The following is a 57,671-nucleotide window of genomic DNA, read 5'->3' on the forward strand; positions in this document are numbered from 1 at the left end:
GGCCTTTAGCATGTCGCATCGCAAATCGCACATGCTGAGATCCGCTTCGACAAGTCGAGCGCCGCTCAGGTTGCAATTGTGCAGCTTGGCATAGCGAAGATTGGCTTTGGTCAAGTTGACGTTCTGCATCGACGAGTCATTCAAGATGGCATCGGTCATCACGACGCCGGTCATGTTGGCTCCGTCGAAACAGGCATGCTTGACGCTGGCACCCATGAAGGTGGCGCCTTCCAGGTCGGACTTCTCGAACGAGGCTTCGTCCAGATTGTCGCTGTCGAAAACGCAGCCGCGAAGAACTAATCGAGACAGGTCGGCGCCCGCCAGGTTTTTACCCACGAGCTTGGCACCTGCCAGCGAGTCTGCATCAACTTCATACAGAACTTCGCCGGTAGCGCGATGCTTGATCTGAATCATGGCGTCACTCCCAGAAATGAAACTGGCCAAGGATTTGGGGTGTCACATCAAGAAGAACGTTCGCTCTTCCGACGTAAACCGACGCCTCGTCTTGTATGTCCCGTAGATGAAAAACCGACAGACGTGTCTTGCGTCGAGGGCTCTTCTGGTTGAATAGGAATGTGGCAGGAGAGTTCTGGTGAAGATCGAAAATCTTTTCGCATCACCTTCTCTCACTCTACCCACTTTGTTCTTCGTCACAAAGAACAAAATATGACAAAGGAACAAATTATGTCATCGGAGCGTTAGTAGGGTGCCGTTTGTGGCGAACGCTCATTCCGCGGGAATTACGGTGAATCGTCGAGCAGAGGGGCACTCTGGAGATGGGGTGCCCTTATAAGAGTTCGATAGATATCGAATCACTTACTAGTAGACCTTCGCGCGTTAACTTTAAGCGATCATGGTCATGGATTAAGAGGCCGATGGCCAAAAACTGGTCAATTTCGGTTCCGCACAACTCCCACGGAGTCATGCCAGTATCCTGCTGGAAGGTGGGAATGTGTATGCCATCGATCATCCTTAGGCCGAACACGAGTCGTTCGCGCGCTTTCATTTCATCGGTCAGCGTTTCCTGCTCTGCCACGGGAGAGTGGCCTTGTTGCATCCGCCGGATATAGGTGGTCGTACTGCGATGATTGGTCTCGCGCTGCATCCCGATATGACGCGATGCACCAGGGCCAGCGGCGAAGTATCGCTTGCCGAGCCAATACTGCTGATTGTGGCGGCTCTCGAAACCGGGCAGCGCGAAGTTCGAGACCTCGTAGTGGCGTCGCCCGGCGGCGGTAAGGTGTTCGATCGCAGCCAGGTACATGTCGCGCTGCAGTTCTTCGTCCGCCTCGTGAAGCTGTTGATGCTCGCGGCGACTCCAGAAGGTGGTCCCTTTCTCGAACGTCAGGCCATAGGTCGAAAGATGTGGGGCACCGAGTGCGATGGCGGACTGCAGATCGTTCTCCCACTCGGCCAGTGTTTCATTTGGAGCGGCGAAGATCAGATCCATCCCAATGTTCGGGATCTTGGCCAACAACAAGTTGGCGGCACGCTCGACGATGGCTCGGTTATGATCGCGCTCCAGCAGTTTGAGCTTGGCGTCGTGAAACGACTGCACACCGAGGCTCACGCGGTTCACGCCGGCGTCATACAGCAGTTGAACTTTCTCGGCAGTGATGTCGATCGGGTTCGCTTCAACGCTCAGCTCGGCTCCTTCCGCCAGCGGGAACCATTGCCGGGCCAGGTTTAAAAGCCGCGACAGTTCTGGCAGCGAGAGATGCGTCGGCGTACCGCCACCGAGAAAGATGGTGTCGACTTCGTGTGGTTGGCCAAGCTGCTGAAGTTCAGCCTCGATCGCGTCGAGGTAAGCCCCTGTCAGGTCGTCGCGACCGGCGACGACAGTGAAGTTGCAGTAGCCGCAGCGATGCGTGCAGAAGGGGACGTGAAGGTACGCACTGCGAGGAGCTTCAAGCATGGCACGACATCAGAGCCACAAGTGAAGTCGGCCATCCAGCATGCCGGGCAGCTTCGACTTGACGTGCTCTTGGATCTGGTGGTTGTTGTACCGGGTACTGAAGTGTGAGGCGATCACCTTCTGATTCTTGAAGCGGTCTTGCCGGGCCACGACGTCGTCGAGATGGATGTGACCCATCTTGTGGATCTTTTCCTTGCGATGATCTGGTGCGACGAAGGTCATCTCCATGATCAGGATGTCGGCTTCGTAGAACTCTGGAGCTTCGTCCATCGCTTCGGCCCGGCTGTCGCCCAGGTAAGCCAGCAGCGGATGCCGATGTTCCTCAGTGACTTCCGTTCCGGAGAGTCGCAGGTCGCGGATCTGATCGCCGGGCAGGCTTTGAAATTCGGGCTTCAGTTTGCGGCGTCGCTGCGAAACGATGTAACCGACCGAAGGAACCGTATGCTTGGTCGCATAAACGTTGACGACCAGTTCGCGCGAGAGCTCGATCTCTTGTCCTGGCACGACAGGTTCGAGCGTGCATGGCATCTTGCCGCGGTCGAGTCGGCTGAACGCCTTGAGTACCTGTAGCGCCGGATTGATGGCGACCTCGGGCATGTAGATCACCGGAGGAGGCATTTTCATCAGTCGTCGCCGTGAGACATAAACGGGCAACGCGGCGATGTGATCGAGATGCGTGTGCGAGATGAACCAGGTGGCGGTGCCCATGAAATCCCAGGGCTGCAGGCCGAGATCGAAGCCGAGCTTCATCTCCGGGATTCGCCAATAGGTCTGCACGGCCGCGCGGGAATACCCTTCGATCGTCAGTCCGTTGAATTCGAGTTTCCGCAGCGGGGCGTTGTCTAGCATGATGTCAAAAGGGTATCGGTGGTTGGCAAATCACTTGACGACAGGCAAGCCGATCTCGTGGCGAGGTTCGTGTGCCAGCGAACTAATGCCGCCGGAAACGTGGGACCCGCATCGGTCAGGAAAGGTTCAGTCGGTGGTCAGCTTTCCCGAGTTGTATTCGTCGACGTCTTCGAACTGAACTTCGTTCTGGAATCCTTCGCCGGCGGTAATCCAGATGTCTTGGTCGTCCTCGTCCTGGTGGGCCAGCGTATTATAGTGCCGAATCAGTTCCAGTAGGGCGAGGAAGATGCCAATGATGCGAGTCTTCTGGGCATCTGGCGGAAAAAGAGTATGAAAACGTACCTTCCCCTCGTCGACGATCCGCTGATGGAGGTACTTCATGTGGACGCGAATCGGGGTGTCGTCGTACACAATGTTGGTCGGCTGCTGCGCCTTGTTATCGCGTAGCAAGCGATTGAGGGCGCTCACCAGGTCCCATAGTTCGACCTCGTTGATCGGCTGGTCGGCCATGTCGACTTTGCGGGGAGGTAAGTCGTCGGCCACACGGGTAAAGCGGCGCTGCCAGTTGCGGCCCTGATCTTCGAGCAAGCTGGCGGCGTCTTTGAAGCGTTTGTATTCCAGGAGACGTTCGACGAGCTGTTCGCGCGGGTCGTCGATTTCTTCTTCGTCGGCGTCTTCGACTTGCGGCAGGACCAGCTTCGATTTGATCTCGATCAGCGTGCTGGCCATCTCCAGAAAGTCGGCCACGCTGTTCACGTCCAGCGCCTTCAAGATCTCCAGGTATTGCAGGTACTGCTGGGTAACCTGGGCGATCGGGATATCGACGATATCGAGCTCGTGCTTACGGACCAGGTACAGAAGCAGATCGAGTGGCCCGCGATAGATCGGGATTTCAACTCGAAAGTTCATCAGTTGTACCTTGTCTGTCGTCGACGTAAGATCCCCGGCGGTAAGTCCGGTCGGGGGAGGTGGAATCAATTATTCCTCCTCGTCGTCCCCACCGGAAGGGAAATGGGTGGTCCAGCCGTCGATTTGGTCGTGAACTTCTTCCAGTGAGAGTTTCCTCAGCGGAATAGCTTCGCTAGGCTGCCACGATTCGTTGTCGCTGGAGAAGCTAGCGTCGAGCTCGACTTTGGTCACTTCTTCGTCCAAGGCCTTCAGCCAGGTGGGGATATCAAGCCCCACGCCGCTGGGTTCTTCGACCAGGGCTTCCGCTTCGTCGTAAAGCAGCTTGAAGGCGACGTTTGCCTCGTCACTGCCCATGTGGACCATCGCCTGAGAAACGAGCGAGCAAATCCGATCGACTGCCAGCGGACGAACGAATCGCTCTTTAATGCGGTCGGCGACGGTCGGCATTTGCATGGCATATTCACGCTGCAACTCCCGCAGACGACGAACATACTTCTCGGCTTCGTCCTCGATCCGATCGGCGAGGGCCTTCCGCCACATCTGGGCTGCTTCGGCGTGCCCGGTCCGGACCAGCACTTCGTGCGTCATGACAATCGGCTTCAAGTTCCACGACACGCGGTCGTAGGCCGTTCGCAGTCGCAGGAAGTCGAGGAACATATACAAGTATTCGCCGCGATCGCTCTGCGTGGTGGTGCTGTTGTAGTCGCGATACTCTGGGAAGTTCTCGAGGACCGCTTCAATCACCATGCTGAAGCAGGCGATCGACTCGGTGCGATTGATGTTCGTGCCCATCGCCTGGATGAACAGAGGCCAGTGATCTTCCGGCCATTGCTGGCGAACCTTCTCGATCCAGGTCTCGACTCCGCCATGCAGAATGCTGCGGATGTTGCCTCGATTGAAGAAGTGCTGCGTGAAGAGGTCGCCGCCATAACGCTGGATAAACGCTTGAACCAGCTTCCATTGGTTCGGGTCGGCAAACTTCTCGACGGCCGACAGTCGCAATGTTCGGCTGTGATTGAGCCAGACGATCAGCAAGTTCTGCGTTACATGCTCCAGGCATTCGACCAACGCGTTATCGAGTTCCTGGCCACCCTCTTTGGCGACTTCCCAGCTTTCCGACGAGGCAACCACGGCGTCGATAATCGCCAGGAAGCCGGTCTCGAAAAGGGCATCGAATTCGGTGATCGCTCCCGGACCGATCGGGTTGTCGTTTTCCATCTTGCGAGCCGTGTCGAGCAGTTGCCGCGACAGGTCGTATTGGCCGACGCGTGGCAACCAATGCAGCAACTCGCGAATGGTCGACTGGCGAACGCGGGTCGAGACAATCCGCAGCGGACCGCCACGCTTGGCAATCGGTACGTAAAGGAGCGGTTTGTCTTTCAGCGTGTTAAGCAGCGGTGGAAAGTGTTCTTGAACCGCATCGGTATCGCCGGCAAGGATCGCGGCGAACAGATCGACGGCCAAGGTCTGTTCGGCACCGATTTCTTTCTCGAGGTTCTCTAGCGACTGCTTATGTTCCGGAGCCACGGCCGCAACGGCGGACGACAGAATTCGTGCGGCCGAAGCGGTGCTGACCGTCGTCGTGATGATTCGTTCCAGGACGAATTCTTTCACGGCACGTTGCCGGTCGTATTCGACCATCTCTTGATGGTTGCCGCTGATATCGCTCAGCTTGTGCTGGTTCACGACCAGAAGCAGTTCCAGCAGTTCGCGATAGTTGCTGATGGCTTGTTCACGCCACTGCAGCAGCTTCTCGATCACGGCCGGATCGCCCGTGGTACGCATGGCCTGGAAAGCGGCCATCTGCCACTGCTGAGCGACACAGCTCAGAAACGAGATGTGCATGTTGATGCGGCGCGATTCGATCTGCAGGTCTTCGCTGCTGTCGGACGAACTGCTGCCACCGTCGAAGATCGCACCTTCGTTGCCGTCGTCGGTGCTGTCGGTGAAGGTGACATCCTCGTAGGCTGCCTGAAAGATGTCGTCGTCGTCGCCCGGTTCTTGTCCTTGGAACAAGGCGTCGAGCTCTTCGTCGAACTGGCCCTTCTTGGTGCGCTGCGAAAACCAGCCTGGCACCTGGTTATAGGTCCCGGCGTTCGCTTCCTGAAAGTCGACGAACCGCCGGATCATTTGCCAGGTCGCTTGCTGATTCTCTTCCGTATTGGGAAGCGATTCGCGGTGCTTTTGATAGGCCAGGATCCACTGGGTCGCCATCGCGAAGTAGGACGTATCGAGATGATGCAGCGGGATCTCGTCGGCTTGTTCCAACCAATGCATCAGTAGCGCCATCGTCGTGACGAAGTCGTTTCGCTCGAGCAGCGCTTGAATCACCAGGCCATACGCCTTCGGCGAATCGAACATCTCGGCATGCGGCGACCAGAAAGCGACATCGCCTGCTTCGGCACCCACTTTGTGCCATAGCCGCAAGGCATCGGCCACGCGACGAGCCGCGGCGAACGCTTCGTCTCCGCTGGGGCTGTCAACGCTGGAAAGTTCATGGGTGGCGAACTGATGCCACCACATCGAGAACTCTTCGAAGGCCCAGGCCGTTTTCGATCGGACCGCTTCGTCATCGCGTACGGCCGCTTCGCTGAGGGCCTGCGACATCAGGTCAAAGATCTGTTCGATCATCCGGGCCAGGTCGTCGACGCGATGATCGCGGACGCTGTTCTCGTAGGCCGGGAACAAACTGAACTGCCCGTCGAAACCGAGGATATTCCAAGGATCGACAATCGCGCCACATTCGATCGCCCGATGCAAACGGTCGACGATCTTGTGGATGTAATCGATCGTCTCGTTCAAGTCGCCTCGACGCATTGCCTGATGGGCCAGCGTGATGAAGCACTCGATGCGGCATTGCATCCGCGCGGAGGCCGTCGGCACGATATCGACCTGTTGCCCGGCCGCGTCAGGGTAGCCCATTCTTGAGTAGATCAATGCCAGCCGAACGTGCGCCAGTTGCTTTGCACGGCGATTGCTCAAGTAGCCATTGAGATGCTGGCGAGCGGCACCGAACGGTTGCCGACGCTGGATCGATTCTTCGTTCAAGCGAACCGACATCGACTCGGGGCAGCTATCGAGCAATTGGTTGTAGAAGCGATCTCGGTAGTTGGCGATCACCGGAACCAACTTCGAGAGCGTCATCTCGGAATCGTAGGCACCAGGACCACTGCCGGAGATGCCGGCTCCCATCAGCACGACACCAGCCAACACGGCCGCTGCCTCGTAAACGAGGTCTTCGTGCGAGAGATCTTCCGGTGGGTTGCGATCGACGCGATCGGTCAGGGCTTCGAGCGTGACTTGCTGGACGACGAACCGGCTGTAGTTGCCGTTCAGATCGATGTGGTCCGGATCCCACTGGCCAAACTGATAGTTTGGTCGCTTGTTGACGGGATGCTCGAAATCGTAAGCGCGTGGATCGATGGCCAGTTCGTCAAGGTTCTCGGGATCGAAGCCTGCATCCTGCAAGATATCGGCGTCGGTGGCCTGCAGCAGTTCGAGCGTCTTCTCGACGATCTCTTGATGGCGGCCCAGGCAGGCACCGGCTCCCCGTACCCAGATTGGGATCGGACGGCAGTATTCGTGCGGGTAGGGCTCGGTCTTGCGCGTTTCGAGAGCTGGGACCGGGCGATGACCGATGTAATCGTTGAGCTGATGCAGACAATTCTTCAGCACGCGCGGCTCGTTTTCCCATTCCGCCGATTGGGTTAGAACGGCCTGGGTGGCCCGGACGACGAAGTAAGGCGAGAACAAACTGCCGCCGCTCTGATGAAAGAGCAGGTCGTGATGGAATTCGAGGTAACCCGGCAGGACCACCTCGAAGACATATCGCAGCGCGGTTTCGGCTTGTTCGCTTTGCTTGAGAGCGGCCGAAGTCGCTTTGAGTCGCTCGAGCCCCTCTTTCAGGGTGTCGCCAGCCTTTTCCCACTGCCAATATGGAGTGTCAGCCGATCCGTCGTGCAAATGCCGGAAAAGCTGGTCCATTGCGGCGGCAAAACGAGCGTCGTAGTCTCCGGAAGAGAAATTGAAGTAGCCGAGAATCTTCTCGAGCAAGCCATTCTCTTCTATTCGATCACCCATGAACCATCCGCTGCGAGAGAAAGAAGACGCCAAAAATCTCAGAAAGCTCTGATAACGGGAGCTGGACAAGAATCGCTGTACCCCTCGTTGGAGTGGTCGATTCTCCCGTAGAAGTTCATCGTAGAGGGGAGTTGTGCTGGGGTCTAGGCGATGAACAGCCCCAGGAATCGTTGAAAAACGAGGATTTGGTGAAAACCGGGCCGAAAACGTGACGCCTTTCGCCCTTCTGAATTAAGATGAAAAACTCGGCAAGGTATTTCCCAATCGAGTGTTATGCTTGAAGGGGATGCTGTTTTTGGCGTTCCTTGTCCTAAATCTTGTCGCTACGACCGCCGTTGCCCACGCAGCGGAGGTTCTTGTCCGATGTAGTTTCCACAGAGAACGCTGGGCCGTTTGGGGTGCCAGTTGAAGGAAGCACGACCAACTATGCAAATTCAGAAATGCGTTTCGCGGATTGCCATCTTTACTGTCGTGATGATGGCCGCCACTCCTGCTATGGCCCAGTTGGGGCCGCGGATTTTCTCGCCAATCGAACTGGAACGGATCGGTCTCGAGAAACTGTGGTCTGGGCAACTGCCTATTGATCCGGAGCGCTCGAAGCTCGATTCTTTCCGCCAAGTGGTTAGCTTGAGGGACCCTTTGGTGGTCTTCGAGGTCGAACACGCTGGCCGCACGACGACGTTCAGCGCTAACGAGCTGGGTACGCTCGGCCAGCCGCTGGGGGAAGAAGGTGCCAAGAAGAAGGCCGAACAGTTCGTGGCCCGGCTCGATACCCGTAAAGGCGAACCAGTCATCAATCGACTGGAAATCCCGGAAGTTACCTTCCTGGCACAAAGCAGCGCCGGCACGCTGATGGCGGTCAATGGCCGCACCGGCAAGCTCGACTGGACCAAGAGCTATGGTCGCCCAGGCTTTCCACAGCCAGCTCCGGCCGCGAATGACGAGTACGTGTTCGTCATCAATAACTTCAAACTCAACTGCCTCTTCCGCGGAAACGGCGAAGTCAAATGGACCAAGCCGATCGAAGGCGTGCCGATTGCCGGGCCTGTGGTGGGTGACGAGTTCGTTTACATTCCGCTGCTCGATGGCACTGTGGTCGCCTACAACTTCGACGGCGGTCCTCGTTTGACGCCACGTTACAAGTCGATTGGCCGCATTGTGAAGCCGATGGTGGCTACGCCGACTTCGGTGGCCTGGGCTACCGACCGGAACTACTTCTACGTCGGCTACGCCGATCGGCCGCTGGTTCGTTATCGAATCGAATCGAGTGGCGAGATCCTGGCGCCACCTAGCAACCAAGGTCCACTCCGTTTGTTCTTCACGACCGAAACCGGTTACGTCTACTGCATCTACTCGACTGACGGCACGATCCAGTGGCGATTCTCGTGCGGGCTGCCGATCGACAGCTCGGCGATCGCGATCGATGACGGCGTCTACGTTACGCTGCAGCGAGGCGGGATCTACAAGCTTGGCTTGGAAGAAGGGGATGTGAAATGGTTCGTCCCGCGAGTCGATAAGTTCCTCTCGGCCAACGATCAGTACGTTTATTGCCTGGACGAAAACAAGAACCTGGTCGTGCTCGATATTAAATCGGGTGCCCGTGTTGGCGGTCTCGACCTGGGTGGTTACGACTTCTTCTATACCAATTCCCAGACCGACCGGATCATCCTCGGTACCAACACGGGGCGCATGGTTGTGCTGCGTTCGGCCGCCGATCCTTACCCCATGGTTCACGTGAAAGTGAAAGCAGCTGCCAAGCCAGAAGAAGGTGAAGCAGGCGATGGCAAGGAAGGGGACAAGGGGGCCCCAGCCAAGCCAGCAGTCGACCCATTTGCTCCACCGGCAGCTGGTGGTGGCGGTGTTGTTGATCCATTCGCACCTGCAGGTGGTGGAGGCGGCACGGCCGACCCATTCGGAGGCTCCAGTGGTGGCGGTAACGCAGCTGATCCATTCGGCGGCTCCGGCGGCGGTGGTGGTTCGAGCGATCCGTTTGGTGGCGGAAGCTCCGACCCATTCGGCGGTGGTTCGAGCGGCGGTAACTCCGATCCATTTGGTGGTGGCGGATCCGATCCGTTCGGTGGAGGTTCCGACGATGGAGCCGGTATGAGCGATCCGTTCGGAAGCTAAGCTCGCCGAGATTTCTAAGTCACTCTGAAAGGCCTTGCGTTCGTTGCGGACACAAGGCCTTTTCTTTTGCAGAAGGGAAAACTATTTACCCTTCACCGCCAGATTGTCCTTGACCATTCGGCAAAAATGGACGGATTAATCAACTTAGGTTAGTGCAATTCAGGGGAGTTCCGGGCTAAACTACCCCTAACCAGCCGTACGTTCGTCGTTCACGAAATCGCGAATCCCCAGGCGACTTTGTGCCAGCCTGACGAATCCAAATTCCTCATCAAGCTTCTCGTAGACTGCGCGCGGTTGGCAATTCGCACGCATCCGCAACTACCTCACCTTGCAGGAGATTTGAATCATATGACCAAGCATTTGGCATGGCTCTTTGCCGGTTATCTGTTTGTCGCCTCGGCCGGATTGGCGATGGCAGAAGACGATGGCTTCAAGCCGATCTTCGATGGAAAGACACTCAACGGTTGGAGTGGTATCGATAAGTTCTGGAGTGTTGAAGACGGTGCGATCACCGGAACGACCACGCCGGACAATCCAACCAAGGGCAACACGTTCCTGATCTGGGATCAGGGCAAAGTCGACAACTTCGAGCTGAAGCTGAAGTACCGCATCATGGGCGGCAACTCGGGCATTCAGTATCGTTCGACCGACCTGGGTAACCACGTCGCCAAAGGCTACCAGGCCGACATCGACAGTGGCGATACCTACAGCGGTATCAACTACGAAGAACGTGGTCGCGGCATTCTGGCCCAGCGTGGCGAGAAGGCCACCGTCACCGATGGCAAAGGTCCTTACAAGGCGGAACGCTTCGCCCAGTCGGCCGACCTGCAGGCCAAGATCAACAAAGAAGACTGGAACGAGTACCACATCATTGCCAAGGGCAACCACCTGATCCACAAGATCAACGGCAATGTGACCTCGGAAGTGATCGACGAAGGCGAAAAGGATTCGCGAACCAGCGGTATCCTGGCTCTGCAGTTGCATGCCGGTCCCCCGATGAAGGTACAGTTCAAAGACATCCAGCTCAAGCGTCTTCCGATGGAAGATGGCAAGAAGAAGGTTGTCTTCGTGCCAGGCACCCCGAGCCACGCTTGGGGCGATCACGAGCACGTCGCTGGTTGCCGCCTGCTGATGTTGGCGCTGACCGAAAACATGCCCCAGTTTGAAGCCTCGATCTACAAAGGTGGCTGGCCAGACGATCCAACCGCGTTCGACAACGCCGATGCCGTGGTGGTCTATTGCGATGGTGGCGAACGTCATCTGCTCAACGCCCACCTCGACGAGTTCCAGAAGCTGATGGACAACGGCGTCGGCCTGGCTTGCATTCACTACGGGGTGGAAACCCCGAAGGGAAAGCCAGGCGACAAGTTCGTCGACTGGATCGGCGGCTACTTTGAAACGCACTGGAGCGTCAATCCACACTGGACCGCTTCCTTCACGCAGATTCCTCAGCACCCCGTAACCAACGGGGTACAGCCATTCGACATCAACGACGAGTGGTACTACAACATGCGCTTTCGTGAAGACATGGAGGGGGTCACGCCGATCCTGACCGCCATTCCACCTGAAAGCACTCTCAGCCGTCCCGATGGTCCTCATAGTGGCAACCCACATGTGCGTGCCATGAAGGGCCAACCGCAGCATGTTGCTTGGGCCTCGGAACGCGAAGATGGCGGACGCGGTTTCGGTTTCACCGGTGGTCACTATCACTGGAACTGGGCCGACCCAAACTTCCGCAAGGTGGTGCTCAACGCGATCGTCTGGATCAGCCACGAAGAAGTCCCTGCCAAGGGGGTCGAATCGGACTCGCTGACGCGCGACGACATGGAAGGCCTGATTCCAGAGCCAAAGCCACAGCCGAAGAAGAAGCCGGAACCAAAGAAGGTTTCCAGTAACGTCAAGCCGCTGTTCCAAAGCCCTGTGATCACCTCGGCGACCCCGAATCATCAGGTCGACATTCGTGTCGACCTGCAAGGGGCGAAGAAGCTGTACCTGGTCGTTACCGACGGTGGCAATGGTTTCAGCTGCGACTGGGCCGACTGGATCAATCCAAAGCTGGAAGGCTCGAAGGGGGAACTTTCGCTGACCGATCTGAAGTGGAACAAGGCCAGCACCGACTGGCAAGGCGTGAAGAAGAACCGAAACGTCAACGGTCAGCCGTTGATGGTCAACAACAAGCAGTACGAAAACGGCATCGGGACGCATGCCAACTCGGTCATCGAGTTCGACATCCCTGAAGGTTATTCCAAGTTCTCCGCCATCGGTGGTTTGGACAACGGCGGCACCAATCAAAATGGTGGCAGCGACACGTCGGTGCAGTTCGCGGTTTATACGCAGGACCCTGGCAATGTTTCGCAATCCGCTTCCGACGCATCGCGCAGTCCGGAATCGGCTGTTGGTAACTTGGACGTTTATCCTGGACTGCAGGCCACGCTGGTCGCTGCCGAGCCAGAGCTGAAGAGCCTGACCAATATCGACATCGACCACCGCGGCCGCATTTGGGTCTGCGACGTGATGAACTACCGCGGCAACAATGGTTCGCGGAAAGAAGGGGATCGCATCCTGATCCTCGAAGATGAAGATGGTGACGGCGTCGCCGAAAAGAGCAAGGTCTTCTACCAGGGTCGCGACATCGACTCGGCCATGGGGATCTGCGTGCTGGGGAACAAGGTCATTGTTTCGGCTGCTCCGAACGTGATCGTGTTCACTGACGAAAATGGCGACGACACGCCAGACAAAAAAGAGATGCTGTTCACCAAGACGGGCCAACCCCAGCATGATCATTCGGCCCACAGTTTCCTGTTCGGTCCTGACGGCAAGCTGTACTGGAACGTCGGCAACACCGGTCAGCACGTCCACGATGCCAACGGTGAAGTGGTCGTCGATCTGGCAGGGAACAAAGTCGTCGACAATGGCCAGCCTTACTTCGGTGGAATGCCGTTCCGCTGCAATCTCGATGGCAGCGACTTCGAGGTGTTGGGACACAACTTCCGCAACAACTACGAAGTGACGGTCGACTCGTTCGGCACCTTGTGGCAAAGTGATAACGACGACGACGGTAACCGCGGCGTCCGTATCAACTACGTCATGCAGTACGGCAACTTCGGCTACCGCGATCAGATGACCGGCGCCGGCTGGCGTGATCCACGAACGAACATGGAAGAAGAGATCCCGCTTCGCCATTGGCACTTGAACGATCCCGGCGTCGTGCCGAACCTGCTGCAAACCGGCGCTGGTTCGCCAACCGGTATCTGCGTTTACGAAGGCACGTTGTTGCCGAAGGTGTTCCAGAATCAGGTCATCCACTGTGATGCCGGTCCGAGCATCGTGCGTGCCTATCCGGTTCAGAACGATGGTGCCGGCTACTCGGCCGAATCGGTCGACATTTTGAAGGGGGCTCGCGACAACTGGTTCCGTCCGGCCGACGTTTGCGTTGCTCCGGATGGCTCGATCTTCGTCAGCGACTGGTACGATCCAGGCGTCGGCGGTCACGGTCAGCGCGATCTCGATCGGGGCCGTCTGTTCCGCGTCGCTCCAGAAGGATCGAAGTACAACGTGCCGAAGTTCGACTTCACCACCACCGAAGGTTGCATCGAAGCCCTCAAGAATCCTTGCCTTTCGGTTCGCTACATGGCATGGACGAACTTGCACAATCAAGGTGCCGCTGCCGAAGCCGCGCTACAGGCCGCTTACAAAGCTTCCGACGATCCTCGATACCAGGCCCGCCTGCTGTGGCTGCTCGGGTTGATTCCTGGCAAGGGACAACAGATCGTCGACCAGGCTCTATCGGCGGATAACGCCGACCTGCGCATCGTGGGTCTGCGACTGGCTCACGAATTGAAGCTGCCGGCCACCGAAGTGGTCGCCAAGGTCCTTCGCGATCCATCCCCTCAGGTGCGTCGTTCAGCCGTGATCGAACTCCGTTTCGATGGCAGCGACCTCGCTTCGCAGCAGTGGGCCGAACTGGCTCAGCAGCACGACGGCAAAGATCGCTGGTACCTGGAAGCCTTGGGGATCGGTGCCGATCTGCACTGGGATTCGCGTTTGGCAGCTTACCTGAGCAAAGTGGGCGGAGACCTCAGCTCGCCGGCAACCAAGGATATTGTCTGGCGAAGCCGCGCCGCACAAACCCCGGAACTGTTGGTCAAGCTGATCGAAGACACCAGCAACCCGGTCGACGGACTGGCACGTTACTTCCGTGCGTTTGATTTCCAGCCGAATAAGGATGGCGTCGACTCGGCCGTGGCTCAGTTGGCATTCGCCAATACCCGTCACGATGCGGCCGAAACGATAATCATCGCCGAATCGGTCAAGCGATTGCGAAAGCTCGATACCGGGAACGCCCAGACAGTTGCCTCGATGGAAAAGGCGTTGCAGAAGCTGGCTGGTACGCCGATGTACATCGAACTTGTCGATCGTTTCCAACTCGAAAACCACTACGCCGATTTGCTGCAAGCCGCGCTGGCCGAGCCACAGTCGGATACGGGCGTGGCTGCCATCAGCGTGCTGCTGCGACGTGGCCAGAACCAACTGCTGGCATCGGTGCTGAAGGAAGGCAAGCCAGAAGAGAAGTTGGCCCTGACCACGGCGATCTCAAACAGCAGCACCGGTCAGGCCAACGCCTGGTTGAATCGCATGCTGAACGATGCCTCACAAGATCTGCAGGTGCGTCGTGCCGCGGTGAAGGGGTTGGCGAACAACCAGAAGTCGGCTCGACAGCTTCTCGAGATGGCCAAAGCAGGCAAGCTCGATGAGGAACTGATGCAGGCCGCCGCGTCTCCGCTGAAGGTCGCCGTGTGGGAAGACGTCCGTCGCCAGGCGAACGAGGTCTTCCCGCAGCCACCATCCAAGGGCAATCAGCAATTGCCGCCGATGGAAGCCTTGGTTCGGATGCATGGCTCAGTCGAGAACGGTAAGAAGATCTTTACCACGGTTGGTACCTGTAATAAGTGCCATGTGGTGCAGAAAGAAGGGAAGGAAGTCGGTCCGAACCTGAGCGAAATCGGCTCGAAGCTGAGCCGCGAAGCGCTGTACGAGGCCATCCTTTACCCAAGTGCCAGTATCAGCCACAACTACGAAAACTGGGCGGTCCTGACCGATAGTGGTACCGCGGTTGCCGGTCTGAAGACGAGCGAAACGGACGAATCGATCACGATCACCAACGCTGAAGGCCTGGCTCGTACGATCCCGAAGAACGAAGTCGAAGAGATCCGCAAACTTTCGCTCTCGGTCATGCCAAACGACCTGCAGAAACTGATGACCGTTGAGGAACTGGTCGACGTCGTCGAATACCTTTCGACACTAAAAAAATAGAGTTCTGCTTGCCCCTCTCCGATGGCAGATCCAATTCTCAGGCCGCTTGAACCTCGACGTTCAGGCGGCCTTTTTTGTTGGCTTTCTGCCGATTCTGCGGGATTTTCTACATTCTAGTGCTTCGCCCCCCCGGTAATTACGACCTACAATAGAGGGTTTACGGCGACTTTGCCGACCGCTGTTTTGCGCAGCGGATAGCTCTCCTGCGAACGTTCCTTCAACCACTGCCAGCCACGATGCGTTATACCCTTGCTCTTTTGTTCGTGACGTTCTGCGCGCCTCTGTTTGCCCAGGAAGTCGGATTCCCTGCGGCAGATCTGCTTCCCAAGAAGGAAATCGGGGCGACTCGCTTTCTGGAAGAACATCGCAAGTTTGATGGCCGAGGCGTCGTCGTTGCGGTCTTCGATACCGGTTGCGACCCAGCCGCTCCAGGCCTGCAAGTGACTTCGGATGGCAAGCCGAAGATCATCGACATGATCGACGCCACCGGCAGCGGCGACGTGCAGACCAGCACCATTCGCAAAGTGGAAGAAGGAACCATCACCGGTCTGACCGGGCGTAAGCTGACGATCCCTGAAAAATGGAATTGTCCCAGCGGCGAGTTCCACGTCGGGATGAAGCCTGCCTACGAGCTCTTTCCACAAGCCGCCATTCCACGCATCAAATCGGAAAATCGCAAGCCGTGGGACATCGCTGTTCGCACGGAAGTTGAAAAGTTGACCCGTGAGATCGAAGCCTTCGAAAAAGAAAACCCGAAACCCAAAGGGGACAAGAAGAAGGAAGGCAAAGACCTGGAACTTCGTTTGGAACAACTGACCAAGCTTGGTTCGAGTTGGAGCGATCCTGGTCCAATCTACGACTGCGTCGTCTTCAACGACGGCAAGATGTGGCAGGCCGCCATCGATACCGATGAAGATGGCGATCTGAGCGACGAAAAGCTGATGACCAACTACAAGGTCAAGCGTCAGTACTCGACCTTCGGCGAAGTTGACCTGGTGACCTACGCGATCAACATCTACGAAGAAGGCAACGTGCTGAGCATCGTCGTCGATGCCGGTACGCATGGTACGCACGTCGGTGGCATCATCGCAGCCAACTATCCTGATTCGCCAGAACTGAACGGTGTCGCACCGGGTGCTCAGATCGTTTCGGTAAAGATCGGCGATACGCGTCTCGGTTCGAACTCAACCGGTATTGGCGAAGATCGTGGTTTGATCGCCGTGCTGGAAAACAATTGCGACCTGATCAACATGAGCTACGGCGGCCCTTCGCCCGAATGGAACGTCGGTCGAACCGCTCGACTCTTTTCCGAAATCGTCAATCGGTATGGAGTGATCTTCGTTTCGAGTGCCGGTAACAGTGGGCCTGCCCTTAGCACCGTGGGTGGTCCTGGCGGAACAACCTCGGCGATCCTCGGCGTTGGCGCTTACGTCTCGCCAGAGTTGATGTCGGCTGCCTATTCGCTGCGAGAAGATCTCGGCGAAATGCCTTTCACCTGGTCGTCGCGTGGTCCCACGATGGATGGCGACTTGGGTGTCGATATCAGTGCCCCGGGTGGTGCGGTTGCGCCGGTGTCGCGTTGGTCGCTGTCGCCAGGCAGCTTGATGAACGGTACCTCGATGTCGTCCCCCAATGCATGTGGTGGCGTGGCCTTGGTGCTCAGCGGTTTGAAGCAAGAGAAAATTGAATACACGCCGGAATCGGTGAAGCTGGCCATCAAGAACACGGCTCGCAAATTGGAAGGTGGCACGGTCTGGGCGAACGGTCGTGGCTTGATCCAGGTCGGGGCCGCTTTCGATTGGCTCGTCGAATATCACGACGCCGTCGAACCTGCCGTTCGCTACGAAGTCTCGCTACCAGGCATGCGAACGAAGCGTGGCATTTACCTCCGAGAAGGTGACGAGGTTCACCGCGTACAAGAGGTTACCGTCAGCGTCGATCCGGTCTTCAACGAAGACGACAAGTTCGACGTTCGGGCCGACTATCGTGCCGAGTTCATCCTGAAGTGTGACGCCGACTGGGTGAAGGTTCCGCAAAACTTCTACGTCAATCATGGTGGGCGCGACTTCAAGATCGAGGTCGATCCACGACAATTGAAGCCTGGGGCACACTTCGCGGAAGTCGAAGGCTATTTTGCCGATCGCCAGGAACTGGGCCCACGCTTCCGCGTACCGATCACCGTGCTGATGCCCGTGACCGAAACGCCACAAACCGAATTCAAAGCGACCCTCAAGCTCTCGTCAGGTCAGATCGAACGCACGTTCATCCAGGTGCCGATGGGTGCCACGTGGGTCAATGTTCGTGTGAAGTCGGACAAGCTGGAAGACACGAAACTGTTCGTCTTCCATGCCCTGCAGCGACTGGAAGATCGTCCTTTCCCGACGATTGAAGAGAAGTCGTTCCTGCCGCTGGAACCAGGGCAAGTTCGCGAACTGAGCTTTGCCGTTGCGGAAGGGAAGACGCTGGAAATGACGCTGGCCCAGTACTGGTCGGCCCTCGGCGAAACGGAAGTCGAACTGGAAGCGAGCTTCTTCGGCCTCATGCCAGCGCCAGGTGATTTGACCTGGGATGGAACCAACCCGATCCATCGCATCGACGTGCAATCGAGCCTCGCTCCGATGCAGATCGAACCAAGTGCCAAGTTCAAGAAGCTTCGCAAGACGTTGCTGCCGGTGAAGAGCGAAGTAAAACCGCTCGATCCAAACCGGGACGAATTCCCGGATAAGCGTTTGAACTATGGCATCACGCTGACGTATGAGTTCACCCTCAGCGAGAAATCGACCGTCTCGCCCGAACCCATCATCTGGGCGAATGGGTACGATCGCTACTCCGGTGGTGTCTATACGATTTACGACGTGAATAACCAGGTGGTCGAAACAGGTTCCGGCGGACGCGAGGCGTCGCTCGAAAAAGGAAAGTACAAGCTGACCTTCTTCTTCCGTCAGGAAAACCGGGACAAGGTGAAAGACCTGGAAGACATGCCGATCTGGCTCGACTTCGATCTAGGAGGCGGTCCAGGTGTGCGAACATTCAGCAGCCACGAAGCCGCCGCCAATCAGCAAGGCGGGTTCCGTTCGGCCTGGGTTCGTCCTGGCGAACTGGTGCCAGTCTTCCTGACGCTGAATCCGAAGAGCCTTCCGAAGCAGGCCTCGCCAGGCGATCTGCTGCTGGGTGAAATTCAGTTTGGCGATCCCGACGCCAAGCTGGGTGGCGCATCGCGTCGACCGGGCGGTTTCCCACTGGAATACGTGGTTGCTCCACAGCCAAGCCCGAAAGCCGAGCCGGCCGACGATCAGCCGAAGAAAGATGAACCAACGCTCGAAGAGAAGCTGTTCGAGACGAAGCTGGCTTACTTGAAGACGCTGAAGACCAAGAAGCAGCAGAAGCAATTCAACGAGCTGTTCAAAGAGCTGAACAAGGAAAAGCCTAAGAACATTCCGCTGCTGCAGGCCAAGTTGATCATTCTGGACGACAACGATCGGAAAGAGCACCTGCCGGAAGTGGTCTCGGCCGCCGATGCGGTGCTGAAGGTGATCAATCAGTCGAAGGTGCGGACCTACTTTGCCGAACGCCGCGATCCGGAAACCGACAAAGAGAAAGAGCAGATGAAGGAGATGACCGAGCAGCGCGACGTCATCATCGATACGCTTTTCCGGAAGGCTCGGGCACTGGCCTACATGGATCTGCCAACCGACGATCCAGAGCATCCAGAAAACGTGGACATCAAGAAAGAGCCCAAAGACGAAAAGGAACGGGCCGAGCTCTTCGAGAAGGCTTTCGAGCAGTTAGAAAGCTGGGTCGATACGACCGATAAGAAGTACGCTCTGCTGCACTTACGTCGTCTGCGTCGTGACGAGCAGTATGGCGAAGCCTTGAAGTTGATCAACAAGATGATCGACGAAGATCCGACGAACCTGCTGCTTTACAAGAAGCGATCCGATATCTACGGAGAACTGGGTTGGGACTTCGCCGAAAAGAACGAAGAGCAGTGGCGCAAACTGCGAAAGCGGGACGGCATGCTCCCTAACTAGAGGGGCAGTTGCTGGCGTCTGAGGTGTCGTGAGTTGCCAAATAGTGGAGTTTGGTGACTCTTGGGAAAGTTGATTGTTGCGGTATCGCCCGATTTGAGAAATAATGCGAGTCGGGCTGATCACTCGCCATTCGAACCCGCCTTTCCCACCTTTCGGTATGTCTCATGAAGACGCTTCTCCATGCTAGTGTGGCGTGTTGCTGCTGGATCGCTGCGGCAACGATCGCTTTTGCGGCGGAATCAGAAATTGATTTCGGTCGAGACATTCGACCCATCCTCTCGGGCAAGTGCTTTCATTGCCACGGTCCAGACCCCGAATCGCGAGAAGGGGGCCTGCGTCTCGATCTTGAGGATGCGTCCCGCGAGGAACTCGATAGCGGCATGATCGCCATTGTTCCCGGCAATGTGGACGAGAGCGAATTGATGGCCCGCGTTCGTACCGACGACGAATCGATGCGGATGCCTCCGCCTGAGATCGGCAATCAGTTATCGCCTCGCGAACAAGAGTTGCTGACCAAGTGGATTCAGCAAGGAGCGAAGTACGCACCGCACTGGTCGTTCGTTCCCCCAGTCAAGCATGCAGCACCAGAGGTGAAGCAGGCCGACTGGGCCAAGACAACGCTCGATCGCTTCGTGCTGCATCGCCTGGAGCAAGAAGGTCTCGTCCCGAACGACGAGGCGGATCGATACACGCTGGCTCGTCGTGCTTCGTTCGCGTTAACTGGCTTGCCGCTGTCGATCGAAGAAACCGATGCCTTCGTCAACGACCCTTCGCCCGACGCCTATGAAAAGCTGGTCGATCGCCTGCTGGCCGATCCTGCTTACGGCGAACGCTGGGGCCGCGTCTGGCTTGACATTGCCCGATACGCCGATTCGATGGGGTACGAGAAAGACAGCCCAAGAACGATCTGGCCTTATCGCGACTGGGTGATTCGTGCGATTAACGAGAACATGCCGTTCGATCAGTTCACTGTCGAGCAGTTGGCGGGCGACTTGCTGCCAGAGCCGACCCAGGACCAACGCATCGCGACGGCCTTTCATCGCAACACGATGACCAATACCGAAGGGGGCACCAACGACGAAGAGTTCCGCAACGCGGCCGTCGTCGATCGCGTGAACACGACCATCAAGGCCTGGATGGGGCTGACGATGGAGTGTGCCCAATGCCATACGCACAAATACGATCCGATTACGCAGAAAGAATACTTCGAGTTCTTCGCGATCTTCAACCAGACCGAAGACGCCGATCGTGGCGACGAAGCACCGCTGGCTAAATGGTTCACCACGCAGCAGCAAGCCCAGCAAGCCAGCTTGAAATCGCAGTTGGAAGAAGCCCAGGCCAAGCTGCAGCAGATGCTGGAAGCTTCGACCGAGATCGCGCATCAGACGAATCAGCCCAACATCGGCCGCTTTGTCCGGGTCGAGAATGTCGCCGACAGTGCCTTTCTGCACATCGCTGAAGTTCAGGTCTTCAGCGGTCAAGAGAACCTGGCGATGAAGGGGAAGGCGACCCAAAGCAGCGTCGACTACGACGGACCTGCGGGCCTTGCGATCGATGGCAACACGAACGGCGACTACGCCGGTGCCAAGAGCACGACCCACACCAAGCAAGAGAAAAACCCTTGGTGGGAAGTCGACCTGGGCGGCACGACCACGATCGACAAAGTGGTGGTTTGGAATCGAACCGACGGGGCTCTCTTCAATCGGATGAAGACCTGCCGGGTCGTCATTCTGGATGAGAATCGCAATCCGGTGTGGGCAGGTCGACTCGATTCGCCTTTCAATCCGAGTGCCGAGTTCGTTCCTCCGAAGACCATCGACGCCATGGACCCGCAGGCCCGGACCGAACTGGCGACCTACCTGAAGGGGAACTCGCCAGAGCTCGAGAAGCAGAAAGCACGCATCGCGAATCTGCAGAAGAAGCTCGACGGAATCAAACCGACCACCACGCCGGTGATGGTGGAACTGCCGGCCGACAAGCATCGCAAGACGTTCATTCAGCTTCGCGGAAGTTATCAGGCCGAAGGGGACGAGGTCGGTCCCCAGGTGCTTGGCAGTTTCCACAAGCAGCCGCAGCAAAAGGAAGTCGATCGCCTGGCGATGGCCGAGTGGCTGATCGATTCCAGCAATCCACTGACGGCCCGCGTTGTCGTGAATCGCCATTGGGAACAGCTCTTTGGGATCGGTATCGTCGAGACCAGCGAAGACTTTGGTTCGCAAGGCGAGCTGCCAACCCATCCACAGCTTCTCGATACGCTGGCAGTCGAACTGATGGAGCATCACTGGGACACCAAGTGGCTGGTCAAACAACTCGTCATGAGCCAGGCCTTCCGCCAGGCGGCCACAGCGACGCCGGAAAAGCTGGCCAAGGATCCGCGGAACCAGCTTGTTTCACGTGGCCCTCGCATTCGGCTCTCGGCGGAAATGGTCCGTGACCAGGCACTAGCCGTGAGTGGTTTGCTGAGCGAAAAGATGTTCGGCCCGCCGGTTCACCCACCTCGCCCGAATCTTGGTTTGAACGCTGCCTTCGGCGGTTCGACCGACTGGAAAGACAGCACCGGCGAAGACCGGTATCGCCGCGGCATCTATACGATGTGGCGACGCACAACGCCATATCCATCGATGGCAACATTCGACGCACCAAGCCGCGAAGTCTGCACTGTTCGTCGAATCACGACCAACACGCCGCTCCAGGCACTCGTCACGCTGAACGATCCGGTCTACATCGAAGCCGCCCAGGCCCTCGGCCGTGTTGCCTGGCAGCAGCCCGATATGACCATCGATCAAAAGATTGAATATGCGTTCCGCCGTGTGCTGGGACGCCATCCCAGCGAGCAAGAGATCGCTCGCTTGCATCAACTGCTAGAAGAAGTGCAGCAGCAGTATGCCGCCATTCCGGACGAGGCCGCGAAGATTGCCACGCAGCCGCTGGGACCAATACCGGAAGGAGCGGTGGTCGAAGAGATGGCCGCGTGGACCATCCTCGGGAATGTGCTGTTGAACCTGGACGAAACTTTGAATCGCTAGACGTTTCGTTCCACTTGCCTTTCGATCGATCCTATCGCTTTCACGAAGAGATCCCACGATGAATCCAATGCATCGCCCGCTGCAAAACATCACCCGCCGCTACTTCCTGTCGCAGTGTCAGACTGGAATTGGCGGCATGGCGTTGGGGTCGCTCTTAGGTGGCTCGGCGTTGGGTTCGGAAGCGAGCACGGCTGGTTCGATCATGCCGGCGCGAACTCACTTCCCCGCCAAAGCGAAGTCGGTCATCTATCTGCACATGACGGGTTCGCCGCCGAACCTCGACTTGTTCGACTACAAGCCGGAACTGGTCAAACATAACGACCAGGATTGCCCGGCCGAGTTTCTGGAAGGGAAAGAGTTCGCGTTCACCAAAGGAACGCCGAAGCTGATGGGAACGCCCCACAAGTTTCGCAAGGTGGGCAAGTCCGGCACATGGATGTCGGACGCCCTGGTTCACATGGAAGACATTGTCGACGATGTCTGCTTCATCCATTCGATGAACACCGACCAGTTCAACCATGCTCCGGCCGAACTGTTGCTATACACCGGATCGCCGCGATTGGGGCGGCCTTCGATGGGATCGTGGGTGACCTATGGCCTTGGTTCCGAAAACGAAAACCTGCCTGGCTTTGTGGTGCTCGTTTCCAGCGGAACGAACCCTGCCGGCGGCAACAGCGACTGGGGGAGCGGCTTCCTGCCTTCGGTCTATCAAGGCGTGCAGTGCCGATCGAAAGGGGACCCGGTCCTCTATCTGAACAATCCGGCCGGGATGAGCAAAGAGATGCGTCGACGAACGCTCGATGCGATGAACGACTTGAATGCGATGGAGCTGGCCCGCAGCGGCAGCCCTGAAACAGAAACGCGGATCTCGCAGTACGAGCTCGCCTTCCGCATGCAGATGGCTGCCCCTGAGGCGATGGACCTCAGTCAGGAAACGCAGGCCACCCTCGATGCCTATGGCGCGAAGCCGGGGGATTCGAGCCTGGCGAACAACTGCTTGTTGGCACGCCGGCTTGTCGAACGTGGCGTTCGTTTCGTGCAGCTATTCGACTGGGGCTGGGACTTCCACGGCACCAGCAAGGGAACTGGTCTGGGGGATGGCTTGAAAGAGAAGTGTGGCTCGATGGACCAACCGGTCTCGATGCTCATCAAAGATTTGAAGCAGCGCGGGCTACTCGATGAAACGCTGGTCGTCTGGGGTGGCGAGTTCGGACGAACTCCATTCCGCGAAGGTCGTACCGCTGGCAGCACCGTGCTCGGCCGCGATCACTATCCCGATGTCTTCACCTTGTGGATGGCAGGCGGCGGGATCAAGCCAGGGCATTCGTATGGCGCGAGCGACGAGCTTGGTTTCAAGGTTGCCGAGAACAAGGTGCACATCCACGATCTTCAGGCAACCATTCTGCATTGCCTGGGGATGAATCACGAGCGACTTACCTATCACTACAGTGGTCGTGATTTCCGTCTGACCGACGTGCATGGGCACGTGGTGCACGACGTGTTGGCCTAAGCGGTCCCTGGGCGTTATTCGTCGGGGCTTTCGGCGACCAGCCCTTTGATGTTGCGGGCATAGATCCAGGTCGAACGTTCGGTCCGGATATGCGTTTCGCCGGTGATCAGTCCGTCGCGAGCCAGCGTTTTCAGCTCGGACAAACGATACGGTCCCGACTCTTGATACTTCGGCGGAAACTTAACATAGAACTCTGTCAGATCAGGCTTGGCATCCTTCGGCGTTTCCGGAGCACAAACGGGAATCTGCCGTTTCTCTTTGGCCGAGGTTCGTTTCTTCTTCTTGCCTGGTTCCAGAAACGGCTTGAGCGTTGGGAAGATTTGCCCCAGCTTCTCGTAAATCATTTCAGGCTTCATGTGGAGAGTACCTTTCAAGGATCGCTCGTCTTCTAACGTTCCATCGTTCGGTACGACCTGGGCGAAGGTTCGTTCGCACCAGAAATGGTTCTTCGTGGAATCTTCACGACCCCTTCACGGATGCTGGCAAGCTAGCACCTACTGGCAGGGTAGGGGGATTGCTATTGCTTCCGATCGGGAAAACGGGAATTATTGCCAGCTACCGCCCCACGGACCGCCAGTCGCGCCGCGACTGGTTATCTCTTCCAACAACCACCGTGCGCTGATGAACGTTGCGGAGGCTCGCCGAAGGGGCGGGAGCCACCGATTCTGGTAGCTGGTTTCTGATTCACGAAAGTCGCGTAAGGAAATGACACGTCTGAAATACGATCCTTGGGTATTGGCACTGCATCTGGTTGATGCCAGCGGGACACGGCGCGTCGCGATGTCGACTCAGGTTCTTTCCGAGATCCTGGGGGAAGTTCATCGTGTCGATTCCATTCGAACCGTTCACGTGCGCGGGATCAATTCCGACCCGGGCGAGATCGCCTGCCTGGTCGATCACGGACGAATGATTGCCTTGGCCGGCTTTCCGAAGCGAGTCCTTTTCACGACCGGCGAAGGAATGCTGCGGCAAGAAGTGGAAGAAGTCTTCCGCGCGTTTACCTCAATTGAATTCAGCTTGCCGAAGTCGCTCCGTAACGAGCTGCTTCCATTCCAGAAAAGTGACTCTACGCACCGCGAAGAAGAAATCGAACGTTGGCTGAATACCATCGAGTACTATGCCCGCGTCAAACATACGTGGCAATTGGCTGCCGAGCTGACCGTGCGGATCCCACCAGGCAACCTGGCAATCGACCTGTCGGACCGGCTCGACCGACTGGCCTGGCGAATGTCGTTTCGCGTGCAACGAACCGGCGGAGCGAGTGCGTTCAATCTCGAGCAACAGCAAGCCGAGTATGGCATGAAGCTGTGCGAAGAGCCTTACCGCGTGATGACCTTCAGCGCGTGCGGTCAGATGACGGCCTGTAGTGGCGACCAGCGACAACGCGTTTACTTCGGTAGCCTGGAAGAAGATACGCTGCGAGGGATCTGGGAAAGCAACTCAATGGAGTCGTGGCGACGCAATCGAACTGATGGCCAATGCCAGGGATGCCCAGGCCTTGGAACAACGCTGCGGCGTCCTTCGCTGATTGGCGTGTACGACTCGGTCGGAGAGCAGCGTTTCCATGAATATCCACAGCAGCAACTGCGGAAGATCGCCGAGCAAACCGAGCAGCAGAACGCTGCGAGTAGCGGCCAACGCGACTTCTTCCGGGCCCCACGCAAAGCTTCGTAGGCAGAAGGGGGCGGCGTACTACGGCGTCGCCTCAAGCGATTTCACACGCTGCAAATCGCGGTGGGCTTCGCGAAACTGTTTCAGTTCCACCAGCACGTGGGCGCGATGTCGATAGGCATCGACGTGGTCGGACTGAATCGAGATCACCTGGCTGAAGTCGCTGAGGGCATCTTCCCTTCGCGAAAGCGCCTCCCGCAATAGCCCACGATCGTAATACGAGGCGGCATCTTGTGGATTGATCTGCACCGCCATCGTGTAATCGGCCAATGCCAGCTCCGGCTTTCGCTGCAGCTTGAAGAGGAAGGCCCGGTCGCGATACGCCGCCGCCAAACGAGGATCGCGCTCGATGGCTTGGCCATAGTCGGCAATCGCTTCCTCGAGTTGCCCCAGGTGGCGTTTGCTCCAACCTCTCAGGAAAAAGGTGGTCGCCATCGGCTGCTGCTTGATTGCGGTATCGAAGTCTTGAATCGCAGCTTGATAGTTCTGATTCAGCACGTGAAGGTAGCCACGGTTGTGAATCAGCGTCGTATCTTCGGGATCGAACTCGATGCCGGCGGTCAACTGTTCGATCATGCCTGGAAGGCTACGGTCAATATCGAGCCGCTTTCGCTCGGGCCCATGAGGATGCACGAAGAGGGAGTCGGTTTCGATCGCCGTTTCCAGATCGCGCTTCGCTTGTTCGATGTTGCCAAGGGCACGCTGGGCCTGGGAACGATGCTTCCAGGCCAAGACCATCTTCGGCTGCAATCGAATTGCCAGGCTGAAGTCAGCGATCGCCTTGGCTGGCATATTCTGCCGCTGCCAGGTGAGCCCACGAACGTAAGGGAGACGCGGATCGGTCGGGTCGCTTTCGATGGCGGCCGTTTGATCGGCGATCGCTTGCTCGAACTTTCCTTCGCTCGCGTAGATCAGCCCGCGATAGGCTAAGGCTAACGTTTGCTGCGGATCGATCGCGATGGCCTGATCCCAATCGCGTTTCGCTTCGGCCCGGTTCCCTTGGCGGAAGTGAAGATAGCCTCGCGCCGCCAACGCTTCTGCCAGCTTCGGATTGCGTTCAAGTGCCGCTTCGAGATCGGCTTCTGCCAACGCCCAGCTTCCCAGACGCTTGTGTACCTTGGCCCGATGCAAGTAAGCCTCGGCGGTGTCGGGGTTGGCCTGGATCGCCGCCGAGAAATGCTCGACAGCTTTGGTATCGAGAGGCGTCAGCGATGAAGATGGAAGCCAGCCGACGCGTTGACCGGTTCGGACCTGGGTATGTTCGCCATGCGTTGTCTGCAGTTCGACAACGTCGCCAGGGGCCAGCGTCAGCAGTGGCTGGTCAGTCGGGCGATGCGGAGGCGTAGTCGCCCAGAGAGCTGTTTTGTGCAGAACGACCTGTCGAGATTCGACGGCCGGTGGAGTTGCCTTCACGGGGAGAGGTTGCCCGAGAACGAACAGGATCAAGATGCCCGGCAACTTCCAAGCCATGCGAACGGTCAGCCTCACTCAAGTCGAATCGATTGCGAAGGTACGCGGTCATTGTAGCCAGCGAATCGGAATCGATTGTTAAGACTTGGTGAGGCTTTGGCGTTCTCGCTGGTGTTATTTACCAGGGATGTTGAAGTCGAGCGTCGAGTCTTCTTTGGGAAGGGTGACCGCTTCGCCGTAGGGAAGAAACAGGCTAACGCCCAGGTCGCTTTCGGAGTTCGCTTTGCCGTCGTAACCGACGATCCGGACGCCATAGGCACCACCCAACACCCCTTTGCCAGGTTGCGTCTCGTAGTGTCCGTCTTCGATTTTGACGATCGTGCCGGGGCCGCTGTTGCCAGCACGCGAGTTCGGGGTGAACTGAATTTCGCCGGCAGGGACCGGCTGGCCTTGGTAGGTGACCGTTCCAGCGAGATGAAATCGTTCGATCCCATCTCCTGCGCTGCAGCCAACCAGAAGGAGGCCAATCAGGCCAATCGAAAAGGCAGCAAGGTTCTTCATCGTGGACATCCTTTCCCCATTAGTTGCGGTTGAAGCCACTGATCGGCAAACCGTCGTTGCGGATCGCCAGTTGGCTATACATTTGGGTGTCCATCGTTTCGACGAAGAACTGCACCGACGCGTCGCTCATCATCATCTCGCAGCCGCCGGGATGGTAGCTACCGAAGCAACGTGCTTGCGTGCTGTGAGTGGCGTCGGTCAACGAATTGATCGGAGCGATCGCGCTGGCCAGCGTGGCAGGGAAGCCCCACAGGTTGTTCACGTTGGCGCTGCTGGCCCAACCGAAGTTCTTGCCATCAGCTCGGTTGTGGGTCTGGTAACGGCTTTCGCCCACCATCACCACGTTGGTCGTGCCATCGATCGCATCGCGGAACTGCACGGCGGAATGGAAGTAGAGCATCCCGTTGGTATCGTTGCCACGCAGAGGATCGCTGCTGGCGCGGCATTGGAAGTCGTAGGTACTCGACGACGAGTTGAACACGCCGCCACCCATCACGCCCATGTAGCACAGCAGGTTCGGCTGTTCCGAAACGCGTGGATCGGAAGGGCATTGATAGATCGACAAAGGAATCTGCCATGCAGTCTGGTTCGCAGTGCTGCCAGCACCATCGACCGGATTCATCGTGAACTTCTGCGAGAAGTTGAATTGATCGTGCAGCGCGTTCTGTTCGAGGAACGGAAGCAGCATCACGGTCCACGGGGCGAACGCATTGTTGTCGCCGGAGTTGCTCCAGCAGGTTCCGCTCGAAGCAGGCGGAGTCGTACGATTCGAGATGTAACCAGAAGGGAAGCTACCAAACGTATCGTGGTAGTTGTGCAGACCAAGCCCGAGATTCTTCAGGTTATTCGTGCAACTCATCCGGCGAGCCGCTTCTCGCGCTTGCTGAACGGCCGGAAGAAGCAAAGCGATCAAAACGCCGATGATGGCGATCACGACAAGCAATTCCACGAGCGTAAACCCGCGGCGGCGGACAGAACAAAGCATGGGGGCACCTTGGGGAGTTCAGGGCGACAGGAAGGGCGAAAAGGAAAATCCGCGCTAAATAATCATAAATGACCAGGTAGTACGAATCTAGCTGAAAGTGGCATGTAGCGGAGCGGGTATTTCCCTAGAGGGGGGCGTGGTGCCTGTGAGCCCAAGAAAATGGCTACACGCCGAAAGACGGTAGCCAAGGTTTACTGAGGAAAGAAGCGAAACGCGCCGTCAATTACTTGGCCGGCGTTGGCTTCTTGTCTTTGTCTGGGTTTGGCGTGCTCAGATCGATCTCTTGCTTACCGGTACCCTCGAAGCCAGCCTTCGGGGTGCCATCTTCGTTCAGGCCATCGACTGTCCAAAGCACACCACGAGCAACCAGCCCGAGCCAGTCGTCGTTGTTCATCGTTTCGTTGTAATGACCCAGCGTCGTCGAGAAAGTCTTAGTCCCTTTGTACTCGTTGGTCCAGATCACGACGTGATCTTTCTTGGTGTCGACGCCGTAAGCCTTGGCCAGCGGGGTCGCGGAATCCCAGGTCTTCTCGATCTTGTAGAGCTCGCCTCGTTCGACCTTCCAGTTTTGTGGGAAGCCCTTCATGATCGGGTGATCCGATTCAAGCGTGACGACGTCGAGCGGATGCTTGCCTTCGTGACTGGTCGATCGTTGACCGATCAGCTTGCGCCACTCGTCGGTCTTGGCGTTGCGATAGCTGTGCATCGAGCAGTGAATGAAGATCGCTGGAATCTTGTTCTCGGTATGAGCCGCCACGATGCCTTCGATGAAGTCGACATCGGTCACGCCGCCATAGCATTCGTTGTGCACAACAATGTCGTACGGCTTGATCCAGTCGTGGTTTTGATAGACCGGCACTTGGATGTTGCGGTCTTCGCCAGCCAGGGCGACATCCCAGTCGATGCTGACGCGTTGGCTCAGCCCCTGGGTGATGATCTTGATTTGGTTGGGGTAGTCGTGGCAGCAACCGCCGGTAATCAGCAGTCCTTTCAGCTTGGCCTTTTCTTCCGCCAGCGAAGGAGCCGCCAGGCAGGCGACAAACAGCAGTACCAGCAATGGACGAATGAAACGATGAGGCATGATGGGAATTCCTTGTGATCGGATCGGGGGCAGGGGGGAAAGAGAGCCACGGGTTACCTGGGTCGGCACAGCTTGTCCGCCGCGTTGGATGCGATCTCCAAAGCAGGGCAGGGTGCGGACTCAGGTAGCCCGTGGCGGCTCCTAATTGATCTTCTTACTTGGCGGCGCTGGGGGCGGTAGCGGCGTCGATGTCGCCCAGGGCGAACTGGATACCATCGAGATAGAACTGCAGCATCTGCGGGTTCCAATAGATCTCTTCGCGATGTCCCAGCGAGCTGTAGAACACGCGACCATCGCCCCATTTGCGGACCCACGACACGGCAAAGTCGTTGTCTTTGCGATGGATGCCGTTCTTTTCCATGTTCGTGTTCTCGACGTCCAGCGAGAGCAGCACGTGCAATGCTTCACGCGAGTACGGATCGCGGAACTGGTAGATTTCGTCGACGATGGTAAAGTTCTCGCCACCGAAAGCATTCATCAGCGGATGTTCACGGTCGTCGATCTTGATGCCGACTTTCTCGTGCCATGGGTGACCATGGAAGTAACCGCCGATCAGCTTGCCGAAGTCTTCCCAGTGATAGTTGGCATCGCTGGCCGCATGGAAACCGACCAGGCCTTTGCCACTGCTGACGAAATCGAGCAGGCTCTTGCGGAACATCTCTTCCGCTTCTTCTTTGCTCATCTTCTTGCCGGCCGCGACCAGCTTGGCGATGTCTTCGTCGCGTGGCTTGATCCAAGACCCCGTCGTGTTGACCATGACGATCGCGTCGTAGTCCTTCAGCGTTTCAGGATCGAGCAGCGTCAGGTCGTTGGTGATGTGGGCATCGAAAGCACCGGTCTTTTCGCCCAGCATCTTCACAGCCATCGCACCAACCGGAATCGAGCTGTGGCGGTAGCCGTCGTAACGAGTGAAGACCAGCACGTTGTGCTTTTCTTTCGGTTCGACACGTGGCTTCTCGGGCAGTGCGGCTTCGATCTTCGACAACTGATCTGGGGTGACCAGTTCGCGAATGTAGATGTTGCGGAAGTAAAGCGTGTTGCCGTGGTTCTGCAGTTCAATCTGGCCACTGCGATAGATTGGCTTGTCGCGTTCCCAGTAGTTTTCCAGCACGACGTCGTCGGTCACCAGCTTGCCGTTCAGCTTGACGGTAACGCGATCGCCGATCATGCGAATGTAGAAGGTGTTCCATTCGCCAATCGGATTGTCGGCGGTAACCAGCGGCTCGCTAGGATTCTTCTGGTTGTTGTAGAGACCGCCCGAGCCAACGCCCTTGGGGTTTGGACCTTTGTTCGATGGATCCCAGATCTGAATCTGCGGAGCGCCACGGACGTAGATGCCGCTGTCGCCTGCTTCTTTGATTTTGAAGTCGACGTACATCTCGAAGTCTGCGTAGTCCTTGGCAGTGCAGAGGCTTTGCCCCTTGCCGTCGAACACCAGCACGCCATCTTCAATGTTCCAATGCGCATGCATCGATTCGTCGGCCTTGGCTTGCGCGGCAGCCAGCTCTTCCTGCGACATCGCCGCACGCGACTTCGGATTGCCGACCAAGCCTTTCCAGCCCGAGAGATCCTTGCCGTTGAACAACGCTTTGAAACCATTGGGTGGTTGGTTTAAAGATGGTTCTTCGGCGATTGCGAACGTGACCATGCCAAGCAGCAGGCCAAAACTACACACCAGGCGCAACATAGATGAGATTCTCCTCAAGAGCGTTTTTTGTGGGTGGGAGGGCAAAAAGTTCGCCCATTTCGGTAGGCCGCCTGCCCGAAAGGACTGGGCAGGGTGGGATGGAAGACCGCCAACCATCATAATCGGTGGCAAAGGCCATGGGAATCAATTGATCGCTTCCGATGGCCGAAACCTGCGACTGAAACGAGACCGGTTCCTTTTTGGCCAAGATGAAGCGTTTTTTTCAAAACCTGTACGCGAAATTGATTTACTGGCCGTCGTATCTCTACAACTGGACGATGATCCGTCGTCTGAAGTGGTGGCGGTGGTACGACGAGATCGATCCCCATGTCTTCGTCGGCGCGGTTCCGTCCCGCACGATGGCGAAAGACCTGGCAGAAAGTGGGATCGCCGGTGTGATCAATACTTGCCACGAATATGAAGGCCCGCTCGATATCTACCGAGAGCATGGCGTCGAGCAGCTTTATTTGCCAACGGTCGATTTCACGCCCCCGAGTGTCGAGGACATCGACGAAGGGGTCCGATTTATCGAACGCTACGTGGCGGAAGGCAAAGATGTCTACGTCCACTGCAAAGCAGGCAGGGCACGAAGTGCCACCATCGTGCTGTGCTGGTTGATGAAAGCCAAAGGGATGACGCCAGAGCAGGCCCAGGTCTATCTGCTGGAAAAACGTCGCCAGGTGTTGCCAACCTTGTACCGCCGTCCGGTGGTTCAGTCTTACTATCGCGCTCTCAGCGAAACCAACGCCTAAAGAGCTCCGCCCGATGCGTTGGCACTCTCCATCGCGTTGAGCACTGGGTGAATCAGATACTGCGTGCAATAGATCGTCAAAGCGATCGGCAGCACGATGGTCACCGCCAGCGTGATGAACGTGGTCAGCAGTTTCGACCACAGACGATACTTGGGGCTCAGCCAGATCAGCGGCAAGCCCAGCGGACCGAAGGTCAGAATCACGGTCCAGATGATCGCATGGCTGCTCACCACCGTTCGGACGAGCGGTGGCAAGTTGCCCTCAATGGCATGTTCTACCGGCAACTGCGGTGCTGGTCGTACCGCAGGCAGCGTTTGAGGTGCGTCGAGTAATTCAGTGTGCCCAGTCATGAGATTGCCTTCAGACCTAAGATCAGTGCGCAGGGGCCTCTGAAACCTTAGGTCATGTTGGGCAGTTGGCAACTCACTTGCCTGGGCAAATAGGGAAGTCGCCCTATCTACTTTAGGTCGATCGGAAGCTGATCGATCTTAGCGGCCAGAATGAAGTCGTTCTCGCTTAGTCCACCGATCGCGTGGGTCCACAATTCGATCGAAACATTGCGATAGCCGGCAATGTGCAGATCTGGGTGATGCCCATCTGATTCGGCGACTTCCGCGACCTGGTTAAAGAACTTCATGCCGGCCATGAAGTTCTTCACGACCCAGTCTTTGCGGATCCGCTGGCCGTCGTGCGTGAGGTACCAGCCTTGCAGTTTGAGAAGCTGATTGTTGGACTCGTCCAGGGTGCATGGATCGACGCCCCCTTCGCACGGCTTGCATTTCTTTTGGGTCAGTTGCTCGCTCGTTTGGATTTCCATTGCGGCTAAGATCCTTTCAAAAAAAAGCCCCGGCGATGTCAGGCCGGGGCAGTGTTGTTTGCGTGTGGCCTCTTCAGGTGTCATTCTTGCGAATGACCCGAGCCGAGGCAAACCGTCGCAGGCGAGATTTACGAAACCGGAGCCATGTCTGGCGCTGGGTCTTTCATCTCGGGCTCTTCCGCTTTCTTTTCTTCCGCGGCTGGCTTCGCTTCGGCTTCTTTCTTCACCTGGTCGGCGACTTCGGAAGCTGGCCCTGCGATCGTTTCGGTGGGGCCACCTTCTTTGGTGCTTTGCAGCTCCCGCCAGGCTTCGTTCTTTTCGTACGCTTCCAGTTCCTTCTTCAGGTGGTCGCGAATCTCGGCGGCTGCTTCGTCGCCACCGGCAGCTTCAACAGCCTTCTTCGACCATTTACGAGCATCCTCGAAGTTGCCCTTCTCGGCGTGAGCCGCGGCCAAGGTCGAAAGGATGTGGGCTTCGGCGTAATCGGTCGCTTCGCAGGCTTGGACTGCGTACTTCAACGCTTTGTCGCCATTGCGGACGTTGTCTTGCGTCGAGGTCGAAAGCACCCAGGCCAGGTTGTTCAGGATGCCACCTTCTTCGTCGTCCTGAATCTTCAAGGCTTCTTCGTAAGCAGCGACCGCTTCGGCATGCTTGCCGTACGAGAGCAGGGCGTCACCCTTGCCACGCAGGGCAAGTGCGTTGTCAGGCTGTTCCTTCAGAACGGCGTTGTAAATTTCAACCGATTTGCGAGGACGCTTGTCGGCCTGGTACAAGGCGGCCAGTTGCAGGGCGATCGTTTCATTCTTGTCGCTCCGCATCTGCAACGCTTCCAGGTCGCGGATCGCTTCGGAGTACTTGCCTTCCTGGGCGTACAGCGTGGCTCGCATCAGTAAGGCCTGCATGTTGCCGGTGTCGACTGCCAAGGCACGTTCGACGTCTTGCAGGGCGGCCTTGTAGTCTTCGCGTTCGACATACAAGCTGGCTCGCATCAGCAGGGCAGGGACCGAGCGGGAATCGAGAACCAGAACCTGATCGAGGTCGGTGATCGCCGCATCCAGATTGCCAGCCATGGTCTTGAACTGGGCTCGCAGGAGGTAACCGATCGGCGAGTTCGGATTCGCTTTGACGATCTGATTGACCGCTTTGATCGCTTCGTCGAATTCGCCCAGTTGAGCGAACGCACGAGCATAGGCTTGCAGCGAAGTCAGGTCGCCTGGGGCCAACTGTTCGGTCACGATCTTCAGGTCGGCCAAGGCGTTTTCAAACTTGCCTTGTTCCAGGTACATCAAACCACGGAGGCGATAGGCATCAGCATTGTTCGGGTTGGCTTCGATCGCTTTGGTCAGCACGTCGATCTGAGCTTCCGGACCTTTGGCGAAGATCAACGAAACGACCAACGCCTTCGAGTGTTGCTCGCCGGTTCCCTTCAGCAGTTCGACCGCTTTGTTGATGCTCTTCTCGGCTTCTTCCTTGTTGCCGTCGGGCATGATCAACAGACGAGCCTTCAGCAGGTAGAGCATGCCGACCGTATCGTCGAACGCCAAACCTTTGTCGACTTCCGCCACGGCGTTGTCGCGAAGTTGCTTCCAGTCTTTACGCTGCTGGGCTTCTTCCAGGATACCCTTGGCCATCGCTTCGGCACGCTGGTAACGGACCGAGGTGAGAAGCTGCTTGGCGAAGACCTGGTCTTCTTCGTGCAGGCCTTTGTTCAAAGCTGCTTCGCAAAGGTCAGCAACCTTGCCAAGGTCGGCCATGTTTTCCGCATCCAGCTTCAGATCGACCGCTTTGTCGAGATCGGCTTGGCCGGCGTAGTCTTCGGCCGCCAGTGGGAGGGTGAAAAGGCCGGTCCAAAGAACGGCTACTGCAAGAAGGAGGAATCGCCCAACCATGGTGTTTTATCTAACTCCGTGAGAACATTGTGTTAGCGGATTCGCGTAGAATGTTATTCTAAGCAATTAGGCAGACCTTGCCACGACGAGAATTCAGGGAATTTATTTCGGTCCGGTAGTTTGCGATAACGTCATGTCGAAAAATGATTCGACAGGAGAAAAGCAAGATGCGCTTTGGTTGGATCTGGATATTGGCAGTCGCACTGCTGCCAGGTTGCCGGCAGGAACCGGTTGAGGAGATCCGTGCGCCCGAAGGATCGCAAACCTCGGATGCCGAGCCGATTTCCCTCCCTCCCCATAGCTGGCCCTGGTGGCGCGGCGAACAGCGAGATGGCGTTGCCCACGGCGAAACAGTCCAGTTCGACTGGACCAGTCAGCCGAATGTTTTGTGGGGAGCAAAGATCCAGGGCCTAGGCCACAGCACGCCGATCGTGATTGGCGACAAAGTACTGATCACCACGGCCGATGAGAAGCTCGAATCGAAGTCGCTGATCTGCTACGAGGCGAGCAGCGGCAAGGTGCTGTGGACCACCAATATCCATCAAGGCGGCTTTATGCGGATTCATCAGAAGAATTCGCAAGCCTCGACCACCCCAGCCAGCGACGGCAAATATGTCTTCACCGCCTTCATCGTGAAGGACTCTTTGTATGTCACGGCGGTCGATCTGAAAGGTCAGGTCGTCTGGCAGAAAGAAGCCGGCCCCTTTCGCAGTCAGCATGGCTACGGCAGTTCGCCGATTGTCTACGGATCGCTCGTGATTGTGCTCGGCGACTCGGACGGACCAGGCTTTTTGGCGGCGCTGCGACGGGATACGGGGGACATTGTCTGGCGAGTTTCGAGAGCCAACGAACCAAGCTACGGAACGCCAATTCTCGCGGAAATCGCGGGAAAACCGCAGATTATTGTCGGCGGAACCGGGACCACCAGCAGCTACGATCCTGAAACAGGCGAGCTCATTTGGTCGACGCGCGGAACCGCTCGGACGACGGCCAACACTCCGGCGGTTGCAGGCGACCTGGTGATTTCGACCGGAGGCTATCCGCAAAACGGTTCCCAGGCGATTCAAGGGGATGGCGAAGGAGACGTCACCGATAGCCACATCCAATGGGAGGCTCGCGAACGGATCTATGTCCCTTCGCCGGTAGTGTATGACGGGAAGCTGTATGCGATCAACGACGATGGGATCGGGATTTGTTACGACCTGGCGACCGGCGAGCGTCTCGCGCGGAAGCGAATCGGAGGCAATTTCAGCGCCTCGCTGACGATCTATGGTGATCAGATGTTGGTCCCTGACGAATCAGGTGTCATGCATGTGTTCCATGCCGACCCGGAATTCACGGAAATTGCGCAGTTTCGGCTTGAGGGGACTGGTTTCGCGAGTCCCGTTTTCTCGGATGGTCGGCTGTTTTGGCGGACTTCTACCCATCTTTATTGCCTAGTGCCTCCCTTGCCGGGAGCTTGATTTATAGGGTTGATGGTGTCCAGGCGAGGTGTTTGCGGCTGCTAGCCTGCAGGCATGACTTAGTTTTTGCCTGATTTGCTTGATGACTCGTGACATCGAAGCGGTCTAAGTCCTTATTGGGTAATCCTTTAGTCCTGGAATGGACGATCGGGCAAAAACGGCTTTGACGGCTATAATTCTTTTGACACGCCTAAGGGCCGCCGTTATATTGACCGATTAATGGGGTAGACCCCTTCGAGCCCAAAGAAGGTTGATTTACCTGCCCCTACCTGCCTGTATTTGCCTGCCTTTTGAAGATTGCCCAGTTTGAGGGCGATCGTTGTTGTTCCTAGTTCGCGTCAACATCCCTTGCGCTTCCCATAACCCGGGGGTCGGACGCGGATCCTTCCATTTTCCTCGATTTCGTTGAAACTTTCCCACGAATCGAGTCATTCCCAATAAGCCAAACACACCCAAAACAATCTGTTGGAGATGGACGTTATGAAGTGCAAGGGGAACCCGCTGAGTCGACGCAATTTCCTGACCGTTGGCGCCGCTGCCGGTTTGGGACTGAGCATGTCCGACATGTTCCGTCTTCAAGAAGCCCAGGCCGAGATCAAGAACTACGACTTCATCGAAGCCAAAGCCAAGAGCGTCATTCACATCTACCTGCCTGGTGGTGCGGCTCAGCAAGAGCTGTGGGATCCGAAGCCTTACTCGCCCATCGAATACCGCGGCGAGATGAAGACGGTCAAAACCAACACCGGCGAATACTTCAGCGAAGCTTTGCCGAAGACCGCTCAGATCGCGGACAAGCTTTGCATCATCCGCTCGATGAGCCATGGTGAAGCGGCCCACGAACGTGGCACGCACAACATGTTCACCGGCTATCGTCCAAGCCCAGCGCTAAAGTTCCCAAGCTTCGGCGCCGTGGTCAGCCACGAATATGGTCCTCGCAAGAACCTGCCTCCTTACGTTTGCATCCCGAACGTTCCGAACGAATACGCCGGTACCGGTTACCTGAGCTCGTCGTTCGCTCCGTTCTCGCTCGGTTCGGATCCTGCCAGCGGTGGCTTCAAGGTTCGTGACTTGAGCCTGCCAGGTGGTGTCGACGAATCGCGTTTCTACCGTCGTCGTTCCGCTCTGGAAGCGGTGAACTCGTACTTCGCTCAGAAGAACGAATCGGACTCGGTAGCCGCCATGGATACCTTCTACGAACGAGCTTACAACCTAATCTCGTCGCCAGATGCTCGCGAAGCATTCAACATCGAAGCCGAAGACGCCAAGGTCCGCGACGAATATGGTCGTAACCAGGCTGGTCAGCGCATGCTGATGGCTCGTCGTCTGGTTCAGTCAGGCGTCCGCATGGTTACGCTGACCTATGGTGGCTGGGACATGCATGCCCGTATCACCGACAGCATCAAGCGTCAGGTTCCTGACTTCGATCAGGCCTACTCGACGCTGATCCGCGACCTGGAACGCAACGGCCTGTTGGATGAGACGCTCGTCATGGTTTCGTCCGAATTCGGTCGTACGCCAAAGATCAATAAGGACGCCGGTCGCGACCACTGGCCAAAGGTGTTCAGCGTTGCCCTGGCGGGTGGTGGTCTGAAGAAGGGCTACATCCACGGTGCCTCGAACGCGACCTCCAGCGAACCAGAACTCGACCCAGTCGGGCCAGAAGACTTGGCGACCACCATGTACCACCAGTTGGGTATCGTGGCCGACAAAGAACTGATGGCCCCCGGCGATCGTCCGATCGAAATCGTCGACGGCGGTAAGGTCGTCAAAGAACTGCTGGCTTAAGTTGCCTGTTTGCGGTGATGCGAAGACGGAAATCGCTTCGTCTTCGCAGGTCGCCAGTTACAATGAAAACATCGTCGGCCTGAAGTTCATTCAGGCCGATCCCGTCATCCCACCTCCATTCGTGAGCACCCGCCCTGCCAGCGGTTGGCTCCGAATTCCCACCCATTCATTTCGACCCCCTTCCATTGGACGCGGTACCCTCATGAAACGCTTCCAGGCCCTCGGTTTGGCTCTCTTGGTCGTCTCGCTGTTTGCAGCAAAGGTCTCTTTCGGGGCCGACCCTAACCTGCAGCGGTTTGACCCCCCAGGCTTCCAACGCGGAACCGAACTCGAAGTCGTCTTGCGCGGCGATCGCATCGCCGACGCCCAGGACTTGTTGTTCTACGAATCGGGCATCGAGATGAAATCGATGACCGTCGAGAACGACAAGACCGCGAAGGTTACCCTCGCGATCAAGCCGGAGTGCCGCCTCGGCCAGCACGCTTGCCGCCTACGAACCGCTTCCGGTCTCAGCGACGTCTGCTTGTTCTACGTCGGGGCGATGCCTGAGGTGGAAGAGAAAGAACCGAACAACGACTTTAAAGAGCCCCAGGCGGTCGCCATGAACAGCACCGTCAACGGGATCGTCCAGAACGAAGACGTCGACTACTTCGTCGTGGAAGCGAAGAAGGGTGAACGCATCACCGCCGAGCTGACCGGTCTGCGTCTCGGTCGTACGTTTTTCGATCCTTACGTCGCCATCCTTAACGAGCAGCGTTTTGAACTCGCCAAGAGCGACGACGAACCCCTCGTTTACCAAGACTGCATTTGCTCGATGCTCGCACCGGAAGATGGCAAGTACATCATCCAGGTTCGCGAAAGCAGCTACGGCGGCAACGGCAACTGCGCTTATCGCTTAAGCATCGGTAACTTCCCACGTCCGCTCGGTATCTTTCCTACGGGCGGCAAGCCTGGCGAAGAAATCGAAGTGACTTGGCTGGGCGATCCATCCGGAACGCAAACCGCCAAGGTGAAGCTGCCCGAAGAAGAAGGTGAGTTCCTCTATTATCCAGAAGATCAGTACGGCATCGCACCATCGCCGAATCGTTTGCTTGTCTCAAGCTTGCCGACCGCGGTCGAAGCCGAACCCAACAACGAACGCAAAGATGCCACGCCGATGGAAGGCCCTGGCGTTGCCAGTGGTGTGATCGGTGAAAAGGGTGACGAAGACTTCTTCAAGTTCATGGCCAAGAAGGGGCAGGATTACGAGATCCGCGTCTACGCTCGCGAAACCCTTCGCTCGTACTTGGATCCAGTGGTCGACGTCTATCGCATGACCAACGGTCAACGACTGCAAGGCAACGACGACTCGAACGGCAACATCGACAGCTACCTGACTGTGAAGGCTCCGGAAGACGAAGAACTGGTGATCCGCGTTCGCGATCACCTCGGTACCGGCGGTCCTTTGAGCGTCTATCGCATCGAAGTCACCCAGAAGACTCCGAAGCTGACCGTCGAGATTCCAGAAGTTCAGCAGTACGTGGCTCGCACGATCAGCGTTCCTCAAGACAACTACATGGCGATCCTGGTTTCGGCCCGTCGCGAAAACTTCGGTAGCGAACTCGCGTTCAGCTTCGACGACATTCCCGAAGGGGTCGAAGTGATCACCTTCCCAATGGCGGAAAACACCAACGTGTTACCAGTCATGCTGAAGGCCAAGCCCGATGCCAAGTTGGCTGGCAAACTGGTTGATGTCGTCGCTAAGCCAACCAAAGAAGAACTGAAGCTGGAAGGTCACGTCCGGCAGCGAACCATGCTCGTTCGCGGCCAGAATGCCCGGGACATGTGGGGCCACGATGCCCAGCACATGGCAGTCGCCGTCACCGAGAAGGTGCCTTACAAGCTGGAAATCGTCCAGCCAAAAGTACCCGTCGTTCGTGACGGTAGCATGCAGTTGAAAGTGGTCGCCACTCGTGAAGAAGGTTTCGATAGCGAGATCCGTCTGCGACTTCTGAACGACCCACCCGGCATCGGTGCTTCCCGTTCGATCAAGATCGAAAAGGGGCAAACTGAAGCCACGATTCCAGTGACCGCCAATGGTGGTGCGCAGATCGGGACGCACAAGATCTGCGTGCTGGGAAGTGCCCCGCACAAGGCAGGCAACGTCGAAGTGTCGACTCCATTTGCCGACCTGGAAGTTGCCGACCGTGTCGTTGATATGGCTTTCAACAAGGCGGCCTGCGAACAGGGTCAGGAAACCAAGATCATCGTCGGCTTGACCCCGAAGCGTGAGTTCCCTGGCGAGGCGACCGTGCAGCTGTTGGGTCTGCCAGCCGGTGTCACCGCCGAGCCGATTAAGGTCAACAAAGACGCAACCGAAGCGGTCTTCGATGTGAAGGTTGCCAAGGATGCCAAAGACGGAAAGCATGCTTCGATTGTGGCACGCATCACCGTGACCGAAAACGAAGAGCCAATCATTCAGACCAACGGCAACATCGAACTTCGCGTCGACAAGCCGCTGCCACCGAAAGTTGCAACCGCCAAGCCAAAAGATGAAGGCAAGAAGGCTGAGGCTCCCAAGCCGAAACCAGAACGTCCACTGACTCGTTTGGAACAGTTGCGTCTGGCCAAAGAGCAAGGCGAATAGTCGTTTCCCTGCTACCTTCCCCGCCACACTTAGATTTCATCCCCCCTCAGGATACACGGCGAAAGCCGAAGGAGAGCCACCCGTGACACGAAACGGAATCGCTCGTTGGACGATTAGCGGAATGCTGCTTTGCCTCGTGGCATCAACTGCCCAGGCCGAGACCGCAATCCGCAAGATTGATGTCTACCCTTCCTCGATCGAATTGCTCACCACGCGTGATTCGCAGCACTACGTCGTGGTCGCTACCCGCAACGATGACGTGACGCTCGATGTCACCGCCCAGGCCACCGTTGCCTTGGCCGAAGAAGGCAAGGTCAAGCGTGAAGGCAATCTGCTTTTGCCAGTCGCCGACGGCGAAACGATGCTCAAGGTGGAATACGCCGGGCACAAAGTCGAGGTTCCTGTGAAGGTGGAAAAGGCCACCGAAGAACGTCCTGTCAGCTTCCACTTGGATGTCATGTCGGTCTTCATGCGAGCGGGCTGTAATACCGGTAGCTGCCATGGTGCCGCTCGCGGTAAAGATGGCTTCCGCTTGTCGCTGTTCGGTTTCGATCCAGCTGGCGACTACTTCCGCGTGACCCGCGAACAGGCCACTCGCCGCGTGAATCTGGCCGATCCCGAATCGAGCTTGCTGCTCGAAAAGGCAATCGGCAGTGTGCCGCACACCGGTGGCAAATTGTTTGAAAAGGACTCCGATTACTACGCCACGCTGCTGCGTTGGTTGGAAACAGGGGCTCAGCCAGACCAAGGCGAAGTGCCACGTTGTAACAAGATCGAGATCTATCCACCGAAGGCCGTTCTCGAAGGAGAAGGGGCTCAGCAAGCGTTTATCGTCAAAGCGTTCTACGCCGATGGCACGACCCGCGACGTGACCGATCTGGCCGTCTTCCAGTCGAACAACGACAACTCGGCCCCGATCGACCAGAACGGTCTTTGCACCGCCTCGAAGCGTGGCGAAGCATTCGTGATGGCTCGTTTCGACACGCACACAGTCGGTAGCCAAGTAATCGTGCTGCCGAAAGATCTGCAGTACGAAAAGCCGCAAGTCGCCGGTAATTACATCGACGAGCTGGTCGGTGCCAAGCTGCACAAGCTGCGTATCGTGCCAAGTGAATTGTGCACCGACGAAGAGTTCCTGCGTCGCGCGACGGTCGATATCACCGGCCTGCTGCCAACCGAAGAAGAGTACAACACCTTCATGGCCGACACCTCTGGTGACAAGCGAGCCAAGTTGGTCGATCGTCTGCTGGAACGCAAAGAGTTTTCAGAAATCTGGGCGATGCGTTGGGCCGAACTGCTCATGATCAAGAGCACCAACAACGTCAGCGAGAAGTCGGCATTCCTCTACAACAGTTGGTTGACCGATCAGATCTCGAACGACGTTCCGCTCGATCAAATGGTTCGCGAACTGCTGTCCGCTTCCGGCGGTACCTTCAGCAACCCAGCGACCAACTACTATGAAATCGAACGCGATACGCTGAAGACGGCCGAAAATGTGGCCCAGGTCTTCATGGGTCTGCGAACCCAGTGTGCCCAGTGTCATAACCATCCGTTCGATCGCTGGACGATGGACGACTACTACGGCTTCGCTGCCTTCTTCGCTCAGATCGGTCGTAAGAATACGGAGGACTACCGTGAACGAATCGTCTACGATCGCCGCGGAGGCGACGTCCGTCACTTGGTCGACAACCGCGTGATGCCTCCGAAGTTCCTCGGTGGTGTCGAACCGAACCTGGAAAACCGCGATCGTCGTGAAGTGCTGGCCGAGTGGCTGACCGCACCTGAGAACCCATACTTCGCCACGAGTGTTGCCAACCGGGTTTGGGCCAGCTTCTTTGGCGTGGGGATCGTCGATCCTGTCGACGACGTCCGCGTGAGCAATCCTGCCAGCAACCCTGAGCTCTACCAGAAGCTGGGCGACAAGCTGATTGAGTACAACTACGACTTCAAGAAGCTTGTCCGCGACATCTGTGCTTCGCAGGCCTATCAGCGAACCACGGTGCCCAACGACAGCAACAAGACCGATACCAAGAACTTTGCCTACGCTCAGGTTCGTCGCATTTCAGCCGAACAGCTTTTGGATTGCATCAGCCTGGCGACCAATCATGATGAGAAGTTCGGTGGTTTGCCTCTCGGTTCCCGAGCGGTGCAGATTGCCGACGGCAAAACTTCGAGCTACTTCCTGACAACGTTCGGCCGTAGCCAGCGTGAAACGGTTTGCAGCTGTGAAGCTTCGACTTCGCCTACCTTGTCCCAGGCCCTGCACATGCTTAATGGCTCGGCCACGCAAGACAAGATCGCCCGCGGCAAGCTGGTCGAAGGCTGGGTGAAGGAAGGTTTGACCGAAGATCAGATCATCGACAAGATCTTCGTCCGCTGCCTGAGCCGTAAGCCAACCAGTGAAGAAAAGGAAAAGCTGGTTGCGGTGATGAAGGAAGAAGAGAACAAGCAGCGAGGATTCGAGGACGTCTTCTGGGCGGTCTTGAACTCGCGTGAGTTCATGTTTAACCACTAACCAGGCCCGCTAATTTCGGCCTGATCGGCAGAAGTGGCCTAGGATTGATTAACGCCCGAGCGTGTGTCCAACGACGCATCCTTCGGGCAGACATCCCAGGCCTGCGGCGGTTTCCGCCACGCTGCCTTGCGACCCACCTTTGTTTGCCTGCCTTTTTTCGCACAGAGATTGAGCGATGCGCTATACCCTCTCATTTCTGGTTCTGTTCGGTTTGACTACGGTCGCCGTCGCTGACGACGCCAAACCGGCCGGCGATGTCGAGAAGATCACCTACGACGATCACGTCCGGGCCATCTTCCGCGAGCACTGCTTCACCTGTCACAACCAGAACGACGCCAAAGGTGGTTTGAACCTCGAGAACTTCGGTGCGACCTTGGAAGGTGGTGCCGGTGGTGAAGTGGTCATCGCCCAGGATGTCGAGAGCTCGCGGTTGTTCGCGCTGATCAGTGGTGCTGAAACGCCGAAGATGCCCCCGGGCCAGGATCTGATCGCCCAGGAAAAGCAAGACATCATCAAGAAGTGGATCGAGCTAGGAGCCCTGGAAAACAGTGGCTCGAAAGTAAAAGCCAAGAAGAAGAGCGGCCTGGCGATGAGCGGACCGGTGACCACCGGCAAGCCAGAAGGCCCTGCGGCAATGCCGGAAGGTCTGTGGAAAGCTCCGGTCATGGAACTGCAAAGCACCGGTGCGATCACCGCGATGGCGCACAGCCCATGGGCTCCGCTGGTGGCCATTGCCGGTCAAAAGCAAATCGCTCTCTACAACACCGACACGTTGAAGTTGCTCGGCGTGATTCCTTATCCACAAGGGGTCCCTTACATCCTCCGCTTTAGCCGCAACGGCGAAGTGCTGATGGCTGGTGGTGGCCGAGGTGGTTACTCGGGTAGCGTGACGTTGTTCAACGTCCGCACCGGCAAGCCGCTGGTGACGGTGGGTGACGAATACGATGTCGTGCTGGCGGCTGATGTCAGCCCTGATCTTTCGCGCGTGGCCCTTGGTGGGCCGCAACGTTTGCTCCGGATTTACTCGACCGACGACGGTTCGCTGCTGCACGAAGTCAAAAAGCATACCGACTGGGTGACCACCATCGCTTACAGTCCAGATGGCGTGCTGCTCGCCTCGGGCGACCGCTCGAATGGCTTGTTCGTCTGGGAAGCCGATACGGCACGCGAGTACCTCAACCTGCAGGGCCACAAAGAAGCGATCAACTCGGTGAGCTGGCAGCCTGACTCGAACGTCTTGGCCTCGGCCAGCACCGACGGGACCGTCAAGTTGTGGGAAATGGTCGAAGGGAAGAACATCAAGTCGTTCAACGCCCATGGTGGCGGTGCCGAGTGGGTCAGTTACACGCACGACGGCCGCATGGTCACGGCAGGTCGCGATAAGGTGGCCAAGGTCTGGGCTGGCGACGGCAAAGAACTCGCCAAGACCGCTGGCTTCGGCGACTTGACCCTGCGTGCTTGTTTCAATTACGACAGCACCAAGATTGTGGTCGGCGACTGGACCGGAGAGATCCGCGTCTATCAGGTTGAAGGCATGCAAGAGCTGGGCAAGCTGAAAGCCGTCACGCCAACCTACGACCAGATGATCGCCAGTCTCCAGTCCGAAATTGGCACGCTGGATAAAGCGGCTGCCGATCAGGGTGGTGCCGCGGCTGCAGCCAAGCAGGCCTGGGACAATCATCTGGCCGCGATCGAGAACACCAAGAAGGCCAGCGCCGACGCGAAGACCGCCATGGATGCCGCTAACGCCAAAGTGGAAGAACTGAAGAAGGCGATTGCTCAATCGGAAGCAACCCAAAAGCAAAAAGAACAAGAAGCCGCAGCGAAAGATGCCGACGCCAAGAACTGGGCCGGTGAAATCGCCAAGGCAGAACAGTCCTTGAACCAGATCAACGCCAAGCTTGCCGACTACGGCAAGAAGGTTCAGGACAAGACGAACGCACTCAACAGCGCGAAGGGTGCTCAGGCCGAGCATCAGAAGCAGTTGGAAGATCTGAAGAAGCAGCTTGCCGCTCAACAGCAAGCTCACGAAGCAGCCCAGAAGAAAGTGGCTGACCTCGACGCCAAGATCGCCGAAGCCGTTAAACAAAAGGAAACGACTCCCGACGATCAGAAAGAATCGAAGCAGAAGGAAATCGATTCGCTGACGCAGGAAAAGATGGCCGCTCAGGGTGAAGTCGACAAGCTGGCCGCCGAAGTGAAGAAGTCGACCGATGCGGTTGGTGGTAAAGACGCCGAGTTGAAGAAAGATGCCGAAGCGATCGCTGCTGCCGACGCCGAGGTCAAGAAGCTGCAAGCCGAAGCAGGCAAGGCCAACGAAGAGAAGGCTGCTGCTGAAAAGAGCATCGCTTCCGCGAAGCAGAACAAGCAAACCGCCGACACCCAGCTTGCTTCGGCGAAGGGTGAAATCGAAGCGGCCAAGAAAGCGAAGGATGACGCATCCAAGGAGATGGGCAGTCAGCAGAACCTGGCCAAGAGGTATGGCGACGAGATCAACAAGCATGCCGAGCAGCTGAAGAAGCTGGAAGAAGGCAAGCCGAACGTCGAGAAGGACATGAACGACAAGGCTGCTGCTGCAAAGGCTGCTGCCGAACGTGCCGCTGCCGCCAAGCAGGACCTGGAAGCTTTGAAGAAGGAGAAGGCTGATTTCGCGGCCTTCCCTGCCAAGCTGCAAGCAGAACAGGCCGCCATGCTGACCGGCATTCAAACCAAGGAACAAGCCATGGCAGAAGCCGCGGCTCAGATGGCCGAACTGGAAAAGCAGATGGAAGCCAAGCTGGCGGAAATCGCAAAGCTGCAAGCTCAGCTCGACAAGACCATGGAAGAGAAGTCGGCTGTTTACGCCAAGCTGCGTGACTCGAAGCAGAAGGTGGAAGCAGGTTCGGAAGAGATGGCCACCGCCCAGGCCAAGCTGCAAGATCTCAAACGCCAGCAGGAAATGCTGCAGAACGTTTATCAATAAAAGGGCATTGGCAAACTATCGCCAAAAAGAAAGGGACGACCCGCACGGCAGGTCGTCCCTTTTTTGTGTCTTGATGAGCGGTAAAGACTAGCCTTCCAGGCCACCGAACAGCGGCGTCGACAGATAACGTTCGCCCAGGCTGCACAGGATCACCGCGATTCGCTTACCCTTCATTTCAGGCCGAGCGGCAACTTGCTTCGCGGCCCAAATGGCGGCACCACTGCTGATACCAGCGACCAGGCCTTCTTCCTTGGCCAGCAAGCGGCCATATTCAAAGGCGTCTTCGTCATCGACCTGAATGACTTCGTCGATCAGCGACGTGTCGAGGTTGCCAGGGATGAAGCCGGCACCGATGCCTTGGATGCGATGCTTGCCAGGCTGACCACCACTGATCACGGGCGAGTTCTTGGGTTCGACAGCAATCGCTTTGAAGTTCGGGTTCTTCGACTTCAAGAAGCGAGTGGAGCCAGTGATCGTTCCGCCGGTCCCGACGCCAGAGATCAGGACATCGACTTTGCCTTCCATGTCTTCCCAGATTTCTGGGCCGGTGGTGGCTTCGTGAATCGCTGGGTTGGCTGGGTTATCGAACTGACCTGGCATCCAGCCGTTCTCTTCCTTTTCGACCATCTGGGCAGCCGTGTTGATGGCGCCCTTCATGCCTTCCGCGGCTGGGGTCAGAACGAGGTTTGCACCCATCGCACGCAGTAAAGCGCGACGTTCCAACGACATCGATTCTGGCATGGTCAGGGTCAGCTTATAACCCTTCGCCGCACAGACGAATGCCAAGGCGATGCCGGTGTTGCCCGAAGTTGGTTCGATGATGTGCGTGTCTTTGGTCACCACGCCACGCTTTTCGCCGTCGGCGATCATGGCGTAACCGATGCGATCTTTGACGCTGTTCACTGGGTTGAACCACTCACACTTTGCGAAAACCTCGCCTCCGCCCTGGGGGATCAACCGATTGATATGTATCATCGGGGTATCGCCGATTGCGTGGCACGCGTCGTTAAAGGTCTTCATACGGGGCATGATCGGTTCCTTCGTGATGTCCGTGAAAGTGCGAAGCTTAGGTGAAAATTTTCGCAAGTTAGCAATTGGCACGCAAATGTGTCAATGAAGATTCTCGCATAGCTTTCGCTGCTGTGCCAGAACACAACCGACAGGACTAAGGGGACTATGGACGTCGTCAATTTGAACGAGGCACCGCCGTTTACCACCAAAGATGGTTCCGAGATTCGCGAGCTGCTGGCCCATCGCAATTCGTGCATCCAGAAGCAAAGTCTGGCCGAAGCGCGGCTGCCGATCGGAGCGAGCACCACGGCCCACTATCACCCGAAAACGGAAGAGATCTATTACATAACGCATGGTGAAGGGCGGATGCAGATCGGCGACGAATTCCGCGAAGTGAAGGTCGGCGATGCGGTCGCGATCCCGCCAGGGCAGGTGCATCAAATCACCAATACTGGGACCGAAACGCTCCGCTTGCTCTGCTGCTGCGCACCGGCATACGAACACGACGACACCGTGCTGGTCGAATCCTAAGCCTGGCGAAACTGGCAACTGCTTTCCGGGGTGCAGACATCGCATCGCGGAGCGTCTTGCTGGCAATGGGCCAGGCAGGTGGCGATCCGCTGCTGCATGATTTCCGCCATCAGGGGATGCAGCCCCAGCGGCGCGGTCACCAGGTGCTTTAGCCCAGGATAGTTCTGGGCGGCCTCTTGGGCGAGGCGCGGAATGTCTTCATGCCAATGCCGACCGGGCGAGAGAAAGTAAGGATGGACGACAATCGTCTCGGCTCCTTGCTCCACGCATTTCTGGAAGGCCGCGGCAATCGAAGGCTCGGCCAGCTCCATATGGGCAGGCTCCACAATCGCATAACCGCTCGACTGACGAAACAGCTCGACCACCTGCAGCAGGAGTTCATTGCTTTCGGCCCGCCGCGAACCATGATCGACGATAATGATGCCCAGTTTGTCCGAGCCTGATGTGGTTTGCTGCATCCGAGGAGCACTTCCTGATGAAGAGTAATAGGGCCTAATTGTTCGCTAGGAAGCTAACGACTAAGTTGGGGCGATGAATCTCACGCAAGTTATTACGATTGTAAGCATAACGGCCGCGGTTTTCACCGTGATGGGAATTGGCGGCGTTGCTCGTTCGCTGCAGTGGCTCTCACGTGAAGCGGACGCAGGTCTGCTGAAACTTGGTATTCGTATCTTGATGCCGTGTTTCATTTTCGTGAAGGTGGTCGGCAATCCCGCCTTCGAAACGGCAGCCAATGTTTATCTGCCTCCGGTCTGGGGCTTTCTGGCGGTCGCCTTGGGATGCTTCGTCGCGTACTTTTACGCCCGAGGAAGCGGGGCGAGGCTTGGCTTCGATACTCCGGACAAGATTCACTCGTTCGCCGTTTGTATCGGCATCTTCAACTACGGGTTCATTCCGATACCGCTGATCCAAGAGATCTTCGGAGAACGGGCCCTGGGGGTGCTGTTTCTGCATAACGTCGGCGTCGAGTTGGGCATCTGGACGATCGGTGTTAGCCTGGCCAGTGGTGGTCTGACGAAGGGGTGGTGGAAAAATGTCCTGAACCCACCGAGCGTGACGATCGTGATTTCGTTGTTGATCAACGAAATGGGATGGGCCGATATGGTGCCCACTTTCATCACCCAGATCACCAGCATTTTGTCGGCCGGAGCAATTCCGCTGATGATGCTTTTGATCGGGGCGACGTTCTACGATCAGATCTTCCACGCGAAAGTCGAAGCCGATGCCAGCAGTGCCTGGCCAACCTATATTTCAGCCGTCATGTTGCGACTGGCGTTCCTGCCATTCTTGTTTTTGCTGGCGGCGATCTACCTGCCGGTTTCGCTGGAACTGAAGCAAGTGGCCGCAATTCAAGCAGCGATGCCGGCGGCCGTGTTTCCGGTAGTGCTGACCAAGCATTACGGAGGGGATGCCCGAACCGCTTTGCGGGTGGTGATTGCCTCGACGGTGGTAGGATTTGTTACAATTCCTATCTGGATCTCAACGGGCATTGCGTGGCTCGGACTCGAGACCACAGTGCTTCAGCAAACTCCGGAGGAGATAATCGTGGCACCGCAGCTAGAGCCGGTCGAAGCGATGAAAATCGTCGGGATTTCGGTTCGGACCAATAACCGCAGTGAAATGAATCCCGAGACGGCGCAGATTCCACTGCTGTACGATAAGTACGATCAAGATCAGATCGATTCGTTAATCGTCGACCCTGTCTCGCCTGGCAAACGGATCGCCGTTTATGGCGACTACGAGTCGGACCAGTCTGGCAAGTTCACCATCTTGCTGGGTAAGCAGATCGGCGCCGATGCCGATGTGCCCGAAGCTTTGGACAAGGTCCGCATTCATCGGGGCAACTATCTGCACTTCGTCGGAGAAGGGGAGATGCCCCAGGTCGTGCTCGAAACGTGGCAGAAGATCTGGCGCCACTTTGAAGAAGACTCGACCTACAGTCGATCGTTCGAGGCTGACTTCGAGATCTATGACGAAGCCAGCCCGAACCGCGTCGATATCTTTATCGCTGTGGAGGAGTGATTCCGAAGTCTTCGATCGTCAGCAGGGTGCGCAGTTCGTATCCTGCTGCGGCAAAGGCTTCTTTGCCACCTTCCAGACGATCGACAATCGCGATCACGCCCAGCACCTTCAGCCCGGCCGCTTCGACTTTTTCGATCGCTTTCAGCGAGCTGCCGCCGGTGGTGACTACGTCTTCCACGATCACGCATTCGTTGCCAGCGACCACTGGGCCTTCAACATCCTGGCCGGTGCCGTGTGCCTTGGCTTCTTTACGAACGATGAACCCGGCCAGCGACTTGCCTTGAACGGCAGCCGTGGTGATGACCGAAGCCGAAATCGGATCGGCACCGATCGCCATCCCACCGACCGCATCGGGAAGGTTGTCGCCTAGCATTTCCAGAATGCCAAGGCCGACCTGCAAAGCACCTTCGCTGGAAAGGGTCACCTTGCGGCAATCGAGGTAATAACTTGCCTTCTTGCCGGAAGCGAGGGTGAAGTCGCCGAACTTCAGACCTTTGTCTCGAACAATTTCAATCAGCCGTTCTTTGCTGTATTGCATTAGGAATTTCCTCGATCGCAGGGACATTTTGCCGTAGAAATGCCATCGTACCGCATCGGCCATGGGCCGCGCAGGGGGGCAAACGGGGCCGCCCACTACGTTGATTCGGCCAGCGGCAAGATCTTCGTATCTGGGAGCTCGGCCCGAAGTTTTTCGAGGGCAGCCGGCGTCACGGCGGTCTCTTGCAGGTAAAGCTCTTTCAGCGACTTCATCTGGGCCAGCGATTCGACGCAGTCGTCGGTGACCTTGGTCCCCAGCAGAAACAGAACTTCCAGATGGGGCAGGGCCGGCAGCTGGGCGACCGCCGGATCGCCGATGTCGGTCTTGGCCAGGCTCAATACCTTCAGCGTCGTCAGCTTTACCAGTGGATCGACCGCGTGATCGGTGAACCGCGCGTGAAACAATGTCGGCTCGGTATCGGTCACCACCGAGCCTCCAACGTAAAGCTCTTGAATCTGCGGCAGGTCTTTCAAGTGTTCCAGCGCCGCGTCGGTGATCTGAGTTCCCCGTAGATCGAGCACGCGCAGTTCCGGCAGTCCGGTCACCAAGGCCAGGTCGCGATCGGTCACCAGCAAAGGATTCGGCGTGGTGATGACCTGGATATTGTCCTCGTGATCGCGCCCGATCTCGAAGCCGACATGCCGAAACTTGCGAACCAGCGGGTTCTGTTCGTCATGCACCACCGGCACCGTCGGGCGAACGGCCCAGTTCAAGATCAGCCCGCCGACTACGATCACGGTGGCCGGCATCAGGATTGCCAGGAAGACAATCAAAAGCTCGATACGCCAAGGCTCGCGCTCGGGGCGTTTCGGTTCGGAAGGCGATTCAGGGAGTGGCATGCCAGGGCTGTCAGAAGAGGAGTTTTCGGCGACGCTTCAGAATAACATCAATTACCCCCTATCTGCCACGGTTCAATCGACAGGGGTTGTGCTATCAGTCGACCCCGACAAATTACGAAGAAATCGCGAACTGAGCCCTGCGTCGGACCGTAACAAAGTTCGTTCCCAGGCGAGGTTCAAGACGGAGAGCAACTTCGGCCCTGGCAACACCGAATCGATAGCACACGGAGGAATCATGGCAACGAAGAAACGACACACCGGTCCCAGCAAACGCAAGACTCTCACTGGTCAGGGAGTGAATCTGCTGCGTGCGGTTGTCCTGGAAGGGGCAGGGATCTTGCTACTCGCAGGGGTGATTGGTTATCCAATTCTCACGCAGAACCAAGGCAGATTCTCGTGTCTCGATGCCCAGCCTTCGGTCATCGATCATAGCCTGCACACGCTGCTGGCGAAGGTCGGTCTGGTGAACAAGCCAGACTAGACCAGCAACTCCAACTTAGCCACCGTAACAGCGTGCCCTCTTAGGAGGGCACGGTCGTTTCGAATCTCGACTTCCAACTCTCCCCCGCGCGGCGATGCCTGATAGGCCGCCAGCTTTGGCTTGCCAAGCTTCTGGCTCCAATACGCACCAAGCACGCAGTGAGCCGACCCGGTCACCGGGTCTTCATCGACGCCAGCCGCCGGCGCGAAGAAGCGGGAGATGAAATCGTATTTCGTGTCGTCGCTCTGAGATGTCACCATCACTCCGCGAGCACATGCCGGCCCCAGCAGCGAATAGTTAGGGCGAAGCTGACGAACCATCTCGGCCGAAGCGACTTCGATCAGCCAGTCGTATTGGTTCTTTCCACAAAACAAAATCTCACTCAGCCCCAGACTTTCCAGCAATCCATCCACCGGGGCTGTTTCGTGCGCCGGGGCAATGGGGAAGTCGAGCTCGATGGCCTGACCGACTGGCGTGGCGGTGAGCGTTCCGCTGCGGGTTTCAAACGGAATCGGTTTGCCGGCAGGGACACGATTGGCTTGCCATAAGGCGTGAGCCGTCGCCAGCGTGGCGTGACCGCACAGATCGACTTCGACCGCCGGCGTGAACCAGCGTAGCCGTAGCGAGTCCTCTTCAGGATAGACAAACGCCGTTTCCGAGAGATTCATTTCCGCGGCAACTTGCTGCATCCAATGGTCGTCTTTGGGCTGATCAAGCCAACAGACCGCGGCCGGATTGCCGGCGAAGGGAACCTGAGTGAACGCATCGACCTGGTACAGCACGTGAGTCATGACAGTGGTAACCTTACAAGGGTGGGCAGCAGCGAGGCCTGTCGGACACGGCGACCTGGGGCTAAGGTTCGCCCACCTCGGCGGAATGTCGCTGGAAGTTACAATAGAACGGATCCATTTCAGTCGCCACCCAAGAGAGAGTTGAAGGCGTGTCGCTTCCGCGAATCATCGTAACGATGGGAGACCCCGGCGGGGTCGGGCCCGAGGTCTGTCTGCGATTGCTGTCCGATCCTACCCACTATGCCGGGTGCGTGCCGGTGGTCTTCGGCGACGCGGCGATCCTGCAGCGTGTGGCCGAAACTTGTCAGCTTCCACCGGCGACCCATGTCGTTCCGTTCCAGGATGACCTCGATCTTCAGGGGATCGATCGGGCGACGGTGGTCGATTTCGGGACGATCGACGCGGCCCGCTTCGAGCCGGGCAAGGTCACGGCCGAAGGGGGCGAGGCCTGTTACCAGTACATCATGAAGGCGATCGATTTCGCCCTGGCCGGCAAGGCCGATGGCATTACGACCGGGCCGATCAATAAAGAAGCCCTGCACGCGGCGAAGCATTTTTACCCTGGCCATACCGAGATCTTCATCGAACGCTGCGGCAATCAGCCGGGCTGCATGATGCTGACCAGCCAGGAACTAACTTGCAGCTTTGTGACCACCCACGTCGGCTATCGCGATGTGCCCGAGCTGCTGACGATCGAACGGATCGGCGAAGTCATCGATCTGACCGTGGCTGCGATGCGGAAGATTCGTCAGCGCGAGCCACGCCTCTTGGTGTGCGGGCTCAATCCGCATGCGGGGGAACATGGTTTGTTTGGCGATCGCGAAGAAGAACGCATCATCGAGCCTGCCATCGCGGCGGCTCGTCAGCGTGGCGTTTCGATCGATGGTCCAGTGCCCCCGGACACCGCGTTTCTGGCGGAACGTCGTCCGCTGTACGACTGCGTGGTCTGCATGTACCACGACCAGGGGCATATCCCTTTGAAAGCCTTGGCGTTTGACGTGGCGGTGAATACGACCCTCGGCCTTTCACTGGTTCGGACTTCGGTGGATCACGGAACGGCCTTCGATATTGCCTGGCAGGGGAAAGCCAAGGTGTCGAGCATGATCCACGCCGTGCGACTCGCGCGGGATCTGGCATCCGACTAATCCGAGCATGGAACCGACCCTGACGCCAAGCTAGAATAGAGAAGCTTTGCGGCAGCCAACCCGTATTTCGATTACCTCCCAAGAGAGAGCATCTCCCCTATGAATCGCCTGCTTCGTTTGTTGTTCGCCCTCCCGATGATCGCCTTACTGGTTCTGCCGGTTGCGGCTCAGAAGCCAGAAGAAGGGCCACCGATCCCGAACGATCCTGTGTTGCCGGTCAAGCTGAAGAAGACCTTCACCAACCTGCGTATCCGTCGCCCGGTCACCATCACCCATGCAGGCGATGGCTCGAACCGGATCTTCTTCGCCGAACAGCAAGGCGTGATCCTGGCCGTGCCGAACGATCCGGAGGTGGAAGAACCTGAAGTGTTCCTCGATATCGAAGACTCGGTTCGTTTCAACCCACGCCAGAACGAAGAAGGTTTCCTGGGCCTCGCCTTCCATCCGAACTTCAAAGAGAACGGCGAGTTCTTCTTGTATTACACGATCAAGAAAGGTCTCGTCTCGCACGTCTCGCGATTCAAGACCATGAAGGACGATCCGACCAAGGGTGATCCGAACTCGGAAGAGGTCTTGCTGACGATCGAGCAGCCTTTCTGGAACCACAACGGCGGTAGCATCGAGTTCGGTCCCGATGGTTACTTGTACGTTGGTCTGGGTGATGGTGGCAAAGCCAACGATCCATTTGGCAACGGTCAGAACCTCTCGACCTGGTTGGGTTCGATTCTGCGTATCGACGTCGATAAGAAAGAGAACGGTCAGAACTACGGCATCCCTGCCGACAATCCTTTCGTTAACACCGAAGGCGCCAAGCCAGAGATCTACGCTTACGGTTTGCGAAACGTTTGGCGACTGACCTTCGATCGCGAAACAGGTGCCTGCTGGGTTGGTGACGTCGGTCAGAACCTGTGGGAAGAAATCGACATCATCACCAAGGGTGGTAACTACGGTTGGAACGTTCGCGAAGGTCTGCATCCTTTCTCGGAAGAGTTCGCTAAGTCGGGTGCCAAGTACATCGATCCGATCTTCGAGTATCACCACAACGTCGGTAAATCGATCACCAGCGGCTACGTTTATCGTGGCAAGAAGGTGCCACAGCTGCAGGGCAAGTTCCTGTATGCCGACTACGTGACCGGCAAGGTGTGGGCTTTGGAATACGACTACGACACCAAGAAGGTTGGCAAGAATTATCGCATCGAAGAACCATCGAACCCGCCAGTGGTTTGCTTTGGCGAAACGGAAGATGGCGAAGTGCTGATGAGCGCAATCTTCGGGGAATATGGCTCGATTTACGAGTTCGCCCCAGCGGAATAGTTAAGAATTCGACCGAATGGAGTAGAAACTCGTTCGGCGATTTCCGATATTGGCCGACGTTCAACGAACAGCTTGTTAGCTGCGTCTTCGAGCGTCGGCCTTTTTTGTTGGCTTAAGAAAGTTTGCACGATGCAAGCATTGGGAATCATTCTGCTGTCGGTCGTGGCTTGCGTGACCTATGGCATTCTCCACGATCAGGTCACCGCGCGGATCTGTGTCGAGTATTTCACCATCGGGCATATCCCCGTGCTCGGAGGGACCACGAATCCAACCGTGTTGGGTCTGGTGTGGGGCGTGCTAGCGACCTGGTGGGTTGGCGTGATGCTGGGGATTCCGTTGGCGTTCATTTGTCGCGTCGGCTCGCTCGTGAAACTCTCGGTTCGCGACTTGATCAAGCCGATGCTGGTACTGATGGCAGTAACCGCCGGGCTGGCAGCCGTGGCCGGTGTGGTTGGTTACGTGTTAGCTTCCAACGGATCGGTCACGCTGTTGGGAGCAATGGCCGAGCGCGTTCCGCCGGAGAAGCATGTCGCGTTTCTAACCGACTTGTGGATCCATGGGGCGAGCTATGCCGGCGGATTCGTCGGAGGCGTGGTGCTGATGATTCGTTCGATGGTGGTGCGATATCGGAAAACGCACGCGCCAATGGATGAAACGGCTCTCGCAACGTGATAGAGTGTGCCGGAATCGAGACCTTCATTTGCCGATAGGAAATTAGCATGTCGACGCAATCTTCATTTTCTCAAGAGCCTCCCCATGGCGATTTCACCAGCAGCATGGAAGAGCCGAGCCAGGACGATCGCAACATCGCATTGTTGTGCCACATCCTGGGCTTCTTCACATGGATCGTGGGACCGGTTGTGCTGTGGTTGTTGATGAAGGAGAAGTCGTCGTTCATCGATTTCCATGGCAAGCAGGCGATCAACTTTCAGATCACGCTTTCGATCTTCTACATCGGGTCAGGCGTGCTGTTTTGCGTTTACATCGGGATTCTTACCTTCCTGGCGACCTTCGTGCTGCAGATCGTGTTTACGGTGCTGGCCTGCATGAAGGCATATGAAGGGGATTACTACAACATCCCTGTGGCGATCCCCATCTTGCGATAAGTGTCTCGGTCCGAGGCTTCGATCGCTTCGGGAAGACGTATTCCACTAGTGCCTGGGGTTCGATGCACTTCGCAAGAGGGTTGTCGGCATCGTAACCCCTGTCTACGCAGGCACTTTTAGCACTGCCGCCATAATCTCATGCGGCAGCATGGCAGTTAGGAGCAGCAAGTTTGCTCGCTGCGCTTGCCGCATTCTCGGCTTGCCACATCGCATCGGCCGCCAGACGAGCGAAAATGTAGATAGCTAAGCAACTGACCTTGGTCCTGAGAATGGTCTGTAGGTTAGTGACCCCTTTGGCGACTCTGGTTGGCCCGTTTCCCCCGACGTTTGCCCCTGCCGGCCTGAGTCGCCTTTTTTACTCTCTTGCTCGCATGAATTGCCCACCTGTCATGCTGCGGAAGGCCGTAACCCCCCAAAGGCCTCAAGGGAAAAATCCTGCCAATTAATTTTTCGAGTACATCGGACTGATAAGGCGTCGACGGGGCCCCACTAGACGCTTGAAGGAGCCCATTTTTGCGTAAGCAAGTTGGCTAAAAAGTGTTCTTCGAAAAACCATTGCACAAAATCGCGTAATGGTGGAATATCAGTCACAGACCGATGCGAATCACTGTTTAGAGAAGATTTGATTTCCATCGAGACGAGGCAGAGCCAACGGCCTGAACAACCCTGGCTCGAACCCACTCCCACCTTCAAAAAGACCTACCTACCGGAACCAGAGGAGAATGCAGATGGGCAACACGTCTACTGCTCAGTTTTTGAAGTCGAGTTTGACCGTGATCATTATGGTTGGGGTTCTGGGAGTCGCCTTTGGCGAGTCTCTTTACCGCAAAGCCAACTACATGACATTCCTGGCGATTGAGTCGTTCCCGACGCTCAACTTGCTACACCGAGACAAGCTGGTCTCGGAAAACAAGTTTGAAGACGAAGGGGGCATGGTCCACCGTCTGTTCGTCTTCGAGTCGGCTTCGAGCGACGCCAAGAACACTTGCCGTGTTGTGGTGACCGACGAAAACTACCACGTTACTTCTTCGTGGAACGCTGACCGGGACGAGAAGCTGCTCAACGTTGGTTTCATGGAGCACACCTCGCCACCTGTGATCGAGATCGTCCGTCACGACGCCTCGAAACGAGCTCTGGTTTGCGAGCACCTTTGCCTGCACATGGGCGTGCTGCAAGCCTATCAGTACAAGCCACAGCCAGGTGCCGGGATCACCAAGTAGCCCCTCGCCGGCTGTAACTACCGATTGACCCACGTGGTAACCCCAGTAAAATCTTGCGGTAACTGGGGTTACGCTATTTTTGCCCGCTGTGGGCAGGCAAATCGGCCCCAAGCGTCGTCACGCGACTTCAGCGACACGAACTTTGGAAGGGGCCATGTCCGCCAAGCCAACCAATCGACCGTCCAAGTACCAAGTCTTTCTACTCTGGTCGAATGACACCGTCAGCCAGTGTCGCGACGTCCGCAAGTTCTTCAAAGAGTTCAACAAGAAGACCGCCAAACCTGAGTTCGGCGTCACCTTCGAGATCATCGATCACTGCTTCGATACCGACGACAAGGGACACCCTGGCGCCATTCCAGCCGAAGAGCTGTTGGTGAAGTCGAAGGACACGCTTGCCCTGACCATCGGTTTGTGCACCGACGACGAGACGTCGCTCAATCCTTACACCGAAGAGAAAGCTCAGAAGCAGCTCGATCTGGTGTTGGAAAGTGCCCAGAACAACAAGTTCCACCAGGCCATCTGGTTCGTTCTGTCGCAGCGTAACGATGGCGGCGATCAGCGCGAAGAAGTCGCCGGCGAAGTGCACGATCTGCTGCGATTGCCAGAAGGATTGAAGCCGAACAAGCTTTGCCTCTTTGGCGAGAACGATACCTTCGCCGACGTGCTGGCCGATAACCTGGCCAAGATGCTGTCGGCCGACGATCGTCCG

Annotated in this window: 40 protein-coding genes (2 of these 40 only partly in view); 21 read left to right on the top strand and 19 right to left on the bottom strand. The window is 57.1% G+C overall.

The features are described from left to right. The 5 genes from AB1L30_RS21955 to AB1L30_RS21975 all read right to left on the bottom strand — a co-directional run. Positions 1-414, bottom strand: partial view of a pentapeptide repeat-containing protein gene (locus tag AB1L30_RS21955; RefSeq protein ID WP_367016010.1) — the 5' portion only. Its footprint begins 216 nt before the window's first position; the window shows 414 of its 630 coding nt (coding positions 1-414); it begins with the start codon at positions 412-414; the stop codon falls past the left edge of the window. Between the two features lie 373 nt (positions 415-787). Beyond that, complete coding sequence (gene hemW, locus AB1L30_RS21960; RefSeq protein ID WP_367016012.1) at positions 788-1,915, bottom strand: radical SAM family heme chaperone HemW; 1,128 nt, start codon at positions 1,913-1,915, stop codon at positions 788-790. A gap of 9 nt (positions 1,916-1,924) precedes the next feature. Next, positions 1,925-2,764, bottom strand: a complete 840-nt coding sequence (locus AB1L30_RS21965) for an MBL fold metallo-hydrolase (RefSeq protein ID WP_367016014.1) — start codon at positions 2,762-2,764, stop codon at positions 1,925-1,927. 126 nt (positions 2,765-2,890) lie between these two features. Beyond that, positions 2,891-3,673 (bottom strand): segregation/condensation protein A, encoded by a 783-nt coding sequence (locus AB1L30_RS21970; RefSeq protein ID WP_345088690.1) that lies wholly within the window; start codon positions 3,671-3,673, stop codon positions 2,891-2,893. Positions 3,674-3,742: 69 nt separating this feature from the next. Beyond that, entirely contained in the window at positions 3,743-7,753 is a 4,011-nt protein-coding gene (locus AB1L30_RS21975) for a hypothetical protein (protein ID WP_367016016.1), read from the bottom strand. Positions 7,754-8,179: 426 nt separating this feature from the next. Between AB1L30_RS21975 and AB1L30_RS21980 the strand changes: the two genes are divergently transcribed. The 5 genes from AB1L30_RS21980 to AB1L30_RS22000 all read left to right on the top strand — a co-directional run bounded on the left by AB1L30_RS21980 (position 8,180) and on the right by AB1L30_RS22000 (position 23,760). Then, positions 8,180-9,880, top strand: coding sequence for a PQQ-binding-like beta-propeller repeat protein (locus tag AB1L30_RS21980; RefSeq protein WP_367016018.1), 1,701 nt, complete (start codon positions 8,180-8,182; stop codon positions 9,878-9,880). Positions 9,881-10,228: 348 nt separating this feature from the next. Further along, positions 10,229-15,193, top strand: a complete 4,965-nt coding sequence (locus tag AB1L30_RS21985) for a PVC-type heme-binding CxxCH protein (protein WP_367016020.1) — start codon at positions 10,229-10,231, stop codon at positions 15,191-15,193. 236 nt (positions 15,194-15,429) lie between these two features. Next, entirely contained in the window at positions 15,430-19,224 is a 3,795-nt protein-coding gene (locus AB1L30_RS21990; protein ID WP_367016022.1) for a S8 family serine peptidase, read from the top strand. A 164-nt stretch (positions 19,225-19,388) separates the two neighbouring features. Then, positions 19,389-22,250: a DUF1553 domain-containing protein gene (locus tag AB1L30_RS21995; protein ID WP_367016024.1), complete on the top strand. Its 2,862-nt coding sequence runs from the start codon at positions 19,389-19,391 to the stop codon at positions 22,248-22,250. A gap of 58 nt (positions 22,251-22,308) precedes the next feature. Further along, positions 22,309-23,760 (top strand): DUF1501 domain-containing protein, encoded by a 1,452-nt coding sequence (locus AB1L30_RS22000; protein WP_367016026.1) that lies wholly within the window; start codon positions 22,309-22,311, stop codon positions 23,758-23,760. Positions 23,761-23,774: 14 nt separating this feature from the next. On the opposite strand, the gene AB1L30_RS22005 is transcribed toward AB1L30_RS22000, so the two are convergent. Beyond that, positions 23,775-24,116, bottom strand: coding sequence for a DUF4339 domain-containing protein (locus AB1L30_RS22005; RefSeq protein ID WP_367016028.1), 342 nt, complete (start codon positions 24,114-24,116; stop codon positions 23,775-23,777). 349 nt (positions 24,117-24,465) lie between these two features. Between AB1L30_RS22005 and AB1L30_RS22010 the strand changes: the two genes are divergently transcribed. Further along, a complete protein-coding gene (locus AB1L30_RS22010; RefSeq protein WP_367016030.1) occupies positions 24,466-25,434 on the top strand; it encodes an SPASM domain-containing protein in 969 nt (322 codons plus the stop codon). A gap of 18 nt (positions 25,435-25,452) precedes the next feature. Here the strand turns inward: AB1L30_RS22010 and AB1L30_RS22015 are convergent, their stop codons facing one another. From AB1L30_RS22015 to AB1L30_RS22035, 5 genes are all read right to left on the bottom strand, one after another. Continuing rightward, positions 25,453-26,901 carry a tetratricopeptide repeat protein gene (locus AB1L30_RS22015; RefSeq protein ID WP_367016032.1) on the bottom strand — a complete coding sequence of 483 codons (1,449 nt, stop codon included), beginning with the start codon at positions 26,899-26,901 and terminating at the stop codon, positions 25,453-25,455. A 114-nt stretch (positions 26,902-27,015) separates the two neighbouring features. Next, positions 27,016-27,402: a hypothetical protein gene (locus tag AB1L30_RS22020; protein ID WP_367016033.1), complete on the bottom strand. Its 387-nt coding sequence runs from the start codon at positions 27,400-27,402 to the stop codon at positions 27,016-27,018. A 19-nt stretch (positions 27,403-27,421) separates the two neighbouring features. Continuing rightward, positions 27,422-28,387 carry a DUF1559 domain-containing protein gene (locus tag AB1L30_RS22025; protein WP_367016035.1) on the bottom strand — a complete coding sequence of 322 codons (966 nt, stop codon included), beginning with the start codon at positions 28,385-28,387 and terminating at the stop codon, positions 27,422-27,424. A 223-nt stretch (positions 28,388-28,610) separates the two neighbouring features. Then, positions 28,611-29,468 (bottom strand): ThuA domain-containing protein, encoded by an 858-nt coding sequence (locus AB1L30_RS22030; protein ID WP_367016036.1) that lies wholly within the window; start codon positions 29,466-29,468, stop codon positions 28,611-28,613. A 154-nt stretch (positions 29,469-29,622) separates the two neighbouring features. Continuing rightward, positions 29,623-31,155, bottom strand: coding sequence for a ThuA domain-containing protein (locus AB1L30_RS22035; protein WP_367016038.1), 1,533 nt, complete (start codon positions 31,153-31,155; stop codon positions 29,623-29,625). Positions 31,156-31,364: 209 nt separating this feature from the next. Here AB1L30_RS22035 and AB1L30_RS22040 point away from each other — a divergent pair, with 209 nt between their 5' ends. Then, on the top strand, positions 31,365-31,907 hold the full coding sequence (locus tag AB1L30_RS22040; RefSeq protein WP_367016040.1) for a phosphatidylglycerophosphatase and protein-tyrosine phosphatase 1 family protein: 543 nt from the start codon (positions 31,365-31,367) through the stop codon (positions 31,905-31,907). Here AB1L30_RS22040 and AB1L30_RS22045 read toward each other — a convergent pair. The 3 genes from AB1L30_RS22045 to AB1L30_RS22055 all read right to left on the bottom strand — a co-directional run bounded on the left by AB1L30_RS22045 (position 31,904) and on the right by AB1L30_RS22055 (position 34,613). Further along, on the bottom strand, positions 31,904-32,257 hold the full coding sequence (locus AB1L30_RS22045; RefSeq protein ID WP_367016042.1) for a hypothetical protein: 354 nt from the start codon (positions 32,255-32,257) through the stop codon (positions 31,904-31,906). The two genes, AB1L30_RS22040 and AB1L30_RS22045, sit on opposite strands and share 4 nt — an antisense overlap. Before the next feature lie 107 nt (positions 32,258-32,364). After that, positions 32,365-32,724 carry a 4a-hydroxytetrahydrobiopterin dehydratase gene (locus tag AB1L30_RS22050; protein ID WP_367016044.1) on the bottom strand — a complete coding sequence of 120 codons (360 nt, stop codon included), beginning with the start codon at positions 32,722-32,724 and terminating at the stop codon, positions 32,365-32,367. 128 nt (positions 32,725-32,852) lie between these two features. Beyond that, positions 32,853-34,613 carry a tetratricopeptide repeat protein gene (locus tag AB1L30_RS22055; RefSeq protein ID WP_367016046.1) on the bottom strand — a complete coding sequence of 587 codons (1,761 nt, stop codon included), beginning with the start codon at positions 34,611-34,613 and terminating at the stop codon, positions 32,853-32,855. A 167-nt stretch (positions 34,614-34,780) separates the two neighbouring features. On the opposite strand from AB1L30_RS22055, the gene AB1L30_RS22060 reads away from it, so the two are divergent. The 5 genes from AB1L30_RS22060 to AB1L30_RS22080 all read left to right on the top strand — a co-directional run bounded on the left by AB1L30_RS22060 (position 34,781) and on the right by AB1L30_RS22080 (position 45,964). Then, entirely contained in the window at positions 34,781-36,076 is a 1,296-nt protein-coding gene (locus AB1L30_RS22060; RefSeq protein WP_367016048.1) for a PQQ-binding-like beta-propeller repeat protein, read from the top strand. 480 nt (positions 36,077-36,556) lie between these two features. Further along, a complete protein-coding gene (locus AB1L30_RS22065; RefSeq protein ID WP_345088657.1) occupies positions 36,557-37,861 on the top strand; it encodes a DUF1501 domain-containing protein in 1,305 nt (434 codons plus the stop codon). Positions 37,862-38,063: 202 nt separating this feature from the next. Then, on the top strand, positions 38,064-40,487 hold the full coding sequence (locus tag AB1L30_RS22070; protein WP_367016049.1) for a serine protease: 2,424 nt from the start codon (positions 38,064-38,066) through the stop codon (positions 40,485-40,487). Positions 40,488-40,608: 121 nt separating this feature from the next. Next, entirely contained in the window at positions 40,609-43,002 is a 2,394-nt protein-coding gene (locus tag AB1L30_RS22075) for a DUF1549 and DUF1553 domain-containing protein (RefSeq protein WP_367016466.1), read from the top strand. 175 nt (positions 43,003-43,177) lie between these two features. Then, the gene (locus AB1L30_RS22080; RefSeq protein ID WP_367016051.1) at positions 43,178-45,964 is read left to right on the top strand and encodes a c-type cytochrome domain-containing protein; all 2,787 of its coding nucleotides are present in this window, start codon (positions 43,178-43,180) and stop codon (positions 45,962-45,964) included. An 87-nt stretch (positions 45,965-46,051) separates the two neighbouring features. Here AB1L30_RS22080 and cysK read toward each other — a convergent pair whose 3' ends face one another. Next, entirely contained in the window at positions 46,052-46,993 is a 942-nt protein-coding gene (gene cysK, locus AB1L30_RS22085; protein WP_367016053.1) for a cysteine synthase A, read from the bottom strand. A 147-nt stretch (positions 46,994-47,140) separates the two neighbouring features. Between cysK and AB1L30_RS22090 the strand changes: the two genes are divergently transcribed. Continuing rightward, entirely contained in the window at positions 47,141-47,506 is a 366-nt protein-coding gene (locus tag AB1L30_RS22090; RefSeq protein ID WP_367016054.1) for a cupin domain-containing protein, read from the top strand. Here AB1L30_RS22090 and AB1L30_RS22095 read toward each other — a convergent pair. Then, complete coding sequence (locus tag AB1L30_RS22095) at positions 47,503-47,964, bottom strand: CbiX/SirB N-terminal domain-containing protein (RefSeq protein WP_367016056.1); 462 nt, start codon at positions 47,962-47,964, stop codon at positions 47,503-47,505. The genes AB1L30_RS22090 and AB1L30_RS22095 overlap by 4 nt on opposite strands. A gap of 73 nt (positions 47,965-48,037) precedes the next feature. Here AB1L30_RS22095 and AB1L30_RS22100 point away from each other — a divergent pair, with 73 nt between their 5' ends. Next, positions 48,038-49,528: an AEC family transporter gene (locus AB1L30_RS22100; RefSeq protein ID WP_367016058.1), complete on the top strand. Its 1,491-nt coding sequence runs from the start codon at positions 48,038-48,040 to the stop codon at positions 49,526-49,528. Here AB1L30_RS22100 and pyrE read toward each other — a convergent pair. Next, positions 49,509-50,066 carry an orotate phosphoribosyltransferase gene (gene pyrE / locus AB1L30_RS22105; RefSeq protein WP_367016060.1) on the bottom strand — a complete coding sequence of 186 codons (558 nt, stop codon included), beginning with the start codon at positions 50,064-50,066 and terminating at the stop codon, positions 49,509-49,511. The two genes, AB1L30_RS22100 and pyrE, sit on opposite strands and share 20 nt — an antisense overlap. 95 nt (positions 50,067-50,161) lie before the next feature. After that, positions 50,162-50,905 (bottom strand): hypothetical protein, encoded by a 744-nt coding sequence (locus AB1L30_RS22110; protein WP_367016062.1) that lies wholly within the window; start codon positions 50,903-50,905, stop codon positions 50,162-50,164. A gap of 235 nt (positions 50,906-51,140) precedes the next feature. On the opposite strand from AB1L30_RS22110, the gene AB1L30_RS22115 reads away from it, so the two are divergent. Next, entirely contained in the window at positions 51,141-51,386 is a 246-nt protein-coding gene (locus AB1L30_RS22115; RefSeq protein ID WP_367016064.1) for a hypothetical protein, read from the top strand. Here AB1L30_RS22115 and AB1L30_RS22120 read toward each other — a convergent pair. Continuing rightward, the gene (locus AB1L30_RS22120) at positions 51,383-52,177 is read right to left on the bottom strand and encodes a PhzF family phenazine biosynthesis isomerase (RefSeq protein ID WP_367016066.1); all 795 of its coding nucleotides are present in this window, start codon (positions 52,175-52,177) and stop codon (positions 51,383-51,385) included. The two genes, AB1L30_RS22115 and AB1L30_RS22120, sit on opposite strands and share 4 nt — an antisense overlap. Positions 52,178-52,326: 149 nt before the next feature. Here AB1L30_RS22120 and pdxA point away from each other — a divergent pair, with 149 nt between their 5' ends. The 6 genes from pdxA to lysS form a co-directional block, all read left to right on the top strand. Continuing rightward, entirely contained in the window at positions 52,327-53,322 is a 996-nt protein-coding gene (gene pdxA, locus AB1L30_RS22125; RefSeq protein ID WP_367016068.1) for a 4-hydroxythreonine-4-phosphate dehydrogenase PdxA, read from the top strand. 99 nt (positions 53,323-53,421) lie between these two features. Further along, positions 53,422-54,636 (top strand): PQQ-dependent sugar dehydrogenase, encoded by a 1,215-nt coding sequence (locus AB1L30_RS22130; protein ID WP_367016070.1) that lies wholly within the window; start codon positions 53,422-53,424, stop codon positions 54,634-54,636. 129 nt (positions 54,637-54,765) lie between these two features. After that, the gene (locus AB1L30_RS22135) at positions 54,766-55,308 is read left to right on the top strand and encodes a hypothetical protein (RefSeq protein ID WP_367016072.1); all 543 of its coding nucleotides are present in this window, start codon (positions 54,766-54,768) and stop codon (positions 55,306-55,308) included. A gap of 47 nt (positions 55,309-55,355) precedes the next feature. Continuing rightward, a complete protein-coding gene (locus AB1L30_RS22140; RefSeq protein ID WP_345088634.1) occupies positions 55,356-55,742 on the top strand; it encodes a DUF4870 domain-containing protein in 387 nt (128 codons plus the stop codon). A 728-nt stretch (positions 55,743-56,470) separates the two neighbouring features. Then, positions 56,471-56,962 carry a hypothetical protein gene (locus tag AB1L30_RS22145; RefSeq protein ID WP_367016073.1) on the top strand — a complete coding sequence of 164 codons (492 nt, stop codon included), beginning with the start codon at positions 56,471-56,473 and terminating at the stop codon, positions 56,960-56,962. 685 nt (positions 56,963-57,647) lie between these two features. Then, positions 57,648-57,671 carry the start of a lysine--tRNA ligase gene (gene lysS, locus AB1L30_RS22150; RefSeq protein WP_367016468.1) on the top strand. Its footprint extends 1,506 nt past the window's final position, so only the first 24 of its 1,530 coding nucleotides appear in the window; it begins with the start codon at positions 57,648-57,650; its stop codon lies off the right edge, out of view.

Source organism: Bremerella sp. JC817 (assembly GCF_040718835.1).
Classification (GTDB): Bacteria; Planctomycetota; Planctomycetia; order Pirellulales; family Pirellulaceae; genus Bremerella.

Bases quoted from the DNA above. Each gene is read 5' to 3' on its own strand.
- hemW (WP_367016012.1), bottom strand. From the start codon at position 1,915: ATGCTTGAAGCTCCTCGCAGTGCGTACCTTCACGTCCCCTTCTGCACG.
- AB1L30_RS21965 (WP_367016014.1), bottom strand. From the start codon at position 2,764: ATGCTAGACAACGCCCCGCTGCGGAAACTCGAATTCAACGGACTGACG.
- AB1L30_RS21970 (WP_345088690.1), bottom strand. From the start codon at position 3,673: ATGAACTTTCGAGTTGAAATCCCGATCTATCGCGGGCCACTCGATCTG.
- AB1L30_RS21975 (WP_367016016.1), bottom strand. From the start codon at position 7,753: ATGGGTGATCGAATAGAAGAGAATGGCTTGCTCGAGAAGATTCTCGGC.
- AB1L30_RS21980 (WP_367016018.1), top strand. From the start codon at position 8,180: ATGCAAATTCAGAAATGCGTTTCGCGGATTGCCATCTTTACTGTCGTG.
- AB1L30_RS21985 (WP_367016020.1), top strand. From the start codon at position 10,229: ATGACCAAGCATTTGGCATGGCTCTTTGCCGGTTATCTGTTTGTCGCC.
- AB1L30_RS21990 (WP_367016022.1), top strand. From the start codon at position 15,430: ATGCGTTATACCCTTGCTCTTTTGTTCGTGACGTTCTGCGCGCCTCTG.
- AB1L30_RS21995 (WP_367016024.1), top strand. From the start codon at position 19,389: ATGAAGACGCTTCTCCATGCTAGTGTGGCGTGTTGCTGCTGGATCGCT.
- AB1L30_RS22000 (WP_367016026.1), top strand. From the start codon at position 22,309: ATGAATCCAATGCATCGCCCGCTGCAAAACATCACCCGCCGCTACTTC.
- AB1L30_RS22005 (WP_367016028.1), bottom strand. From the start codon at position 24,116: ATGAAGCCTGAAATGATTTACGAGAAGCTGGGGCAAATCTTCCCAACG.
- AB1L30_RS22010 (WP_367016030.1), top strand. From the start codon at position 24,466: ATGACACGTCTGAAATACGATCCTTGGGTATTGGCACTGCATCTGGTT.
- AB1L30_RS22015 (WP_367016032.1), bottom strand. From the start codon at position 26,901: ATGGCTTGGAAGTTGCCGGGCATCTTGATCCTGTTCGTTCTCGGGCAA.
- AB1L30_RS22020 (WP_367016033.1), bottom strand. From the start codon at position 27,402: ATGAAGAACCTTGCTGCCTTTTCGATTGGCCTGATTGGCCTCCTTCTG.
- AB1L30_RS22025 (WP_367016035.1), bottom strand. From the start codon at position 28,387: ATGCTTTGTTCTGTCCGCCGCCGCGGGTTTACGCTCGTGGAATTGCTT.
- AB1L30_RS22030 (WP_367016036.1), bottom strand. From the start codon at position 29,468: ATGCCTCATCGTTTCATTCGTCCATTGCTGGTACTGCTGTTTGTCGCC.
- AB1L30_RS22035 (WP_367016038.1), bottom strand. From the start codon at position 31,155: ATGTTGCGCCTGGTGTGTAGTTTTGGCCTGCTGCTTGGCATGGTCACG.
- AB1L30_RS22040 (WP_367016040.1), top strand. From the start codon at position 31,365: ATGAAGCGTTTTTTTCAAAACCTGTACGCGAAATTGATTTACTGGCCG.
- AB1L30_RS22045 (WP_367016042.1), bottom strand. From the start codon at position 32,257: ATGACTGGGCACACTGAATTACTCGACGCACCTCAAACGCTGCCTGCG.
- AB1L30_RS22050 (WP_367016044.1), bottom strand. From the start codon at position 32,724: ATGGAAATCCAAACGAGCGAGCAACTGACCCAAAAGAAATGCAAGCCG.
- AB1L30_RS22055 (WP_367016046.1), bottom strand. From the start codon at position 34,613: ATGGTTGGGCGATTCCTCCTTCTTGCAGTAGCCGTTCTTTGGACCGGC.
- AB1L30_RS22060 (WP_367016048.1), top strand. From the start codon at position 34,781: ATGCGCTTTGGTTGGATCTGGATATTGGCAGTCGCACTGCTGCCAGGT.
- AB1L30_RS22065 (WP_345088657.1), top strand. From the start codon at position 36,557: ATGAAGTGCAAGGGGAACCCGCTGAGTCGACGCAATTTCCTGACCGTT.
- AB1L30_RS22070 (WP_367016049.1), top strand. From the start codon at position 38,064: ATGAAACGCTTCCAGGCCCTCGGTTTGGCTCTCTTGGTCGTCTCGCTG.
- AB1L30_RS22075 (WP_367016466.1), top strand. From the start codon at position 40,609: ATGCTGCTTTGCCTCGTGGCATCAACTGCCCAGGCCGAGACCGCAATC.
- AB1L30_RS22080 (WP_367016051.1), top strand. From the start codon at position 43,178: ATGCGCTATACCCTCTCATTTCTGGTTCTGTTCGGTTTGACTACGGTC.
- cysK (WP_367016053.1), bottom strand. From the start codon at position 46,993: ATGCCCCGTATGAAGACCTTTAACGACGCGTGCCACGCAATCGGCGAT.
- AB1L30_RS22090 (WP_367016054.1), top strand. From the start codon at position 47,141: ATGGACGTCGTCAATTTGAACGAGGCACCGCCGTTTACCACCAAAGAT.
- AB1L30_RS22095 (WP_367016056.1), bottom strand. From the start codon at position 47,964: ATGCAGCAAACCACATCAGGCTCGGACAAACTGGGCATCATTATCGTC.
- AB1L30_RS22100 (WP_367016058.1), top strand. From the start codon at position 48,038: ATGAATCTCACGCAAGTTATTACGATTGTAAGCATAACGGCCGCGGTT.
- pyrE (WP_367016060.1), bottom strand. From the start codon at position 50,066: ATGCAATACAGCAAAGAACGGCTGATTGAAATTGTTCGAGACAAAGGT.
- AB1L30_RS22110 (WP_367016062.1), bottom strand. From the start codon at position 50,905: ATGCCACTCCCTGAATCGCCTTCCGAACCGAAACGCCCCGAGCGCGAG.
- AB1L30_RS22115 (WP_367016064.1), top strand. From the start codon at position 51,141: ATGGCAACGAAGAAACGACACACCGGTCCCAGCAAACGCAAGACTCTC.
- AB1L30_RS22120 (WP_367016066.1), bottom strand. From the start codon at position 52,177: ATGACTCACGTGCTGTACCAGGTCGATGCGTTCACTCAGGTTCCCTTC.
- AB1L30_RS22130 (WP_367016070.1), top strand. From the start codon at position 53,422: ATGAATCGCCTGCTTCGTTTGTTGTTCGCCCTCCCGATGATCGCCTTA.
- AB1L30_RS22135 (WP_367016072.1), top strand. From the start codon at position 54,766: ATGCAAGCATTGGGAATCATTCTGCTGTCGGTCGTGGCTTGCGTGACC.
- AB1L30_RS22140 (WP_345088634.1), top strand. From the start codon at position 55,356: ATGTCGACGCAATCTTCATTTTCTCAAGAGCCTCCCCATGGCGATTTC.
- AB1L30_RS22145 (WP_367016073.1), top strand. From the start codon at position 56,471: ATGGGCAACACGTCTACTGCTCAGTTTTTGAAGTCGAGTTTGACCGTG.